Origin of the sequence: Schaalia turicensis ACS-279-V-Col4 (assembly GCF_000296505.1) — a bacterium.
GTDB classification, from domain to species: Bacteria; Actinomycetota; Actinomycetes; order Actinomycetales; family Actinomycetaceae; genus Pauljensenia; species Pauljensenia turicensis_A.
Genome location: NZ_JH815208.1, coordinates 51157 through 108827, shown reverse-complemented (window position 1 = coordinate 108827; position 57671 = coordinate 51157). Strand labels below are relative to the sequence as shown.

Here is a 57671-nt window from a genome sequence, read left to right as displayed (position 1 = left end):
GTGTATGTCACGCAGGAGCTGATCGACTACACGGCAGCGACCGTTGATGATGAAGAAGAAGCCGCGTCGCTTGCAGGCGATGGCTTGGCGTCGTGTGTGCTGAGTTTTGACCACTCCGGCGAAGACCGTTCACGCCTGATTCTTTTTGCCACGGATAACGAGATCAACGGTCCTCAGATTTACACGCTTGCTCAGGCGTTTGATTTTGCTCATCAGCAGAACGTTCAGGTGACCACCCTGTATCCCGGCGATGGTGACCTGCTGACTACCGAGGGCGAAGAACTGAAAGAGCTGACCGAAGACAACGGCGGTGTCTTCTATGACGCCTCCGACGCTGCGAGCGTCCAAGGGATCATCCAAGAAATCGAATCTCTGCAGAGCATCGAATTGTCCGAGCACGCGAAGGTTCTTGAGATCGATAAGCCGGCTGGCGTCCTCAGCCTTGCCGCTGTTGGCATTATCGGGTTCCTTGGTCTGCTTGCAATCGGGAGGCTCTGACATGTTCTTCCGTCCCGTGTTTTCTTTGACAGCTTTCATTCTTGTGGCGCTTGTTGGATTCGCGCTGGTTCTGCTTGGGTTGAAGCGAGGCACGCGCACATCGAAACGTGAAGCCGCCAGACGTGCCACGATCGTTGCTCTGTTGGTCTTTATGATGGCGGGCCCCTCCATTCCTGGCAAGGCAAGTGACGTTGGCTCGGCGGCCGAAGCGTGGATTGTCATCGACCGGACAGGATCGATGGCGGGTGAAGACTGGGATGGTGATCGGCCTCGAATCGAGGGCGTCAAACAGGACGTTCAGACCATCCTTGATGCAATGCCGGGTGCTCGCATCACGATCATGGTCTGGGATTCGAATGTCAGCACGGTTCTCCCTCTGACGACGGATCGGGGCGCTGCTGACAGCTATCTGACGAACCTGCGTCAGGAGCTTTCTGACTCGTCCCACGGGTCGACGCCGAATCGTCCGACTTCAGCTCTTTTCAGTGCGCTGAATGACGCTGAAGAACGAGATCCGGATGCAATCCGTGGACTCTTCGTCTTCTCTGACGGGGAAAGCTCGAACGAAGACGTCTGGACTCCCATCGACGACATGAGTACGTCTTCGTGGGGGTTGATGAGTCGATACGTCGACGGTGGTGCGATCATCGGGTACGGCACGAAAGAGGGCGGGCCGATGAAGGTGCGTCGCCTGACCGGTGACGCGCAGGAGCGCGGATACGCCGAAACCTCTCAGTCGGGCGATCACGCAGGTGAAATGGTCGAAGATGAGTACATTCGCGATGGTTCCAAGCCGGATTCTCCGATCGCGATTACGCGCATTGACGAGGGCGCCTTGAAAGACATTGCCGAGCAAACGGGGCTCACGTACATTCACTCGCCGGCAACTGCCGAGATCAACAAGGTTGCGTCGACTCTCGATGAAAACTCGCAGGTAGTGGCCACTCAGCGAGCCCAAGTGAAGGCAGCACGCTACCTGATTTGGCCGTTTGCCCTGTTCTTGGGCGGAATGCTTCAGTGGGAAACCGCGATCGTTGCAGGTAAAGCCCGAAACATGAGGAGGGCTCGTGCCATCTAATAAGAACACCCGTAAGGCGAATAAGTACGAGGTCGCGCTTCCCTTCGGTGGGCGTACTGCTGGTGATCCTGAACGCCAGCCTGTTCCGGCAAAGCGGGAGCGAACAAAGGAAGATCTGCGCAGACTCCTGAGGTCTACGCCCCTCATTGTCGTTGCTAGCCTGATTGCGTCGTTCCTTGTGGGGCTTCCCGTCTGGTCTCATCACACGCGAGACCAGTGGCGGGCGGGCGAGTACACCCAGGCAACGGGCGAGTATTCAACGCAACGTACGTTGACGACCTACGGGCCAGAGTCATGGGTGGCGCATTACAACGTGGGCACGTCTCTTTTGAAAGAGGGCAAAGCAGGTCAGGCACTCAGCGAATTGCAGATTGCTCTTGAAGGCGTCCCGAAGGCTACACAGGACGAAGAGGGGCACATTCAAGCCTTCTCTTACGAGTGTCAGGTGCGTATTAACACTGCTCTTGCGCTCGAGGTATTGGGCGACCAGGCGACAGAATCCGGCAAGGGTGATGAAGCGGATCAGAATTACCAGCAGGCGGATGAAATGCTTGTTGCGTGCACTCTTGATTCCCGGCCGCAAGACCCGTCGGATCCGCAGGATCAGTCCTCCGGTGGCCGAGGGGGCCAAGGTGGCGATCACGGTCAGTCTGGCGATTCCGACCAATCGAGTTCGTCGCAGTCCGGTTCGTCTTCGGATAACGAGGCCGACCGGCAGGGCGGAGACTCTCAGCCTGACCAGGGGTCGGGTGACGGATCTGCTGATCAGGAAGAATCTTCCCAATCTGAGCAGGCAAGTAGGGCTCGCGAGCGCTTGAAGAATAAGCGTCAGCGCGCACAAGGTAAGCCGGATAAGTCGAATAATTCGCAGAGCAGCGACTCTTCGGGCCAGAGTTCTTCCGGTGGCGGTCAAGAACAGAGTCAGCAGGGTGATTCGTTGGACCAGGAGGGCGATGAAGAATCGAAGCCATTGACCCCAGAAGAGCAACGTCGTCAAGAAATTGAACGTCGATTGCGTCGTAGCACTGACGTTGATGAAGATTCGTCTGCGACCACTCGGACCGGCGATTCGAATGGCGCATGGTAGGTCGGATCCGGCCTCGTCAATCACGAAACTGGGCGGCGCGGAAGGTGGATTCGTGGCACGTCCCACGTCGGGAGGAATTGGACGAGTGTCGCGCCAGCTCGCAAACATCGATAGGCTGAAGCCATGAAGGTCCTCTTAGTGGGAAATGGGGGGCGCGAGGTCGCCCTCGCCCGAAACCTCGTACGTACTGCATCTTCATCTGATCCGGTTGAACTGATTGTTCAGGCGGGTAACCCGGGGCTTGAGCCACTGGGGCAATCACTTGTATTTAACCCGCTGAATCCGGATGATGTCGCTGTGCGCGCGAAGGGTCGCGGAGTGGACCTGGTTGTTGTTGGCCCTGAGGCTCCTCTTGTCGCCGGCGTCGCTGACGCTGTGCGCGCTGAAGGTATCCCGGTTTTTGGCCCGTCGAAGGTTGCTGCTCAACTTGAGGCGTCCAAGGCATTCGCTAAAGAGGTCATGGAAGCAGCTGGTGTTCCGACCGCTCGCGCTTTCACCTGCCGTACGACCGAAGAGGTCGAGGCTGCGTTCAACGCATTCGGCGCTCCCTACGTGGTGAAGGATGATGCGCTTGCCGCTGGCAAGGGTGTTGTGGTGACTGATGATCGCAATGTGGCGCTTGCTCACGCAACCACCTGCCTGAACCGTGAAGATGGCGTTGTCTTGGTTGAGGAATACTTGGATGGCCCCGAGGTCTCTCTGTTCTGCGTCAGCGATGGCACGACTGTTGTTCCGCTAGTTCCCGCTCAAGACTTCAAGCGTGTTGGCGACGGAAACTCCGGTCCGAATACGGGTGGCATGGGTGCGTACACGCCGCTTCCGTGGCTGGATGACTCGGTTGTCGACGAGGTCGTGAAGACCGTTGCTCAGCCGACCGTTGACGAGATGGCTCGTCGCGGAACCCCGTTCGTGGGGCTGCTTTACTGCGGTCTGGCAATGACGTCGAAAGGTATTCGCGTCGTCGAATTCAATGTTCGCTTCGGTGATCCTGAGACGCAGGTTGTTCTTGAACGCCTCGATTCGTCACTTGCTGACCTGCTCTACGCCGCGGCGACTGGAACGCTTGCTCATTTGCCTGCTCCCATCTGGTCCCCGGATGCGGTGGTCACGGTTGTGATGGCATCGGGTGGCTACCCGGACACACCCGATACCGGACATGAAATCACAGGCATTGAGGACGCGGAAGCTATCGACGGCGTGCATGTTATTCACGCGGGTACTCGTTTTGAGATCACATCTTCGGCGGAGGAGGTTGCACTGGGGTGTTGCGGGTTCGAACCCGACGAAATGCTGGTGAATTCCGGTGGGCGTGTGCTGGACGTCGTGGGACGCGGCGCAACCGTTGAAGAAGCCAGAGCCAAGGCCTACGAGGGCGTCGATTGGATCAGCTTCGCTGGTGAGCATCACCGTAAAGACATTGCAACCTGGCCGGCCGAGCTAGACGCTAAGAACTGAACTGAATAGAGACGGAGGACGCGTAATGGCTGCTATGGAACTTCCAGGATGGAAACATGTGTCCTCCGGCAAGGTGCGTGACATCTACGCGCCCGCCGATCAGGAAACACCTGACCGTCTTCTTCTGGTGACCTCGGACCGCATCAGCGCTTACGACTACATTCTGCCGTCGGAAATCCCCGGAAAGGGCAAGGTGCTGAACCAGCTTGCTCTCTGGTGGATGGAACAGCTACGCGACGTGATTGAAAACCATGTCATCACTGCTGAAACTGATGCCACAGATCCTTTGAGCGTTCCGGCTCCCCTCGTCGGTCGATCAGTGGTTGCCAAGGCTCTGAATATGATTCCGATCGAGTGCGTCGTTCGCGGATACCTGACGGGTTCCGGCTTGGTCGAATACAAAGAGTCGGGCACCGTTTGCGATATCGCTCTTCCCGAGGGTCTGGTTGAAGCCTCGCGCCTCGAAACCCCGATCTTTACTCCCGCTGCCAAGGCGGAACTGGGCGATCACGACGAGAACATTTCCTTCGGACGCGCAGCTGAAATGGTCGGCGAAGAACTTGCGTCTCGCCTGCGCGACGTTTCTATCGCCCTGTATGAAGGTGCTCGCGAAATCGCTGCCGAGCGCGGTGTCATCATCGCCGACACCAAGTTTGAATTCGGGCTGGATCCCGCAACAGGCAACCTGGTCCTGGGCGACGAAATCCTGACCCCTGATTCCTCGCGATTCTGGCCCGCCGACCAGTGGCAGCCCGGCCAGATCACCCCGAGCTTCGATAAACAGTACGTTCGCGACTGGCTGACCAGCGCCGAATCCGGATGGGACAAGAAGTCGGGAGAAAATCCGCCCGTCCTTCCAGAATCCGTTGTGACCGCAACTCGCGACCGTTACATCGAAGCGTTTGTTCGCCTGACCGGCGAAGAACCGACACTATAACCATCACCACCAATTAAGCGGGTCAAGCCCGTCACCCAACACGCGGAAATTCCGCACGCACAATAGGAGGACGCCGTGGGGCGAATCATCGTGGAAGTGATGCCGAAGCCGGAAATCCTGGATCCCCAGGGTAAGGCAGTGGGATCTGCACTTCCGAGGCTTGGAATCACAAGCTTTGCTTCTGTTCGCCAGGGCAAGTGCTTCCACCTGACGGTTGACGGCCCGGTCACCGAGGAACTTCTCGCGGATGCCCGCAAGGCAGCTGAAGAGGTTCTGTCGAACCCGATCATCGAAGATGTCGTCCGCGTCGAGGCGCTGGATGAAGGCGAGGCCACCAAGTGACCCGCATTGGTGTTGTTACCTTCCCGGGCACCTTGGATGACCGGGATGCTGCGCGCGCCGTCCGCCTTGCCGGTGGCGAGCCCGTCGCTCTCTGGCATAAGGATGCCGACCTGCACAGCGTTGACGCGGTCGTCATCCCCGGTGGTTTCTCCTACGGCGACTACCTGCGGTGTGGCGCAATTGCTGCGACTGCTCCCGTGATGGGTGAAATTGTCGAGGCAGCCGGTAAGGGTATGCCCGTTCTTGGCATCTGCAATGGCTTCCAGGTTCTCTGCGAAGCGCACCTGCTTCCCGGCGCTCTGATCCGTAACGATCATCAGAAGTTCTTCTGCCGCGACCAGGAACTGCGCGTCGAAAACGCCGATACCGCGTGGACACGTGCGTTTAGCGCTGGCGAGCACTTCACGGTTCCGCTGAAGAACGGTGAAGGCAACTTCCAAGCCTCCCCGGCTGAGCTGGAGCGTCTCGAAGGTGAAGGCCACATCGTCTTCCGCTACATCGGCCTGAACCCGAATGGTTCCGCGGACGATATTGCTGGCGTGACAAATGCTGCGGGCAATGTCGTTGGTCTGATGCCACACCCCGAACACGCGACCGAAGCGGGCTTTGGTCCGCTGGCCACGAAGGATGGCGTGCACTCCGGACACGGTGGTACCGAAGGCCTGAAGATCTTCCAGTCCGCCCTGATGGGATTAGTGGGGTAATCCGACGTGTGGCCTCGTGAATAGATACGAGGCCGCGCCCGCTGAATTTTTCACGAAACGTTCATAGACGCGAACCGAAACGTGCGTAACGAATGGAGCAGGTATGACCGCGAAGGTCAAAGCAGAGAATCCTCGGGAATTGCCGGATACGACAGAAGATGCGGCCGCAACCCCCACGAAAGATATGCCCTGGAAAGAACTGGGCCTGAAGGAAGACGAATACGCCAAGATCTGCGAGATATTAGGTCGTCGCCCCACGAACGCTGAGCTGGCGATGTACTCCGTCATGTGGTCAGAGCACTGCAGCTACAAGTCATCGAAGAAGCACCTCGCTGAGCAGTTCGGCGAGCGCACCACCGAAGAAATGAAGCGCCACCTGTTGGTCGGCATGGGGCAGAACGCTGGCGTCGTCGACATCGGTAACGGGTGGGCGGTTACCTTTAAGGTTGAGTCGCACAACCATCCGTCGTTCGTTGAGCCCTACCAGGGTGCTGCAACCGGCGTCGGCGGTATTGTCCGCGACATTATCTCCATGGGCGCGCGCCCGGTCGCCGTCATGGATCAGCTACGTTTCGGCGCGGTTGACCACCCGGATACCCCGCGCGTCGTTCACGGTGTGGTTTCCGGCGTGGGTGGCTACGGCAACTGCCTCGGCCTGCCGAATATCGGTGGTGAAACTGAATTTGACCCGTCCTACCAGGGCAACCCGCTGGTCAATGCACTCTGCGTCGGTACCCTGCGTCACGACGACATTCACCTGGCAAACGCAACCGGTGAAGGCAACCTGGTTGTCCTCTTCGGCGCGCGCACCGGCGGTGACGGCATCGGTGGCGCATCGATTCTGGCGTCCGAAACCTTCGAAGACGGCATGCCCGCCAAGCGTCCCTCCGTGCAGGTCGGTGACCCCTTCATGGAGAAGGTCCTCATCGAATGTTGCCTCGACCTGTTCAAAGCGGACGTCGTTCAGGGTATCCAGGACCTCGGCGCCGCAGGTATTTCCTGCGCCACCTCCGAGCTGGCCTCTAACGGCGATTCTGGTATGCACGTCGACCTTGAGAACGTGCTGTTGCGTGACCCGACCCTGACCGCAGGCGAAATCCTGATGTCCGAGTCGCAGGAACGCATGATGGCGATCGTGACCCCCGAAGATAAGGAACGTTTCTTCGAGATCATCAACAAGTGGGACGTCGAGGCGTCGATCATTGGCACGCTGACCGGTGACGGTCGCCTGACCATCGACCACTTCGGACACCGCATCGTCGACGTTGACCCGAAGACCGTTGCCCATGACGGCCCGGTCTACGACCGTCCCTACGCCCGCCCAGCATGGCAGGACGAACTGCAGGCGAACACGTCCGCATCCCTGAAGCGTCCCGAAACTGGTGGAGAACTGCTCGCGGATATCAACGCGGTGATCTCCAACGTTAACCAAGCCTCTAAGGCTTGGGTCACCGACCAGTATGACCGCTACGTGCAGGGCAACACCGCTCTTGCTCAGCCCGATGATGCCGGCGTTATCCGCGTCGACGAAGAAACCGGTCTCGGCGTTGCCCTGGCCACCGACGCAAACGGCTGGTATACGAAGCTCGATCCTCGTGAAGGTGCGCTACAAGCACTCGCGGAATCCTACCGAAACGTCGCCATCGTTGGTGCCGAACCGGTCGCGATTACCGACTGCCTCAATTTCGGTAACCCCGAAGACACCGACGCCATGTGGCAGCTGGTTACTGCAATGACGGGTCTGGCCGACGGCTGCATCGAATTGGGCGTGCCCGTCACCGGCGGTAACGTGTCACTCTACAACTCATCCGGTACCGAGAAGAACCTTCCGACCTCGTCGATTAACCCGACGCCGGTTGTGGGTATGCTCGGCATCATGAAGGACGTGACGCGCGCGAACCCGTCCGGCTTCACCGAGGAAGGCCTGGCAGTCATTCTGCTCGGCCAGACTCAAGAGGAACTCGACGGTTCCGCGTGGGCACGTATCTGCCACGATCACCTGGGCGGTCGCCCGCCGAAGGTGGATCTGAAGGCTGAAGTTGCCCTCGGCAACGTGGTCCGTGCCCTGTCCGAGGCCGATGGTCCGGATGGTCGCCCGCTGATCCGCTCGGCACACGACCTGTCGAACGGTGGCTTGGCACAGGCTCTCGTTGATTCGGTGCTCCGCTTCGGAATTGGCGGTGCCTTCGACCTGACCGGTGCACAGGGTCAGAACGGTCTGAGCGACTTCGACATGCTCTTCTCCGAGTCGCAGGCACGAGCGATCATCGCCGTTCCTGAAGGTGCACTTGACGCGGTCTACGCTGCCTGCCAGGCAGAAGGCATTGACTTTGCTCGCATCGGTACGACCGGTGGTGACATGCTGGTTCTTCACGGCTCTGATCTGCTCGCTGACTCGGGAGAGTCTGTTGGTTGGATCGCCGACCTGGACGACCTTCGCGCTCAGTCAGAAGCTGCCCTGCGAGACCGATTCTGAAATACGACTGAACTCATACGGCCCGGGGTGGGTGCACAAACCGCACCCACCCCGGGTCTGTGTTGTATTGGTATACCGTTAATGCGATGGTGCCCGGACTAACACCGACAGTGAGCATCGCGAGGAATGAATGAGAAAAGAGACGAGAGTCTCGCCTTGCTTATGATTCGTTTTGGGGGTAGCCCTGATTCTTCCCTGAACACCGGCGTGATCGCTACACTTTGTCGACGTGAAGGGTGAAACTGGTTCCAGTTCATCCCAAAAACGACTGACTGGAGCATGACGTGACCACTGGTATGACGAATACGGCGGAGAATTCCGATCACAATGATTCTTCATTACCTGCCCCAACTCCCACAACAGGCGAATGTGGACCCGCTGGTATTAAACGAGTTATCGCAGCTTGGGCAGTTCATGGTCTGACCATGTCGGGCCTTGTCTTTGCCTGCCTCGCGGCCGTCGCGCTTGTTGAAGGTCAGATCAAACTGATGTGGCTATGGCTGGGCATCTCCATGATCGTCGACGGCGTGGATGGCACGTGTGCACGTAAAGCCTGCGTACGCCAAGTGATCCCGTGGTTCGACGGGTCGGTTCTGGATAACATCATCGACTACATCACGTGGACGTTCCTGCCGGCAGTATTCATGTACCTTTACCTGCCGTTTGGTCCGAAGTGGGTTGCGATGCTGATGGCGATCGTCGCAACCGTGTCCTCGGTGTTCTGCTACGCCAACGATGGGGAAAAGTCGAGCGACAACTACTTCGTCGGCTTCCCCGCAGCCTGGAACATCGTTGCCGTGACGATGTACATTACCCAGTCGCCGGCGTGGATGAACGTCGTGACAACGCTGATGCTGGCGGTATTGACCTTGGTTCCCCTCTATTTCACGCATCCGATGCGAGTAGAGAAGAACCGCACCTCGAACATCATCGTCACAGTCATCTGGATTGCCGTCACCTGTTTCATGGTCGCAGTCTTCCCCACTATCCCGATGTGGGCGAACATCATCTTCTGGATTTCATCCGCGTGGTTCCTCTTCACCGGGTTCGTGCGCACCTATCAGGGGCCCGCCGTTTCTGCGAAGTGACTTCAGGGCAGTGAGATCAGCCGAGTGACGCTTTAACTCACCGAATTCACAAGCGTGCGTTTCACGACGCGGTCGCGCCACCAGCGGAATCCTTCTAACGCGATGGCGCCAATAATCATCGCGGCGACGAACACGATCACCATTGGTGGATAGTGACGCCCGTGCATCCAGAAATACACGTAGGGGGACACGAAGGTCACGATAGTGACAATCAACCCCATGACGCGTTTAAAGAACGTGCGACCAGCAACCATCGCCAGAACGCCCCATGTGTAGGGAATAGCGGTGATCATGTCGATCGACCAGAGAACCCAGACTTTCCCGTGGAACCCCGGAACAAAAGCAACCGGTAGTGCCCGCAGTGACGAGTAGACGAACACAACCAGGTACGCCAAGAACGTCGGATTGACCATCATTCGAATAGCGAATGAGCGGTCACGGAAAGCCACGCCAGCCTCCCGCAAGGCATGGATGGCGGTTCTCGTCGCGCGGAGAGAATCCGCGCCCGTAAGAACACGCTGCAGATACCGGCGAGTGACCTCAGACGTCTTCCACTGATTGATCAGAGCAATCGGGTTGATAGCAACCGGCAAAGATCCGTCGTCCAACGGAACGCCCGCAACTCGAACAAGCGCGGGGTCGCCAGCAAAAGTACGGAGCTTCTCTAACAGGTGCGCGGGCAAGATTCCCAGCCACAACGTCTGACGCCGTTCGACAGCTTCACGCAGTCGGTGACCGAACGCATGTCCCCAGGAGTCAAGGGAAAAGAACGAGTCTGTTACCTCATCGGCTAAATCGCCAAGGTCATCGAAGAACTGCGTACGACGTGCGCTGATTTCACCAATACGATCAGCGCCTGACAGTTCCAGCAGAACGTCGGCATCCCAGCAGTAGCGCGAGGCCTCGGGAATATCGGCGACACTTGCGGGGATGAAGAGTCTATCGACAGCTGAAGGAGTGTACGAGGCGCATGGAGGCATAGTGCCTGCTGGCTTTTCAGCGTCGCTTGGGCGCTCAACAGAGCCTGCCTGGTTCATGCATCTCCTTAATAAATGAGGAGCGAAGCTTTAGCCCCGCATCATCGATGGGCACTCTATGAGCGACTTTACGTGTCTAGCCTGTCTGAGAGTAGCGAATAAAGATATAGGGGTCTACCCGCATTCAGCCCCGAAAATGCCGGGCGACTACGATTGCACTATGGCTAACCGGAAGATTCCAACCGATCAGGGCATGAATGCTCTGCGCACGTGGATGCGTGAGCGGGATGAAACGAAACGTGCCATTCTTTTAACAGCGGTGCGTTTCACTCTTGAGGAACTCGCAGTTTTACACCCCGGCCGTTCGGTCGAGGTGCGTGTCCCACCTGCGGGCGCGGTTCAGATTATTACGGGTACAACGCATCGTCGTGGGACGCCACCCGCAGTCGTCGAAACGACTATGCAGGTGTGGTTACAACTGGCCACAGGCATCATTACCTGGGACGAAGCAACAGGGGATGGGCGCGTTCAGGCGACCGGTGAGCGCACTGACCTGACCACGTTCTTCCCCGTTATTCCGGGGTTGAAAGCTGATCGCGACTCCGCGCTGTAGCAATCACGGCTGAGTCAAAGGGGACATCAAGTCCAGAGCCACGCCCGAGTGATCACGCCGAAGCGCTCAGATTCAGCGTCTGAAAAAGAGCTGTCAGTCCTCAATCTGAGGAGCGCGCGGACCGTACCACTTCTTGGCGCCTCGCAGAGCATAACGCTGAGCAACCGCTACGATCGCCGCCGACGTAGCGGCGAAGAGAACCAGCGACACCATCGCGGCCTCGTCATCGTCTTCACGCGGAATATCGTGTCCCGTCACCAGCTTCCAGCCGAGCTCAGTGACCTTTCCTGCGGCAAGAGCAGAAAGAGCCATCGCTCCAGCGCTTGCAATCTTCCAGCCGAAATCCTCCATGGGACACTCCAATTCTGTCGACAACACACCACGTGCGGTAAATTCCTGCTTCAATCATGCCCCACGACACGTGAAGAGTGCACCCGAGTGCCACGATTCCACACGCGAGCCGTAGACTTGGGGTGTTGGGATCCAGATCCGAGGAGCTTAAAGTGAACCTGCGTCGCGTAATGCCCACATCCGTCGCAATTGTCGTGATGTGCATGGCGCTGAGCGCATGCTCTTCGTCCATCGGCTCAGGAACCGACCCGTTCTCGCGACCGATCGGCTCATCTCCACACTCGTCCGACTCCACATCCGGCCAGCAGTCCGAGAACGCCTCCACCCTTGGCGCCCCCGAACCGTCCAAAGGAACAGGCACTATCACCATCGGTGTCACTCAGGCAGAAAAACTTCCCGACTCAGTTATTGAGGCGTTCCACCAAGCAACCGGCTACGACGTCGCGCAACAGGTGATTGATTCCGCCTTCGCTCTCGATGGCCAGCACATCGATGCAGTGCTCGGAATCGACAGGCCGAGCCTCGTGAATTCTTCAGCACAACTGGCGACGGACGCACTCTTCTCTCTGACGCCAACCCCGGGCACCGAAGTAGCCGCAACCGCCTCGGCGTTGGCGTACGGGCGCAACGACGTGTGCGTCCTCATCGACAAAGCCTGGATGAGCGTCAACGGATATGCCCTCCCAAGTGGACTCGAAACGCTACGCAATCCCGGTGATGCGGCCTCGCTGATTGTCCCCGACCCCGTGTCATCCGACATCGGGCGAGCGTTCATCGACGGCGTCGCCACCTCCTACGGCGAAGGATTCGGCCAGTGGGTGGGCGCGCTCAAAGCCGCTTCGGTGATGATCGAAAACGACGAGGCCGCCTTAGCCACATGGACAGGAACCTCGCTCACGGGCGGAGTTGAAGCACAAAAAGACGCCACAGAACTCAGTGGAGCCCAAACGGTCGTCGCACCCGCGAAACGACTGCCCTACATGGTCGGCTCCATGCGCGAACTTGCTCGCACAACGTCGAACACCGGCATCGAATCCCAGGGCGTCGCAATGGGAAGCAGCTGTGTCACCCGATACCTGTACATTGCGCCCACCGCGCAGACCACCCAGCTTGACGGTGTCCGCTCCCTAGCCGCGTGGCTCTTGAGCTGGGACGGGCAACACGCGCTAGCGCAGGACGGAGTCGTCTACCCGCTGGAAGAAAGCGCCGGCGAAAACACTCCGGCCAGCTGGTTTATGACCCCTCAAGACGATGCCATCACCGTCAACGAGCCGTCCTCCAATGCCGCGACGTGGGCGCTCGACCAGTGGAGTAGCGCGCTCGCGGGCTGAACGTCAGTCAGCCAGCATCTGCGGGTCCACGCGACATTCCGCGCCGATCTTCATCGGAGCGATCGTGCCTGCTGCACGCATTTCCTCCAGGCGTGGGACCAAGCGGTCGACCACGTGCCACGGGTCAAGTGTGTTGAGGTAAATGCGTGTGCCGCCCTCGAAACCTGCCAGCGTCGAAATGCGCCACTTGAGCAGGATCCTCCACCGCATCAGCGTGCGAACCGTGGGCGGACGATGGTACCACTCTTCGTTGCAGGGAACATCGGCGCCGGTCGCAGCGTGGACCGCGTGCAACAGGTCGGAAACGGCGCGAAGTTGCTCTTCGGAAGCTTCCCACGGATTGCGCGGGGAATGCAGGGGCCAAATAGCGACGCCTGGGAAACGATGTCCGAAGCCCGCCATCGCGATCGCATGGTCGTTCTGCGCAATCAGCAGTTTGCGCGTGGCGGCGACGGTCAGAATATCGTCGTAAATATCTGGCTGGGAGCGCAGGCGGTTCAGTTCGGCTTCCGTCTGCACCGAGAAGTCGTCGATCGCCACCAACTGCTTGTGCAGGTGGTCGAACGAGGCTCCCGCGGGCTTCAACCAATTCTGGAACGCAGCGACGTAGCGAACATTCGGGTCAAGGGTGTACAGGTCCGCCATCGTGCGCGTTGTGAACGCCGTGTACTGGAAGTGCTCTTCGGGAGTCATTGTGCCTGAACCAGCAAGCTGCGTTGTGTCCTTCGCGCCATCGATGTAGTGGCGTCGGGCAACGATCAGGTCGTGGCCACCGGAGAAGAAGCCATTCGCCTGTTGTAGCTTGTCAGAATCCGACATTGCGTCGATTTCGCCATCGCTGACACCTGAGGCCGACAGGCGAGCGTGCACCACGCGCATCACATGGTCGTAGCCTTCGGAGGATGCCAAGTATTCCGCCATGCGACGGTGTTCAGCTTCGCTGGGAACGTGGCCGTGGTTCAGATGCCAGTAGTTGTAGGACACGATTTCGAACAGGTTCGGGATGCGACGGAACTCCGCTGTCGTCGTGGAAAGCTGGTCAGCGGGAAGTCCGGTCAGTTCACTCCAGTTTCCGGCCTGGTCACGTACCAAACGGGACTTTTCCGGCGGAGTTTCAAGATAACGCTGATCGCAGAAGGCGCAGTGGCATCCATCCTGATCGTGATCGATGGGCATTGGGTGAGCTGGGGGAACCGATAACGGGCGGTGACCGCGTCCAGGAACGGTCCACACCTCGGTTCCGGTGAGAAGGTTCTGCTGCTTTACCGTGCCATCGGCTAAACGCACGATGGCACGGTCGGTTCGAGAAAGCTCCTTTGCCATGGGGTTAATTCTACCTGCCAAATGCACGTTCTCCCAGAGTCGGTGAACGATTCTTTGCATTCGATACGGGCAGGGGGTGCGATCATGCCCAACACACGCAATGGGGTCTGACCGGCGCAAGTACTGGTGTCGGGCCAGTGGACGTACGGGTCCGGTGGTGAACAAGCGCGGTTGTTTGGGCTCGGCTGGTAAAACGCAATCGGCGAGAACCTCGAAAGGTTCTCGCCGACATTAAATGGCGCACATGCTACGTGAACGTCAGGCGTTCGGTAGCCATCCGCGAGCGTTCTTACCCAGATCAGCGATCAGAGCGGCAGCTTCCTGCGCACGATCTGCCTGGACGAAGAAGTGGTCGTGACGAGCGCAGGCGATCGGGTTCGCTGCAATCGAACGAGCCGACAGGATCTGTGCGATTGTCGCGGTAATACCGATCGAATCAAGGTCAGCCTGCAGGCCGAGGAAGATGTGAGCGTAGCGCTTTTCGGTCGGAAGACCGGCCGCTTCGGCTTCGTCAACGGGAAGAACAGCGGTCAGCTTGTCCTCATCACGAATGACGGCGAAGGGGTGGGTGCCTGCTGGGACCTCGTCAACGATGGCGAAAACGTATTCGCCGGCGTTTGTCGGATCCAGCGTGGCAAGAATTTGGTCGAGAGCATGGGTTTCAGTCATGACGTAGATGCTATCGCTCAGCACGGGTGAGTAAAAGGCGTCGTCTCATGCTGGACATCCTTGAGCGTTTCATGGACCGTTTCGCGCTCGCTTCCTTCTTCTATTCGCACGCGATCGCCCGTGCTGACGGTGAACAAGCGCGGTGGGGGCTGAAGAAGAAGAGCCGGTAAAAGTGCTAGTCAGAGCCTATTCATCGTATTCGGGTTCGAACCGGTGCGCCCTGCCTCGCCCTCGTCTAGGGCGTCGATGGCTCTCATGTCCTCGTCCGACAACGTGAAGGAAAAGACATCGAGGTTCTGCGCCTGACGCGATGGTGTCACCGACTTCGGGAAGATCACGTCTCCGCGTTGCAACGCCCACCGCAGAGCTACCTGAGCGGCGCTGACCCCGATCCGCGCACCAATCATGGCCAAGGTTTCGTCAAAGGGGGCGCGGCCTCGTGCCAACGGAGACCAGGCTTCCACCACCATGGAGTGATCGCGCGCGAACTGGCGCAACTCGTTGTTGGGGAGGAAGGGGTGAGCCTCCACCTGCAGAACATGCGGAGCCACCGTCGCCACGTCGAGAACCGCCTGGATATGCGCGATTTCGTAGTTCGACAGGCCGATCGCACGCGCACGACCATCAGCGTAGAACTCTTCCAGCGCACTCCACGGCAGGGCAACATTTCCGTCGTACAGCGTGGGTAAAGGCCAGTGGATGAGGAACAAATCCACGTAGTCAGTACGCAGATCCTCCAAAGTCTGAGCGAAAGTTGCGCGCGCAACGTCAGGCTCATGGTTTGTGTTGTTCAACTTCGACGTGATGAACAGTTCCTCGCGCGGGATCTTAGAATCTGCGATCGCACGCCCAACCTCTGGCTCATTGCCGTACATCTGAGCCGTATCAATGTGCCGATACCCCAGCTCCAGCGCGTTTGACACCGCTTCATAGACGCCCTCAGTCACTTTGTACGTGCCAAAACCGAACTGCGGAATAGGCGCTCCGGTTGGCAGTGTGAGCGTTGGGATGGTTGGGGTGGGCATGGTTCCTCGCTTCGTCGGGTACTTTCATCTTCCCACGTTCTGCCACGTAGATGTCGCCACGCGAGTGCGAAGAGTATGCGTCACTACTTCCAATAGAATTTCAGGTGCCTGAAAAGCCTGTATTTTACGTGTCGTAGGCGCTCTATCTCAATGGGGCAGTGGGTGGCAGTTCACAGTGGCGTGCGTCCTGTTTAAAGTGAGGGGTATGGCTGAAGAAACCCCGAAAGTACACAAACGTACCGCCGCGTTTACTGAAGAGCAGATTGAAGCTGGTCTTTGGCTTCTGCTGGCATTGAACTCGCGGTCCAGCCTCGGTGATGAGATCCCGGGGAAAGATTCGGCTCTTCGTGATCTTTTGGCTCCCGTCGCGCGCAAGGTCCCGCTCAGCGATGAGCAAGTGGATGAAGCGGTCTTGCTGATCGAGGCTGCCAAATGGGCGATGGAGCGCCATGAACTGCGTCCACTGTCCGTGTCGCAGTGCAATCGTGAACGCGATGCGCTGCTGAAGCGCTGGAATTTAGCGTCCTCGAAAGGCGCGTTGCTCTGGCCACCGTCGTCGCAGACAATTTCAGCTCGCCTTGGGGGAGGATCGTGGAGTCGGGCTACCGCTCGTCTTGGGTTCCGCGCGAATTCGCGAGGCCGGGCCCGCGGATCTGGCAGGTTTACTTCCGAATCAATGGCCGTTGTTCTGCGCGAATTCATTGCCGAATGTGAGCGTAATCAGATCGAACCGACACTTCAGGGGTACAGGAAATGGTCGAAGCGGCAACGTGCGACGGGCAGGGACGATGTTGCTTCTGTTGCCACTTTGCGACAGAGGTATGGGACTTGGAGTGTGATCCTCGCTTCTGTTGAACCATGAACCTATGAATAATTGCATTTCGTAAAAGCAATGAAGTGTTGATTAAACTAGACTCCTCAGTTATAAACTTAGTCCTTTGTAAGAGTGGATAGACGTAGGTAGTCGGAAAGTCTGGAGTCGTCAATGTCAGTACGCAAAGCGCTCCTCGCGCTCGTCTCTCAGCGGCCTGCTGGTGTGTACCGCCTCAAGCAGATGTTTGAGGATCAGACTTGCGAAGCTTGGCCGTTGAATATCGGTCAGGCTTATCAGACGATGCAACGCCTTGAACGCGATGGTTCTGTCTCTTCGCGCCAGGAAACAAACGCTGGGCGGGACTCTGAAGTCTTCGAGGTCACCGAAAAGGGTCGCGAGATCCTCAACGACTGGTGGAAGACCCCGGTTTCGCGTCAGAGCCCGGAACGCGATGAGCTCGTCATGAAGCTTGCCGTCGCAGCAACTGACCCCAGTGTTGATGTCACGGCACTCATTCAGACCCAGCGTCGTTCCTCGCTGAGGGCACTGCGTGATGTTACGCGTCTGAAGTCGCTTGCCTCGGATGAAGAACTCGCATGGAAGCTGATTCTTGAGCGTCATATCTTCGACCTCGAAGCGGAACTGAACTGGCTGGATCACATTGAGTCCGGTGCCGTTTCCGAGGTCGCTCGTCGCGCAGCATTCGCTCGCTTCAAACGTCAGGAACGTCAGAAGTCTTCGAAGAACGTTGCTACCGGCGTGCGATGAGTTTGAACTCCCATCCGGTTGCTCTTGTCGATATCTTTCACGAATACGGTACCGGCAATACGAAGGTTCAGGTGCTCGCTGGGATCAACCTACAGGTTGAGCCTGGCGAGCTTCTTGCCATCATGGGACCTTCGGGCTCTGGTAAATCCACACTGCTTGCCATCGCTGGAGGACTAGAGCGCCCAACGTCGGGCAAGGTTTACATTCACGGCGAGTCCTTTGCAGATATGTCGTCTGTGGAATGTGCGATGGTTCGCCGTAAGTCAATCGGATACGTGTTCCGCGATTCAAATCTACTTCCCACCCTGACTGCGGTGGAAAACGTTGAAATGCCACTTGAACTGGATGGTTTTTCTTCCTCGAAAGCACGCGATGCTGCACTTTTTGCCCTCGAGGAAGTGGGAGCTCTTGACCTTGCTGAAAAGTTCCCGGATGGCCTGAATGGTCGTGAGCAACAACAGGTTGCAATTGCCCGCGCTCTGGTTGGTCGTCGCTCGATTATCATGGCTGACGAGCCCACCGGTTCCCTCGATTCTCACTCGGGTGAACAGATTATGCTTGCTTTGCGTCAACAGATTGATGCGGGCGCTGCAGGAATCCTGGCGACTCACGAGGCCCGTTTTGCCGCGTGGGCTGACCGTACAGTTTTCCTTCGTGATGGGAAGATGACTGATACCTCTTCGTCAGATCGGATTGAGGATCTTCTATGAGCGAAGGCGGATCCGGATTGAGCCACGGAATTCGCGCACGTGCTAATACTTGGAAGATTGTATTGCGGATATCGAGGCGCGCAACGATCCGTGATCGATGGCGTACCCTGACGTCGTTACTGATCGTTTCGCTACCGATCGTGCTGGTTATTTCGTCGATCACTCTCTGGTCGATGATGTCATCATCACGCTATTTGGCGATACAGAACTTAGGGCCGAATGATTCGACTCAAGCGCGAATTACACGCGTCAGCTTTAATCCGATCGAACAGGATTATTTGGGTGAACCAGCGGGTGATGTGACTTCTGCGTCCGTGGATTCATCGTCTGTCGATGAGTTTCAACTGAATCGGTGGCTCCCCAGCGATGCTGTGATGGTCACAACGCTATCTTTCCCGTCGGTCAATGTGTCAACTGAAGACGGTTTACGCTCTGCATTAGTTACGACAGCCACAGAGACTTCGTCGTTGGATATTTTTGCTGAGAAGGATGAACAGACTCCGAGGCTTGAAAATGGGCATGCTGTTCTTGCTTTAGACGTTGCTACAGAACTGAACGTGGGCGTGGGGGACACGATTCATGTTTCAGTATCAAGCACGAGCATGAAGCCATCAATTACTGCGACGGTCATGATTGACCAAGTGGCGGATCAGGAACGAAGCATTGTTGTAGGTCTTGGAACTTTTGCATCGAGATCGCCGAGTGAACTTCAAGGAACCTCTGCTCACTACTACATCTTGAGTGAATCCCCTGTGACGTGGGACGACGTGCAGCTGCTCAATCATTCAGGCTTCGCTGTTATCTCTCGTGCTGTTCTGGCACATCCCCCTCAGAACGCTCCGCCTCCGCAATCCACGGAATTTTCATCGGCTCAGGCATGGCTTCCATTCATCATTGTTATCGGTGTTCTTCTGGTTTTCATCGAGCTGATCCTGTTCGTCTCACCGCTATTCGCGGTCGCTCAAACGAACGGTATCCCCAGCGCGATTACGATGCTTGCCGTTGGCGCGACACGTTTTCACCTGATTCGTCTGATGATGTCGCTGGGACTGGTACTGGGTGTCCTGTCGGCATTCCTGTCCCTTGCAGGGGTGGGGATCGTCCTTGGTACCTTCGTCCAGACTCAAGGTTTAAGTCTGTCGATGATTCCTTGGGAAGCTCTAGTCTTCTCCTTCATTTCACCGATTGTGGTGTGTCTGATCGCCTGTTACGCGCCGTCTCGTGACCTTGCGGACACGGATGCGACCACGCTGTTCTCTGGGCATACTCGTGCGCCGTCGCGTCTTGTTCGGAAGATCCCGTTCTACCCGCTTCTTCTTGTCCTTGCTATCCCGCTTTTGATGTGGGCAGCGATGGCGGGGGCTCTGGGGATTCTTGCTTTCGGCCTAGCCCTGCTGATCAGTGGAATTATCGGAACCGCTCCTTACTTTGTTGCATATGACTGGCGCGGCCGACGCCCTCCTTCGCTGGGTTTGCGTCTTGCGGTTCGTGACGCGGTCAGGAACGGCCAGCGGACGCTTCCAGCAATGGCCTCGTTGATGACCACCGCGCTACTGGCCACAGCGCTTCTGATCACTCTGACAAGCGCGAACGAAGCCGCGTGGAATGCGCACGCGCACCTGGGGCCGAAAGGAAGCGTCTTCGTGTCGGACGCCGATGTCACGGATATGGTTTCTCAGGCGCGAGTGATTCACGATTCTGCCGCTGCAGCTGTGACGGATCGTCGCTCGGTATCGAGCGCCACCACGTTGTCAGGGCTGAAATGGGAATCCACTCATTGTGGCCCCTCCATCGTGATCGAAACGATCTCCCCTGACGAGTCATCCACAGAGTCAATGAACGACCATGTTCCCTCGCTCGCGGAATTGGATTTGGCGTACATCGTGGACGATGGCACTTTCCTCTCCGCCTCCAACCTGATTTCCGGTGACGAGATGGTGAAGGCCGTAACGACCCTGAACTCCGGTGGCGCGATTATGCCGAAGGGCTCGTACATTTCTGAATCGGGCCAAGCGACACTTCGTGCTCTAGATATGAGCGACACGGTTGAGGCAGCTACGCAAGGCTCGAACACGGTTCCTGACCCCACCACGGTGTCCGAAGCCCAGATTCAAGCAATCACCTGGTCGAAGCTGAACGTGATCGTCTTGTCTCCCAAAGCTGCTGAAGTGTTGAAGGTTCCCGTCCTTCCACTGGGACAGCTTTTGATTGTTGATAAGCCCGTGTCTGTTTGGGCGATGTCGGGATTTATTTCAGCAATTGAGTCGAGCGCCCCCGGTTCATCGGTGACGGTCATTCAACCTCCGTTGTCGACCATCATCATGCCCTACATCGCTACGCTGATCGCATTGCTTTCCGCCACCGGAACGATCGCTTTGATTGTCGTTCTTTCGGCTAACGCTATGCGTCCCGACTTCGAGACGCTGGAAGCGATTGGTGCGTCTAGGACTCTCCGTTCGCGCGTTACCGCCTACCAGGGCATGGGACTCGCATTGCTCTGCTTGCCTATTTCCATACTGTCCGGCTTGATTGCAGGGGTGCTGACGGTCATGACGATCGCTCGTTCAGGTGTATTCCCTGAGCTTGCAAACCTTCATCCTGTGATCCCGTGGTTTCAGGTGATCGTGATGTTCTTCGGTTCTCCGATTTTGGCGACTGTCGTTGCGGGCGTTGTTGCTTCGCGCCAGCAGAAGCCGGGCTCCCTGATTTCGGTGAGCTAGGCCGCCTACTGACTGCGGTGCTCGAACTGAGCCGGACAGTCAGCGCCCCGGCGTAATCCCCCCCCAGTGACGCCTCGTCAATCCCAATCGAAATCGGAAAGATGATGGTCGAGACGCGCATGTTCATGAGAGTCACGCCCGCGTAGGCGATCCAACTCTCGGCGCTCTTTCTTCGACGGGCGACCAGTTCCACGTTCACGCTGAGCAACCGGGATGAACAATCTGGGACGAGGGGGAGTGAGGTCCTCGTAGCAGACGCGCGCTTGAGGGGCACCAACGCGTTTGACCAGCAGTTTCGTTACCGTCAGTATCTGGTCGAAACCGTCGACTCGTAGGCGGACCTCGTCGCCCACCTTCACTTTTTGAGCGGCTTTTGCGCTGTCACCGTTGACTTTCACATGTCCGGCGCGAGCCGCAGAGGTTGCTTGCGACCGCGACTTGACCTTGCGGATAGCCCAGAGCCACGTATCGACGCGAACCGAGTCTCCGGGTGCCAAAGCGCCTCGGGGAATCTCGACGGCCTTCTGCTCGGTGGTAGAGGTCGACGGGGATTCGCCCGAGGTGCCCGGTGTACTAGTCATACGGCAATCGTAGACGGTTGCCGAGGGAGCTAGGCGAGGCGTGCTCGCAGTTCGCTCACGGAGGTTTGGCGACGCTTCGCAACAGCACCGATCGAAACGATGAAAGCAAGAAGCGACCATGCGATCAACAGACCTACGGTGTGCCCAAGGTTCGTCGCACCGACTCCCAAAACAAGCGCTCGTAGCGTTCCTTCAACCGCAGGAAGGATCATCGCGCCTCGCAAGCCACCAATGAATCCGCTGGTCGGCTGGCCGGCGAAAATGCCGACGAGCAACACTGCTTGGAAGGCGAATAAAACAACGGAGATTGCCAGTCCTACGCGCTGACCAAACGCTGCGATCAGTGCTTGCTGAACGATTGCGAGCGTCAGCGCACTTACCACAAGAATGACGAATGTTGCGACGGGGCGAGTTGTCATGGCTCCGGCAATACGCAGTGCGCCACCAAGGATAGCTGCGGAAACACCGGACACGATCAGGTTCGGCCAAAGGGCATTGAACGCGAGTGCAGCGGGGGTGGCCGCCGAATCAACGCGCTTGGAATTGAGCGCGCCGAACGCGAGTGCCCCCACCATTGTCGCCAGCCACAGGGCAAGAACCGCTGCGGTGGGAGACCACGATGTCGTCGTATCCTGCTTACCAGAAGTGGAGGTGACGTCGATCGGAGTGGCCAGTGCCTTCGCGGACGAGGCCGCTTCTGCCTTCGAGTGTGTGGGGATCTGATCGGTGGCTAACTGGAGTCCGTCGGCGAGCGTGGTGGAACCGTCGCTCAGCTGATTCAGGCCGTCAACCAACTGGTTGGCACCGGAGTTCAGCGTTTGGGCTCCGCTGACCAATTCGCCGGTCTTCGACGCCAGAGTGGAGGCTCCGGAGGATAGTTGGGAGGCGCCACTATTCGCCTCTAATGCACCGTCGGCGAGCGTTGAAGCTCCGGAAGATAGAGCAGATGATCCGCTATGGGCCTGGGCAAGGGAACTCGACAGTGTTGATGATCCGCTAGCTACCTGATGGGCTCCCGTGCTCAGCTGGCTGACACCGTGGTCGAGCTTCGTCGCCCCGGCTGCCACCTGCGAAGCAGCGGAGTTCAGGTCGGAAGAGTTTTTCCCAGCCAGCTGGCCCATGTTTGCCACGACGGTGTCAATACCGCCGGAGACCCTGGTGGCGCCTGCGCTCAGCGTGCTCACTCCGGCTTTCAATGCCTGGAGCTGTGTGCCCGTGGAGTCCACCGAGTTTTGCGCCACGGTTGCTCCTTGGCTGAGTTGAGTTGCCAGCTGTTCGGCACCGGCAGAAATGCCTTGCGCGTATTGGGTTGCCCCCGTGCATGCTACAGCGCTTCCTGCCTGGCAGGCGCTAATGAGTGCGGGTAGCGCGTCTGCGTTGGTCTTGATGGTGCTTGCTCCGTTGCTTGCTGCACTCAGCTGACCGGGCAGAGCGTTGAGAGCAGTAGTGTCGAGGGTGCCCAACTGCTGATCCAGCTGGGTAAGGCCGGCTGCGACCTGTTGTGCGCCCGTCTGCAATGATGGCGAGGTCCCATCAAGAGACTGAGTCATGCCGGCGTAGAGTTGGGCGGCTCCGCCTGTGTACTTCGCGACTGCTCCTGCCAAAGAGGAGGCGCCGTCGCTCAGGGAAGTTGAGCCGCTCTTAAGAGAATCGATGCCCATGGCCAAGGAGGAGGCTCCGGAAGCGAGCGTGGTTGAGCCGTCGTTGAGAGCGCTCAACCCGTTGTCCAACGTGCGCGCTCCGTCTGCCAGGGATGAGCTCCCCGAGGTGAGCTGAGCAACTCCGGAACTGAGCGTAGAAGCCCCATTTGCTAGAGAGCGTGTCCCGTCGGCAAGCTGGCCACTTCCACTTGCCAGTGTCGATGTGCCGTCAGCCAGCTGACGCGCTCCGTTAGTCGCGCTGACTTGTCCGTCAGCAACTTGGCGCGCTCCGTCGGCGGCCTGGCCGATCTTATCGGCAATTGTCCCCGTGGCTTCAAGGGATTGCGTCAGGTATTTGACAGTGAGCGTCGTACCGAATTCCGATGCGGCACTGTGAGCAAGCGCATTCGACAAGGTGCCAAATGCATCGCTTGAACCGTCCGCAACTTCGAGGTTCAGTTGTGGAACATCGCCAGAATTGTTCACCAAAATGTCGACCAGAGACTGTGAGAAGTCCTTGGGGATCGTGACGACAGCATCGTAGGTGCCGTCATGAAGACCAGAGGCTGCGGTCTCTTCGGTAACAACCGACCAGTTCAGTGATTGCTCGCCGTTGACGTCATCCTTGGTCAGGGCCGCAATGATTTGTCGGCCACCGGGCACCTGTGTCCCATCATCCAGCGTCGCAATTTCGTCGTTGTTCACGATGGCAGCACTGATCTGGCTGGCGTTTGCCGTGCCCGCATTGACGCCGAGTAGGGTGGTCAGTCCCAGCAGAGTGGGGAGCAGAAGGATCAGAGTCAGAAGCATCCAGTGGCGTTTCATCGAACATTCTCCTTTGAGGTGGTGGTGCTCGCACCCAGTTCAACGTCGGCTGCTGGGGTGAGATTTTCAGGGACGACGAGGCCGCGCTTGCCGGTGACAACCACGGTCTTACCTGCGGCGATCAATTCGTCGATACGTTTCCACCGCCTGGTTCCCGGATCGTCAACGATCACGATCCTGGTGTGTGTAGGAACAGCGTCATCGTGGTTATGCAGTGAAAGGGTTTGACGTTGGACGAATGCGGTCCCGTCTGGGAGGACGCGATCGCCGACGACGATGATTCCCCGTGTTGGACGAAGACGTGCGCTGATGATGGTTGCGAGCGCGTGACGCGCTAGGGTGTCGTCGCTTCTGACGATGCCGAGTTCTCCGGGTTTCAAAACAAGGGTGAATCCGCTGAATACGACGTCGCTTCCTTCTTGGACGCGAACTCCTTCCATCCTGAGGGAGGATTCGCCGTGTGCTTTTACCCAGTCGGCGTGTTCGAGCGAGCGGGCAAGCCCCTCGCCTTCGACGTCGACAACGGGGAGCATGCGGTCAAGCCATGCGGGCATCCACCATGCGCGCTTGCCGAGGAGCGCCATGAGTGCGGGGATCAGGGTCATGCGTACGACGAAAGCGTCTGTTGCGATGCCGGCGGTCAGGGCGACAGCGATGGGCTTGATGTAGACGTTCCCGTGTGGGATGAACGCCGCGAAGACGCCGGTCATGATGACGGCCGCTGCTGTGACGACCGTGGATGATCCGATGAAGCCGCGTCGAACAGCTCGCTTGGCGTCGCGGGAGTGGATCCATTCTTCACGCATACGCGAGACAAGGAAAACCTCGTAGTCCATTGCTAAGCCGAAGAGGACACCCATGACGATCACGGGGAGGAACGAGATGACGACGCCCACTTTGGTCACGTGGATGAAGTCAGCGAAGTAGCCCCATCCGAAGACAAGGCCGACTGCGCCGAATGCTGTGCCGAGGCTCAGCAGATAGCCGAGAGTTGCTGTCAGTGGGACAGCGATTGAGCGGAAGACAATCATCAGCAGAATGATCGAGAGCCCGACAACAACAATGCCGAAGGGAACAAGCGCGGCATTGAGTTGGCTGGCAATGTCGATGGCGACTGCGGTTTGGCCCGTCACCATGATGTCACGGATCCCAAGGTCGGTTTCAATCTGGGATGCGTCATCGCGAATGGTTCGAACAAGCGCGTGAGTTTTCGGATCGGTCTGGCCCTTTTCCGGAAGGATCTGGACGAATGCGATCGTTGCATCCTGGTTCGGTGTTGCCAGTGCGATTCGGTCGACGCCGTCTAGGGACGAGAGGCGATCGGCGAGAGCGTCCGTCACTTCGAGTGGCTGAGCCGTTTGGGAAATATCCGCGATGACAACAATGGGGGAGTTGTATCCGTCACCGTAGGCTTGTGTGATCGCATCGTAGGTCTGACGCAACTGCGTATCTTTGGCTTCGTATCCGTTGTCAGTGAGCCCTAAGCGCATACCGGTTGCTGGAATCGTTGCGATACCAAGAATCGTAATGACGACAAGGACCGTCAAAGCGGGAATCTTCGTGATTGTGTCGATCCAACGTGCAGCAAAGGAACGGTGCTTCTTTGCGGGCTTACTATTGTTCGCTACGGCCTTACGGGTGCGCTTCTTTGGAGTTGCGCGCTGGCCAAGAAGAGCAAGCAGAGCCGGAACAGCGGTCAAAGCAACCAGAACCGCAATGCCAACAACAATCGCTGAGGAGACGCCCATCACCGTCAAGAACGGGATACCAGCAACACCCAAGCCAGTAAGTGCAACGATCACCGTGCCACCAGCGAACACCACTGCCGACCCCGCGGTCGCGTTTGCGCGAGCCGCGGCCTCGTGAGCCTCGATCCCTTTGGCGAGATACTCGCGAGCGCGCGAAATGATGAATAGCGCGTAGTCAATGCCCACAGCCAAACCGATCATGACCGCGAGGACCGGGGTCACCGAATTGATCTGAATAAACGTTGCGCCAACAAGAAGCGAGGCCATGCCGACACCCACACCGATGAACGCTGAAAGGATCGGTGCGCCCGCGGTCAGTAGTGACCCGAAGGTGACGAGCAGGACGATCGCTGCGATCAAAACGCCGACCAGTTCGGTCGCGGATAAGGCAATATCGACCGTCTTGCCGATATTGCCTCCCAGCTGGACCGTAAGCGCGGAATCGGAATCGTGGACGGATGATGCTAATTCATCAAGGGCGGCTGAAACGTCGTGAGCCTTCGCATTTTCACCGCCCGCGAGCGACCCCACCGACGTGTCTGCTTGAATCTGAACAAGCGCGTTCTTCCCGTTGTCGGTGATCGTGGAACGCTCAGAATCAAACGGGTCGGAGACCAGCGCGACACCGTCGATATCGCCGGCCTTGTCGACGAACTCATCGATTGCTTTCTTGTGAGCGGTGATATTCGAGTCCGACGCGGTGAAAAGTACCTGTTCGGATGTGCCCGCAGCCTGGGGGAGTCGCTCGGCCAGGATCTCCAAGCCGGTCATCGACTCAGCTTCGGCGATCTTGAAAGCGCCCGACAGATTAATGCCGAGTAATCCAACGGCAATAGCGAGCACAGTAAGAAGAGCTGCCCAGATGGCAAGCGTCCGCTTCGCATGGTCTGCGCACCAGCGGCCTACGCGGTGAAGAAGGGAGGACACGTTTGGTCCTTTCGATGAATCGCATCAATGTTTCGATACAAAAGCGTATCCGATTCACAAATGTATTGAAACTTCGATTAGGGTGATCCTATAGATATTTTCAGTCCTCGAAGGAGGGGCAGTGAGCAGCAAAACCCGCGACGTACGCAATCGCGTCAACACCCGCGCCCGCCTTCTCGACGCTGCCGCAGACGTCTTCGTAGAAAAAGGATTCTCCGGCGTAAAAATTGATGACGTCGTCAAAGCAGCGGGTTTTACCCGAGGCGCCTTCTATTCCAACTACTCGTCAATGGATGAAGTATTGAAGGATGTCCTCGTCCAACGCGCCCACACAATCGTCGATGAAATCGAAGCGGCGCTCGCGGGTATCGAAGGCGAACCCGACGTTGGCACCATCATGGCAGTCCTTGACAGTTTTTCGGCGCAGGGGCGAACAATGTACGTTCTGACCTGCGAATACAACCTCTACATGATGCGTCATCCCGAACTTATCGCTAGCGATGATGCATTCCCCGTCACTGAACGTGAACAGCTCGAAGCAGCAGTCGGAAGAATCGTCCGCGGCGTGCTCGCCCGAATGGGACGCCAATCGATTTTCGAGCCAGGAGTGATCTCGCGAATCCTGACCACCTTCTATCTGGAGTCGTTTGCGCCCTCAATGGGCGGTGGTACGAATAAGCGGATGCTCGCCCAAATGATCGAGGGGCTTATTTTCGCCTCGTCGCGACTGATTTCCTCCCAGGGTGATAATTGGGACGCAACTAACGCCGGGCTCACCCCAACGTGGGCAGTTCCACGCACAGAAGATGGAACTGAAAATGGAGCCTGACTAGGGTTGAAGCATGGCCTCCCTGCTGATTGCGAACCACCTTCTTACCCTCTTCCTGGTTGTTGGAGTGGGTGCTGCGCTCGGCGCAATCCGCTTTGGTCCACTTCGTTTCGGCGCAGCCGGGGCACTCTTCGTCGGCCTCGCAGCCTCCGCGTGGAACCCCGAAGTCGGCGAAGGCATGGAAATCGTCCAACAGATCGGCCTAGCATTCTTCGTCTATACGGTCGGCATCTCGTCGGGCGCAGTGTTCTTTAAAGACATTCGAAAACAGACGGCGCTTCTTGGAAGCTGTGCCGTAGTCTGCGTCATCGGCGCAATTACCGCGTTCATCGGCGGCGGTCTGCTTCAGCTTCCCAAGGGGCTGACACTCGGCCTATTCACCGGTGCTCTGACCGCTGCTCCTGCCCTAGACGCGGCCACTCGCGTCACCGGCGACCCGCAAGCCGCAGTCGGTTACGCCTTCGGATACCCGATCGGCGTCATCATCGGGATCATCGTTGTTACCATGACCGTCACCCGCAAATGGGTGGGCGAAAAAGACACCCCCTCACTGGCCGGTCAGTCCTTGGAAACGATGACTGTTCGCGTTGCCAAACGCATCAACACCCGTCACGTAACCTTGTGGCGTGACCAGCAGGTTCGCATGTCCTACCTGCGTCGCAAAGGCGAAACCCGCGTTGTCGTTCCCGGTGAGGACCTGTACGAGGGGGATCTCGTGCTGGTTGTGGGCGACCCGGCAAAGATTGAAGAAGCCGCGTATCAAATCGGCGAACCCGTCGAGCACCACCTTGAAGATGACCGCTCGGATGTCGCATTTGAGCGCATCCTTGTCTCGAACCCCGAAGTTGCCGGCCAGCCGATTTCTGCGCTCAATGTAGCCACACGTTTCGGCGCTGTTGTCACGCGCGTCCGCCGAGGCGACCTTGACTTGCTTGCCCGAGACGACCTAGATCTGCAACTCGGCGATCACGTCGCCGTCGTTGTCCCGACAGATGAGCTTGATGAAATCCAGTCCTTCTTCGGAGACTCCGAAAAGCGCGTTGCGGAAGTCGACGCAATGGCGTTCGGTATCGGTCTGGTGCTGGGCATGTTGCTCGGCGCGATTCCGTTCCCGATGCCATCGGGGGCCTCGTTCACTCTTGGCTCTGCTGCCGGCCCGCTGATCGTTGGCATGTTGCTGGGTGCCCTGCGTCGCACCGGGCCGCTGGTATGGACACTTCCCACCTCGGCGAATATTACGATCCGTCAGATCGGCTTGCTTCTTTTCCTTGCTGGTCTCGGCTTGAATGCAGGGCCAGAACTCGCTTCGCTTCTGACCAGCCCCGATGGTCCGAAGGCGGCGCTGCTCGCTGTGATATTGGTAGTGGTCTGCTGCGTGGCTCAGGCTCTTGCCGGTCGATTTGCCGGTCTGTCCGCGCCTCGTAGCGCCGGTGGAGTCGCAGGTTTCCTGGGGCAACCGGCAGTCTTGCAGGCCGCGGACGCCCGCGTTCCCGATGAACGCATCGAGGCCGCCTACGCGAGCCTGTTTGCTTTCTCCATCGTCGTGAAGATCCTGTTGGTTCCGTTCATCTGGTCGATCTAACACCGACGTGCTCCACCGCCACCGCCATTGGTGGCCATTGCATGAGCTGAACGGATGTTGGGTGTGCGGTATGAGTACCCCACACGGTGCGAGATTCAGCGTGCGAGACTCCAATTCCCGTCGTCAGATGGACTCATGAACACACCACACGCAATTGCATACACCGTTTCTTCTTCCAACACCGGTGTCCTTGGTGGTCAGGCCGTTCCGCCGTTGTTTCCTTCGAGGACTGAGCTCACCAGCTTCTGATCGTGAGAACCTTTGCCTAGGGGGATTATGCAGAACTACTCATTGGTGCCCCGCGGATCGTCCGCGGGGCACCAATGAGTCTGAGTACGTCAGGCGCCCAGCCAGTAGGCCTCGAGCGCCTTCGACATACCAATCAGGTCGTTGACGTGGCTCATTTCGCGAGCCGAGTGCATCGACAGGAGGCCGACGCCCACATCCACCGTCAGAATGCCCAGGCGAGTCGCCGTGATCGGGCCAATCGTGGATCCGCACGGCATCGCGTTATTCGACACGAAGTCCTGAGATGGCACGCCCGCAGCAGCGCACGCGCGGTGCCACAGGGCAATACCTTCTCCGTCGGTCGCATAGCGCTGGTTGGCGTTGATCTTCAAGACCGGGCCTCGTCCCATCACCGGATGAGTTGCCGGGTCGTGATACTCCGCGTAGTTGGGGTGTACTGAGTGGGCGGCGTCCGCGCTGATGCACGACGAAGCGGCAAACATGCGCGCAACCCCGTCGGCGTCGCGATTCAGAGCGTAGGCGGTACGCTCCAGAACGGTCTGCAAAATCGGGCCGGCAGCACCTTCGCGGGTTGCGGAACCAATTTCCTCGTGGTTGAAGCACATAAAAATTCGAACGTCACCATCGGTGGGAGTCCCAGCCTTCGTCAGGCGCTCAAATGCAGTCAGAGCGGCGTGAACGGAGGAAAGATTGTCCTGCTGACCCGCAGCGAAGAACTGGCCGGACTCGCCAAAAGTGGCAGGGCCTTGCTGAGGAATCAGGATCAAATCATGTGACACGATGTCCTTGACATTCACGCCGGCGTACTTCGCGACCTCAGCCATGAAGTTCGCTTCCGAGTTATCGACGGTCCACACTGGGTGCAGGTGCTTCTGCGGATCGAGCTTCAGCCCTTCCGGGTTCACGCCACGATCCAAGTGAATTGCCAGCTGTGGGATACGTGCCAGTGCGCCGGTGCGCACCAGAACTTGGCGACCGTCCTTCATCATCAATCGGCCGGCAACAGCAAGCTCGCGGTCAAGCCACGAATTCCACATCATGCCACCGTAGACCTCGACGTCAATCTGACCCCAACCATCTGCGGTCGACGATGTCAGCGACGGCTTCACGTGGAAAACAGGGGAATCGGTGTGCGCACCAACAATACGGAAGCCGGTCTGCTCAGTGACAGAAGTCGGAACGACCCACGCTGCGACGGCGCCACCGCGAACCATGACGTGTCCGCCGGGACTCGCGTTCCACGGCTCAGTTTCGTCCTGGCGAGTGAAACCTGCATCCACCAGGCGTTGCGCCACCAAGTCGGCGGCGTGATATGGGGAAGGGGAGTCAAGCAGGAAGTGCTGATAGTCGATCGTATGTACGTCAGTCTCAGAGTAATCGAAGTAGCCCATGGGTTAATCGTAAGCCCGACTATGCTGAGGGTATGTCTGCAATGAAGCATTTAGACACCTACGCCCTGAACGACGGCACCACAATTCCCCTGATCGGCTTGGGCACGTACAATTTGCGTGGTCACGCCGGCGTCGAATCAATGGTGAACGCGATTCATGCCGGATACCGTCTGCTGGACTCTGCGTTCAACTACGAAAACGAGGGGGCTCTGGGCCAAGCGGTCCGCACTTGTGGCGTTCCACGCGAGGACCTGCGCCTAGTCTCAAAGCTTCCTGGTCGCCATCACCGCTACGAACAAGCCGTTGACACGGTTGAAGAATCCCTGTTCAGTGCCGGTTTGGACTACTGGGATCTCTACCTGATTCACTGGCCGAACCCGCGTCAGGGGCTCTACGTTGAAGCCTTCCAAGCGCTTGTTGACCTGCAGAAGAAGGGCTTGATTCGATCGGTTGGCGTTTCGAACTTTCTGCCCGAACACATTGAGCGCCTGCGCGACGAAGTCGGGGTTGTTCCCGCTGTCAATCAGATCGAGCTTCATCCGTACTTCCCGCAGGCCGAAAGCCTTGAAGCCCACCGCAATCTTGGTGTTCAGACAATGTCGTGGAGTCCGCTGGCTCGAAAACTGCACGTTGTCGATGAGCCTGTTCTCACTCAGATCGGTCACGAGACCGGTAAGTCTCCCGCGCAGGTTGTCATTCGCTGGCACCTCCAGCGTGGTACTCTTCCGATTCCGAAGTCAGCAAGTAAAGAACGTCAGGCGGAAAATCTCGACGTATTCGACTTCGAGCTTAGCGAAGACCAGATGGCGCGTATTGCCACTCTTGCACGCCCCGATGGTCGCAGTGCGAACCAAGACCCCGCTTTCTACGAAGAGTTCTAAGCCGACGCTTACAAACGCATATGAAAAGGATGAACTATGGCACGCAACCCCGATGATCTTCGTCGGAGCTCGAACGTTAACTTTTTTGTCGCAGCTTTTTCCGCGTACTTGGTCTATGCCGTGGATTTCTGGCCTCGCTGGATTTTCCTTGCCGCTGCCATTGGTTTCGTTCTCTATGGCTTGAAACTGCGTAAGGATGCCGATCGAATGGGAGACGGGCGGTGCGCCAAAGGTCGTTGACTCCACGGTTTCGGACTTGGTCGATAACAGCTAGTTTTCACTCGCTCGCCGTGTGATTGATTCACGAGGTCGCCCACCGCTTCTCGCCCCTCTCTTGCATCAAGGGCGGAGTGAATACGCGGTGTGTCTAGCGGATCCTCGCTCGCAATTCGGGCAACAAAAAGGACGAGGCTAGGTCAGCAGACCCAGCCTCGTACCCAAGAAAAAGGCGCCAACTGGCGACGTAGCGCTTACTTGTCCAGTGGAACGCGGTACACGTTCGTCTCACGCAACTCGAAACCGGCGCGCTGGTAGAGGCGGTTCGCTGCCTCGCGTGACGGACGGCTGGTCAGATCGACCGTGCGTGCGCCAACTTCCTGAGCATGGCGAATCGCGGCCTCAACGAGCGCCTGACCGGCACCCTGGCCACGAGCAGCTGAATCAACAACGACATCCTCGACCCAGGCGCGCACGCCGGTCGGGATCTCGAAGGTTGCCAGCGAGAGCATGCCGAGGATCGGGAAAGCGCCGGACTCGTCAGCCTTGTCGGAGCGGAAAACGAACAGGTGAACGCCGGGCTGAGAAATGAAACGCTCGCACCCAGCCGCGTCCAGTGGGGCAGCTGAACGGGACAGCTGAGGAATCAGGCGCTCCATCGCCTCGACGATTTCGGGGGACGATTCGGTGATGATCTCGATGGTCATAAGGGTCCTTTCACTTCGCGTCTTCACGCAATCCTGTCGCAATCTTGTCGCAATTCTACGGGCGAAGGCCACCCAAGGAAACGACCGTGATCGCCCTTCGAATGTCACGTCGCCTTATGCGTCCCAAACCGCGAGGTCAGACGAATAAACAGTTCGTGCTCTTTCGGCTGATCCGCATGGACCTAGCCGGCTTGCCCCGCGGTCGCGAGCAGTGAAATTGGAGCGGAAGGCCAGGGAGCGAAACCTGTCCGGCCTCGTACATGGGCGTTTCATATTTGGCGAAAACCCAACGTTTCTGCACGCGCTAGGACACACAGTAGAGCGAAATGTCGACGATCAACTTCGCAATCCAGAGCGGGATTCCGACGTGAGTCAGAAGTCAAAGGCCCACGTACGACGTGCCAACGAGCGTGACAGCGAGGGAAGCGTACCGGAGACCAGTTGAGACAAGAGTGCCAGGGCGAGCATGGAAAACCTTCCTATTAAGAGCAAAATTGCCGTTCGCGGAAACAATGCGAGCAATGATGACGGGTAGGGCCAGGCTGCCGATCACTGTGCGCAAGCCGAGGACTGTGACACGGTCGATGACCGCGCCGTTTTCCCCTGCTGAAACGTTTTCCATCTGCACCTCCCAAGAAAACTGTCGAACTTCCAATAGTTATCTTGGTCGGCACCTTAGTTGGTATCTTGGTCGGTTGGTCGGTTGGTCGGTTGGTCGGTTGTGCTAGTCAGGTCAGATTTGCTGGACGTGTTGTCGTAACGTAGCCATCGACACATACGACGGTTCGTGCGTCATACCGGACAGAACACATTCTGATGACACCTGTCAGAAAAGCGCTGTGAACCACCCGTTAAACTCGGACTATGCGCCACAGTGATGCTCCGGCCCTCGTACTTGCCAACCTTGGAACTCCGAAAACTCCGACGACTGCGGATGTTCGCACGTATTTGCGTGAGTTCCTCAGTGATTCGCGAGTCATTGAAATGCCGAAAGCTGTCTGGCGCCCGATCCTTGAGGGAGTGATCCTGCGCGTTCGACCGGCCCAATCCGCCGCGAAATATCGGACCGTGTGGCTGGATGAAGGATCCCCGCTACTGCACTACACGACACGTCAGGCGGAACTTCTGAGCGAACAGCTTGGAATGAAAGTCGTGCCCGCAATGCGCTACGGCCAGCCAAGCCTCGGAAGTGTCCTTGATGATCTGATGACGCAGGGCTATCGAAAGATCGCGATCCTGTCGGCCTACCCGCAGTATTCGGCGACCACGATTGCGTCCGTGAATGACGCGGCCGCCAAGTGGCTACTGTCGAGGCGCGAGCACCCTGAAATCCGGCTATCCCGTTCGTTTCCGACTGCGTCCACCTATATTGACGCGCTTGAAAGTCCAATCCGTGAGTCGTGGGAGCTCAACGGCACTCCGGACTTTGCCGGTGGTGACCGTCTGATCCTCTCGTTCCACTCAATTCCGGTTGCCATGTCGAAGAAGGGTGATCCCTACATTGACGAATGCAAGGAAACGGCTGCGCTTCTGCGTGAGCGACTGGGACTGAATGAAGAGTCCTGCATCGCTACTTTCCAGTCTGTTTTCGGTCCTGCCGAGTGGAATGGTCCGGCGACGATCGACACGGTTGGTGAACTCGGCAAGCAGGGGACGAGGCGCGTCGATATCATCTGCCCCGGCTTCGTTGCCGACTGTCTGGAGACCCTTGAAGAGATTGACCAGCTGAACCGTACAGCATTCACTGATGCGGGCGGATCAGAGTTCCACTACATTCCATGGGCCAATGAAGCGCAGCCTGCAATTGACGCATTGGCTGAGCAGGCGCGAAACCTGCTTGCCGGCTGGGGTGATTGAGGCCAAGCTGCGGCGTGCCGCAATTCCTGTTAGCCGTGGGGCGTACCACGTGGAAATGGGGCATATTCATGGCCGAGAACTGGACGTTAGTCATTCTTGGCGGGAGTCGGAGGGATCGACTCGGATTCGAAGAAACCGGCACAGTAAAGATGATTTACGCCAGTGAGTTCGATCCATATGCCGTTGAAACGTACGAACAGAACTTTGACCTCACAGTAGATGGTCGCGATATTCACGAGGTTCTGCCTGAAGAAGTACCCGATGCCGATATCTTTGTCGGAGGTTTCCCCTGTCAGGCTTTTTCAGTGGCGGGATATCGTCAAATATGGGCGAAGGAGGACACAACGTTCAAACTGGGGGCATGCGCCCAATTTCTGAGCTTGTCTCAGTGCTCAGCCAAGCCTGAGGCGATTGTAGTCAGCAACGCTCCAAGGCAATTGCAACCTCGGCGTGGCTTGATTGCTCCAGATGGATGTCAAATGGTCATTTTTGCCGATTTTTTCGGTACCGTTCGTTCTCGGAAATAAATCCACAACTTTTACACCCTCAAAATCGCCATTTTATCGACTTCGGACGTTCTCGGAAACAGGTCGATGTGGTTGTTCCTACTATATATAAGCGGACGCGCAGATTTTCCAATCGTCTCTACTCATCGCTCTGAGGGAATATGTCCGAAATCCCATCGTCTCGATTCTAATCATCATCGTGTTTACCGCCGCGTTGATACGGTTCTTTTTCTTTCCAGATCAGACCATCCTTTGTGCGATAATGCTGTCCGTGTGCGGGCACTGTATGCTCAGCCGGCGATGATCGCTCGTCTGGATAATCTCTACTGGAAGATGGGCTATCCAACTCATCCGAACTCGAATAATCGCTGTAGTCGTCATCAGAAGAACCACTGATATCTTCTTCTGACGAAGAGGAACTTGATCCACCGCCCGACTCGCTGGCGAGATATATTGCACCTACTCCAGCAATTATATACCCCGCAGCCTTTAATGCACCCGTAAGAACAGGATGCTTTTTACCAAATTCGTTTGCAACGTCAAAAATATGGGAAATCTTATTCTTATCACCAATGCCCTCATGTGTCTCAGGTGGAGCTACTGTAGGATTCTTTTGTGATATGTTTTCAGAGTGGTGCGACACATCCTCTTGTCGTGAAGGTTTTGTGTGCTCTGTAGAAGTTGTATCATGCTTGACCGTTTGTAGTTTTTCGCTATTATTCTGGCTCTCAATAACAGGACTGCATACCGGCTCACTAAGATTAATCGGAGCACAAGGAGTAGGTTTATTATCTCCGAAATCTACGAACTCTTTCGTTTCCGGATTATAGTACCAGTTAGTCGGATTCTGCCAACTTCCTTTATGTGCCTCCAGATGTTCATCTCTTGAAAGAAACTGAATATTATCCGGATCGCCCTGATACTCAGAATATTCAGCAGCGCTCTTCATGTGCTGGCCTTCAAAAGCACGCCCATTTTCGTCGTAGGCTTTTCCTTTTTCAGGATCAAGAATGTCCTTTTGCTGATCCTGCGACCAGTCCCGTGTTCCTTTGCCTTCAGCGACTAATTTTTGCTCTCTTTCCCAAGCAAGTCTTATCGCCTTATTTCTTTCCTTTATACTTGTTTTTGGCATAGGCTCACTCTCCTATACCAAGCAAGTCATAAAGGTCGTTCAAAAAAGTGTAAAAATCATCATAGGTCAGCTCGTCATCAACACTTCCTGCCTCGTGATTGTATATCGAAATTTTCTCTCCCGACTTCTCACATAATACCGGATCGCCTGAAGCTAATGCGCCGATGACAATGTAGTTTTCATCAGGCCTGTCATTTTCATTTACATCAATAACTGGCTTATGGGCCACACCGTAAAACTGGACTCCGGCTGGCAGAAATAATTCACCACCATCAGAGTGCAAAAGCCACTCTTTATACTTTTCAGGAAGTGTAATTTCATGTTCTTTCTCGAACCGAGTAATCTGTTCTTCTGTTGCTCCTTCGAGAAAAATCATCTTCCCTTGTTTGTTAAGCCTGTCAACGATGACTTTTAATTCTTCTATAATCATAAATTACGCTCCTTTGCATTACAGATCACTCGCAGTCCCTTTTTGCCACAGAGCGTTTTATCTGCTCAATGATAAATCAGCCCGATTGCCAGAAAAGTGGAGTATCACCGTATTTTATAGCTTATTACGCTCCGACCCTTGACATCAATACTGCCGTCTCCACATGATCCGTGTGCGGGAACATGTCGAATATGCGCGCTTCGAGGCCCCGATAGCTCGGCATTTCCGTCAAGTCGTGTGCGAGCGATTTCGGGTTGCACGACGAGTAGATGACTCGCGGGATTCCAGATTCGTTAATCCACGAGGCCAATTCTGAGCCGATCCCTCGACGTGGCGGGTTAATAACCAGCACGTCCGGTCGGCTTTCTTCGGGCTGGCGAGCAGCCCAAGCCGTCGCGTCCTTAGCGATGAACTGCGCGTCCGCGCGCCCCAGCTTCAACTGGCGAGCACCTTGAATTGCCGAAGCTATCGCCTGATCCGATACTTCCACGCCTGTTACGGGAGTAATGCCGGCTGCTGCCAAGTGAAGAGCGAAACCTCCGACCCCGCAGTAAAGATCCCAGGCTGAGCGAGGATGGTCGGCCTCGTTATCCGAAACTGCCCATTCGGTGACCTGGCGGTACAACTTTCCGGCCACCTCCGTATTCGTCTGCGTGAATGAACGAGGCCCGAGCGCCAGCTGAACATCGCCGACCGCCATCTTCAGTGTGCGACGCGTGGTCAGAATGATCTCGTCGGGACCTTCGACGATCGCTTCGTGTGTGGGGTGAATGTTTGCGGTGACGACCTCAATATGGGGCACCAAGTCAAACAAGTAGGGGAGTGCCTTGCGAATATCGGAGACGCGGTCGCGCGTGCGAAGCACGAAGCGACACATCAGAGCATTATCCACGCCGACGGTGAGTAGCACATACTTCAACTCGCCGCTCTTCGTGGGCACGTCATACGGCGTCAGGTTCAGCTGGCGAATAAAGCGCTTCAACCCCGGCGTCGCACGGTTAATTGCAGAATGCTGAATCGGGCAATCCGGCAGGTCAACACCCCTGCGATCGCGTCCCAAAATGCCAAGAGTCGGCCGACGCCTCGTGCCACCGACGACCAACTTTGCGTTCGTGCGAAAGCCGGTCGGCGACGAGGCAACAGGGGGAAGCCATGCGATATCGGTGGCTCCAGCAACGTCGGCTAACTGGTCGCGAACACGCGTTGTCTTCGTGGCAAGCTGGTCGCCGTAAGGAACCTCAATATTCGTGCACGAGTGGCAACGACCTGCATTCCAGTGCTGACAGAGAATGTCGCTTGTGGAACGCGGGGAAAGCCTGAGCTGGATCGAAGACACAAGGTCCGCCTATTCGCTGTAAGGGGGAGGGTCGGATACGTCTCAGTATTCTCTCACTCCTTGGCAGGTAAGACGGAAGTGAGTGTTCGCTGCCTTAAAGACAACGTCGCAGACTGTCATCTGATCGGTGATCGCGTTGGGGAAGTCGCCCGGAGTGGCTTGCTTTCGTGGTGATGTAACGCCGGTTGAGATCAAGAGCCTCGTAGTCAGCCTCTTCCATGACTCCAGTTGGGTTATCGTCGACGGGATCGCTGAAAACACCGGTAAGCGCTTGGTAATGTGTCAAGTCAAACACGCTCTTGACCTGCATAAATGTGTGAACATTGAGTTTTGGTGACTCAACTTTTCGTTTTCCTCTTGCGTGGTGAAGTTTGGGTGTATAAAGTTGAGCCTGTCGGACTCAAGTAGGCGCCTTGCGCATACGGCAGTCCAAGAAATCTTCACATGCAGTCACCGGCGAAGCTGGGTGACTGAACGAAAGGAACATATACATGGCACGTGCAGTAGGCATTGACCTCGGTACCACCAACTCCGCAATCGCTGTCCTCGAAGGCGGTGAACCCACAATCATCGCGAACGCAGAAGGCATGCGCACCACGCCTTCCGTCGTCGCATTCTCCAAGTCTGGCGAGGTCCTCGTTGGCGAAATCGCAAAGCGTCAGGCTGTGACCAACGTTGACCGTACGATCTCCTCGGTCAAGCGTCACATGGGCACCGACTGGAGCATCGAAATTGACGATAAGAAGTACACCGCTCAGGAAATCTCCGCGCGCATCCTCTCCAAGCTGAAGGCTGACGCGGAAGCATTCCTCGGTGAACCCGTCACCGATGCTGTCATCACTGTCCCCGCCTACTTCAACGACGCTGAGCGTCAGGCAACGAAGGACGCAGGCCAGATCGCAGGCCTCAACGTCCAGCGCATCGTTAACGAGCCCACCGCAGCAGCACTTGCATACGGCCTCGAAAAGGGCAAGGAAGATGAACTCATCCTGGTTTTCGACCTCGGTGGTGGAACCTTTGACGTCTCCCTGCTCGAAATCGGCAAGGACGACGACGGTTTCTCGACCATTCAGGTTCGCGCAACCTCCGGCGACAACCGCCTCGGTGGCGACGACTGGGATCAGCGCATCGTCAACTGGCTGATTGATCAGGTCAAGGCGAAGACTGGCGCGGACCTGTCCAAGGACACCGTCGCTCTGCAGCGCCTGAAGGAAACCGCTGAGCAGGCCAAGAAGGAACTCTCCAGCGCAACCTCGACTAACATCTCCCTGCAGTACCTGTCGATGACCGCAGACGGCCCGATCCACCTGGACGAGTCCCTGACCCGCGCAAAGTTCGAGGAAATGACCTCGGACCTGCTGGATCGCACCAAGAAGCCGTTCCACGACGTCATTGCCGAAGCCGGAATCTCCGTCAACGACATTGACCACGTGGTTCTGGTCGGTGGCTCCACCCGTATGCCTGCCGTTTCCGACGTGGTCAAGCAGCTGACCGGTGGCCGTGAACCGAACAAGGGCGTGAACCCCGATGAGGTTGTCGCCGTTGGTGCGGCCCTCCAGGCCGGCGTCATCCAGGGTGACCGCAAGGATGTCCTGTTGATCGACGTGACCCCGCTGAGCCTCGGTATCGAGACCAAGGGTGGCATCATGACCAAGTTGATCGATCGCAACACCGCGATCCCGACCAAGGCGTCCGAGGTCTTCTCGACCGCCGAAGACGGTCAGCCGTCCGTGCTCATTCAGGTCTACCAGGGTGAGCGTGAGTTCGCCCGGGACAACAAGCTGCTCGGCACCTTCGAGCTGTCCGGTATTGCGCCGGCTCCACGTGGCATCCCGCAGATTGAGGTCACCTTCGACATCGACGCCAACGGTATCGTCCACGTTTCCGCGAAGGACCGTGGCACCGGCAAGGAACAGTCCGTCACCATCACCGGTGGCTCCGCTCTTCCAAAGGAAGACATCGACCGCATGGTGAAGGAAGCTGAAGAACACGCAGCCGAGGACAAGAAGCGCCGTGAAGACGCCGACACTCGGAACCAGGCTGAGCAGGTCGTTTACTCGATTGAGAAGCTCCTCAAGGACAACGGCGAAACCGTCACCGAGGCGACTCGCGCCGCGGTTCAGGCTGACGTTGACGCCGTCAAGGAAGCGCTCAAGGGCGAGGACATCGAGGCCGTGAAGTCAGCTCTCGAGAAGCTCAACGCTTCCGCGATGAAGATCGGCGAAGAGGTCTATGCCTCCCAGCAGGCGGCTGAAGCAGCAGGCACCGAGACTCCGGCTGGCGACGCCCCCGCAGCTGATGAAGACGTCATCGATGCTGAAATCGTGGATGAGGACGACACCAAGTGAGCGAAACTGAGAACCAGGGCTTCCAGTCCGGTCCCCAGGATCACAGCGATGCCAAGGTCAACGACCAGGCATCGCAGGCGCAGGTCGCACCGAGCTCGGACGAACAGTTCGCAGCCGGCGCGGCCGCGTCCGCATCAACCGGGGAAACTGCAGGCGAAGCCACCGCGCAGTTAGCTGACGAGGCACTGACTGACATGAGCGCCTTCGAGGAACAAGTTGAAGACTCGGACCTCGCAAACGCACTCGAGAAAATCGCTGACCTCGAAGACCAGCTGGCACGTGCGCACGCTGACCTGTACAACCTGAATCAGGAGTACTCGAACTACGTGCGCAGGGCGAAGGAAGCTGCTTCAGGCCACCGTGAATCCGGCCAGAGCGAAGTCATTGAAGCGCTCATCAGCGTTCTCGATGACATCGATGCGGCCCGCGCTCACGGGGAGCTCGAAGATGGCCCCTTTGCTGCGATTGCAACGAAGCTGGAAAGCGTTCTGGCCTCGCGCTTCAACCTGGAACGCTACGGCGCTGTAGGTGAAGAATTCGATCCCACTCAGCATGAGGCCCTGCTTGCCAACGTGAACCCAGAGGTTCAGGTAGCAACCATCGCCCAGATCCTCCAGCCCGGCTATCGTCGCGATGAAAAGATTCTACGTGCTGCGAAGGTCATGGTGGACAACCCTGAATAAACCACATACCCGTATCCGCCCAAACTCAAAGAATGATGGAGGTGAGTGAAAGTGAGCGGACAAGATTGGCTTGAAAAAGACTTCTATAAGACGCTGGGCGTAGCAAAAGATGCCGACCAAACAGCGATTAAGAAGGCCTACCGCAAGCTTGCTCGCCAGTATCACCCCGACCAGAATCCGGGTGATGAAAAGGCGGAAACCAAGTTCAAGGAAATCGGCGAAGCCTACGCGGTGCTGTCTGACGAGGAACAGCGTAAGCAATACGACGCGATCCGTGCCATGGGTGGAGGAGCTCGCTTCTCCGCCGGTGGCCCGGGTAGTGCCGGCTTCACAGATGCGTTCTCGTCGATGTTCGGTGGTCAAGGCACTAGCTTCAACTTCTCAACTTCCGGTTCGGGAGTCAATATCGAGGATCTCTTCGGAATGTTCGGTGGAGCGGCCGGTGGCTTCAACGCCGGCGGCCCTCAGCCGAACTACGGGGCTGGTACCCGCTTTGGTCACACCCCGCCACGTCCCAGGAAAGGCGCCGACCGAATCGCGTCGACGTCGATCACTTTCCGTGAGTCGCTCAAGGGAGCAACGCTCACCATGAAAGTCGACGGGAAGAAGAACACCGTTCGTATCCCCGCAGGCATTAAAGAAGGTCAGAAGGTTCGTCTTCGTGGCAAAGGAATGCCCGGGGAAAACGGTGGCCAGTCCGGCGACCTTCAGGTGACGATCCACGTTGAGCCCCATCCGGTATTCACCCGGGATGGCGACAATCTGCGCGTGAGAGTTCCCGTGACGTTCGCCGAAGCGGCCTTGGGTACGAAGATCGACGTTCCACTGATCGATGGGAATACCGTGACTGTGAAGGTGCCTGCTGGAACTCAATCAGGCGCGGTTCTACGCGTGCGCAAACGCGGTGTTGAAACCGCGAAGCACACGGGTGACCTGCTGATCGAGATCATGGTTGCCGTTCCAGACCACCTGACCAAGGAACAGAAAGATGCCGTGAAGGCACTTGCTGACTCTTTTGATCACCAGGACGTGCGAGCCACCCTGATGGAGAAGGCGAAGGAGTGACCGATGGTCAGGCGGCGTTCTTCCGATTCTGATGACGCACTGACGTTCGTTATTTCAGTGGCGGCTGAGCTTGCAGGCATGCACCCGCAGACTCTTCGTCAATACGATCGCCTCGGTTTGGTGACGCCCGCGCGCACAAAGGGCAGAGGACGTCGCTACTCGCAACGCGACGTTCAACGTCTGCGCGAGGTACAGAGGATGAGCCAGGATGAAGGCATCAATCTTGCTGGAATCCAGCGGATCCTTGAACTTGAACGCCGAGTGGAAAGCCTCGAAGCTGAGCGCGTCGCGCTGTGCCAGCGGATCGAAGAACTTGAAGCTCGTCAAGATCGAGTCTTCGCCGCGTCCGCAAACGGCGTGGTGTCGCCGATGCGTCGCGGTGAGCGCCCGTGGGTTAATCCTTCTGCCCGCGATGGGCAAGGGAGGGAAATCTCTATCTGGCGTCCAATCCGTACTGCAAGCCCGTACCCGGAACGCACAATCCGGGCTGTTATCGAAGCAGGACCTTCGGGTGTCAGGGTGATCGACGGGACGATTTCCGTCGTCGACTAATCGCCATAACCTCTGCATCTTCGGGGCGAGCGTTGACAATAGTCACGCTCGCCCCGAAGTGTATTTGCGCAGATAGTTCTACACTCGCGTTAGGGTTACCCCATGAGTTCTCACGATTCGTCGGCGCACCGACTGCCGATGCGCGCCCAACTTGCACTCGGTGCGGGCACACTTGCCCGCACGGCCTCGCGAATTCTGGGACGAGGATCAGGCGGAATGATCGGCGGTGAAGTCGCCAGCCGTATCTACCCGAATATTCTGTCGGAACTTGCAGTCCCGATGGACTCCGTGATCGTGTCAGGGACGAACGGCAAGTCAACGACCAACCGATTCGTTCGCGCGGCCCTTGAAACAGCAGGTCAGGTTGCCTCGAACGTGAATGGCGACAACATGGGCTCGGGTATTATCACCGCGCTGATGAGCACGCCGACCGCGCCACACGCGGCCCTCGAAGTTGATGAGATGCACGTGCCCGCCGTTGCAGCGCACGTTTCGCCCAAAGTTTTTGTCTTCCTCAATCTGTCTCGCGATCAGCTGGATCGCGTCGGTGAAATTGGTTCGGTTGAACGCCGTCTGCGTCAGGCAGTTGAAGAAAACCCTGATTCCCTTGTTGTTGCGAACTGTGATGATCCGCTGATCGTGTCGGCAGCCTGCGAAGCGCGAAACGTTGTCTGGGTTGCCGCGGGCGCCGGATGGGGAGACGACTCCGTGGCCTATCCGCGCGGTGGCAGGGTTGTTCGTGACTCCGATTCGTGGCATCTCATTGAAGCTTTCCTCGGCGAAGAACTCCCCGAACTTCGCCAGCGTCCCACGCCAGACTGGACAATCGGCAACATCGATTTGATGCCGGAAGGAGCAAGCGGGCCCTCGGCAATTCTGTACGGACCAAACGACGTTCGCGTTCCTTTGCACCTGCAGCTCCCGGGGCGCGCAAACCTTGGCAACGCTGCCCAGGCGGTAGCGGCCGCGGTCGCGTTGGGGATTGATCCGCAGGTGGCCGCCAACGCGATCGGTCAAGTGCGTCAGGTTGCCGGACGGTATTCCATTCATGACGTTGATGGGCGTCGCGCTCGCATCATGTTGGCGAAGAATCCGGCAGGCTGGCAAGAAGCGATGACGATGGTTGACCCGCGTGTCAAACAGGTCGTGATTGCAGTCAACGGCCAGGTTCCGGACGGGCAGGATCTCTCGTGGCTCTGGGATGTCGACTTCTCCGTGTTGTCCGCGTCCGACGATCGTCGCATTGTCGCGTGCGGTGAACGAGGCGCCGACTTGGCCGTCCGCCTTGAATACGCGGGAATTCACTGCGATCTTGCGCCACTACCCATGGACGCCTTGAAGCTCCTTGAGCCCGGCAAGGTTGAAATGTTGCTGAACTACACGGCTCTTCGAGACTTTAAAGTAATCCTTGATGCTCGCCAGAAATCAGCAACTGGACGATAGGAGGGTGGACGATGAGTGAATCAACCCTGCGAATCGGGGTCTTGTTTCCCGACGTGCTGGGCACCTACGGAGATACGGGCAATGCTCTGATTCTGGCAGAGCGCGCCCGCCGTCGAGGTATCGATGCGGAACTAGTGACAGTGTCTTTGAACGAAGACATCCCAGCAGAACTGGATCTTTACACTCTCGGCGGTGGCGAAGACACTGCGCAGTCACTGGCGGCTCAGAAATTCCGCGACGACTCGGGCTTGCTTCACGCCTTGGACGCCGGCAAGCCACTTCTTGCCATCTGCGCCTCATTGCAGGTTTTGGGGCACTGGTATCGCGATGCGCGCGACGAGCGAGTCGAAGGCCTCGGCGTTCTTGATGTCACCACGGATCCGCAGGGGCATCGTGCAATTGGCGAGCTTGTCTGTGAACCCCTTCTTGAAGGACTGACCCAGCCAATGAGCGGTTTTGAAAACCACGGTGGTGGGACGGTTCTTGGGCCCAACGCGCGTCCGCTTGGTCGCGTCATTGCGGGCGTTGGCAACGGAACTCCCGAAGGGATGACACCGGAGCCTATTGCCTACGATGGTGTCGTTCAAGGATCCGTTATTGCTACCTATATGCATGGACCCGTTTTAGCTCGAAATCCTGAGCTTGCCGACTTGCTTCTTACTCGCGCTACAGGGCTTGAACTGGCGCCACTTGATGTTCCAGGCGTCGAAGCTCTGCGCGCTGAACGTTTGGATTTTGCGTGCCGCTGATCAGCGTGCTTTGCGCTGTTGTCTACGGAAAATCAGGGTTTGATCGGGGTTGCTCCCCAAAGACAGGGCGCTTCTTCACCGATACGATGGATAAGAATTGACTATCGATCTGGAGGATTGATGACCCCTGAAATGAACACCGATCCGACTGGTAGCCAGCCGAATGGTGGTTTCGCGACCGGTTTCAACGGACAAGCCCCTCAGGCTTCATCCCAAACACCGTGGCCTCAGTACGGCGAGGTCTCCGGTTCATCGAATCCAACCTACGGTTCTTACGCGGGTGGGACGTTCAATGATGGTGGCGCGGGCTACCCGCAGGGTGCGCAAGCGCAGTGGAATTCTGATGCACCTCAGTACCCGGGTCAGCCGATGAATCAGCCGATGGGACAGCCCTATGGCGGCCAACAGGCTGGTGGCCCCAACGTTGCTGGAATGCCGATGCCGGGTGTGCCTCAGAAGCTTCCTAGCCGTGCCGGTTCGATCATCATGATGGTCGTTGGCTTGCTGATGATGTTTATCGTTGCCCCGATTTCCCTGTTGGTGGGCGCTCTGGCTGGTCTCGATCTTGACGGTGTTATTGCTGGAACGAATGAGATCCGCTCTGGCGACACAATCACCATCGGTGACGGCGGATCGCTGATGGTGACGGCCTCACGTTCGGATCCTTCGGCTTACGCGGGCACCCTCTACTCGTGTAAGGTCACCTCGGTTGAAACGGACACCGAATATAAGATGACGACGAGTGCGACGGACACTTTCTACATTGATGGTCTGGCGCCCGGAAATTACGTCGTTGAATGTGAGGGTGAAACCACTAGATTGATGGCAATTTCTGGTGTTACCGCCGACGATTTGGTGGGGGCTGGAATGTCGGGAGTTGCTTGGGCGACGGGAATCGGAATTCTTGGTCTGATCCTACTGATTGCCGGCATCATCTGGCTGGTGGTGACGAATCGTAAGCGTTCGCAAATCCGCGCCACTCAGATAGGTTCGCCGTATCAGTGGCAGTGATGTCCTGACAGTTTCTTTCGCGTGAGGGCGAGGCTGGTAGTGATACCGCCTCGCCCTCACGTCCACCCTGGGTGTTTTCCTCGGCGTCGACGAGGTTCTTCTTGGTTCGCTTCTTCCAGAGTGACAGGGAAGATCCTCTTCACTGAAAAACTGCGAGGGCGTTCGTGTTTCTTTTCCGGGACTGTCAGTCGCCGAGCGTTTGGAAGAGGGATGCCCACGAGGGTGCATGGCGCTGTTTGGGCTTTAAATGAAGAAGACGCCAGCATTCATATCAAGATTCTGACATGGACCATGTACACACCAGATTGACGCTAAATGCAAAATGATTTCTACATGGTCTCTTCTAGACTGGGAACAATGGTGGGTCGGCAACGATGCCATGGCACGTGATTGCCTGGGATGACTGCTCATCCCTGAATGGAGAACGGTTCAGCGCAGGTATCGACATCGTGAAACAATGCGTTTCTTAGCGTTATTGGTAGAGATAAACGGTAATTTCGTTAAAAAGGGGAAGGAAAGCATGGGTTACATCGAGTCAAACAGCGCAGATCGATTGAAGATTCCTACCCCGGTAACTCAAGACCGCCTGAAGGATCTTTTCAATCAACGTAGCTGGACGTGGTTCGTTGATAATGAAGGCGATTTGGGTGGTCGCTGGAATGGCTACACCTTTTATTTTTTGTTGACTGGAACGAAGCAAGAGATTCTCCATATCCTGGGTGGCTGGGGTAACCCCATCAATCCGGACCGTCTACCAGAGGCACGTGCTTTTATTGCTGACTGGCATAGGAAGCACCTCTGGCCGAAAGTCTGCTCGACCCTTAACGATCAGGGAGTCGTCAATATTCGAGTAGAGAACACTGTTGACTGGGAGTCTGGAGCAACGGACGAACAGCTCTACCAGCAGATCGATTGTGCGCTTGGCACGGGGATGCAATTCTTTGAAGCACTGAACGAGGAGCTGTCGTTATGAGCGGAATCTTTGATCGAATTAGGAAGATCTTGAATGCCCAAGTAGCAGATGAAGTGCAAAAGGATGCTTCTGCCAAAGACGGCCTCGTCCTAGATGTAGACGCAGACCTGCAAGAACTCCAGTCCCTTCAGGTTCCCAGTGAAGATGACAACGGGGAAGACCAAGGTAGGGGAGCTTCTTCGGCAGATGATGTGCAGGATCGTTCGGACCAGCCCGATCAGCTGGATCTGACTCGTCCAGTCACCCTTGAACGTGTCGGGTTCTTTTTTGACTCACAGGGTTGGAATTGGGAGATCGACGACGAGGGTGACTTTGTGACAGGTTTCGATTCGAATCAGTACGTGTTCCGGATCACCGGCAAGAAGAATGAAATCTTCACAATTATTGCCTTTCGAAGCACCCCCGTTGATGCTCAGCTGAGGTCAGAAGTCGAGCTACTGATTGAAGATTGGCATGCGACTCACCTGTGGCCGATGGCTTCGTTTACTGAAAAGAACGGAGAGATTCGAATTCTGGCAGAAGTGAACTTGGACTGTGAGTGGGGGCTTTCTGACGCGCAGCTTGTTACTCAGTGCAAATGCGGAATCGGCACAATTTCCGCCTTCTTTGAGGAAGTAGATCAGAAATTTGGCCCAGCTCCATCGGAATCTGACATGAACGGCGACTACAGCGAATAGTGCGCTGTTCGCGACACTAGCGTAGGAACTCTGCCGATCATGTGGCAGACACAGTCATTTATTAAAGGGGGGATGTGATGGACACTCCGCTCACATCGCGGGCTACAGCTTATCCCCTGCTGAATGAGCGCGGTGAAACGACGCGTTCTCACATCCTCGACGCTGTCCGAGCTGAGATTGTTGAGCGTGGGGCTACAGCGATGACGGTTTCTTCAATCTCGAAGCGAGCGAACCTCACGCGCTCCCTGTTCTACCACTACTTTGCGACCAAAGATGAAGCCGCCTCGGCGGTCCTCGACAGTGTGATTGATGACTTTCTCGCTCAGGTTCGTCAGTGGAACGAGGGGCGAGAACTCGGAAACGTTGATAAAGCTCTTGATGACGCAGTGCATCTTATGTGTTCGATCATCGATCAAGACAGTCCATTCAGCATGAGCTTGGCGGGGACTGGGAACGGGCAACTGTATCTGCAGTTCATTGACCGCGCGGCCGACCGTATCGCGCACTTCATTGTGGATAACACCGTAGAAGATTTCCGCCGACACCATGAGATCAAAATTGGTGACCTTTACGAGACCTTCTACATGCTTATCGTCGGTCTGATCTCCCTGATGAGAACGCGCCCGGATATCAGCGAAGCGGCGGTTAAACGAATCGTCGCCCACACCCTCCAGATTGACGATCTCGTTCAACTCGATTGATGAAGGATTTCTTCATTGAGGGAATGCGCGGAGCTCAAACAGTGATTGACAGGGTGTAAATGTTGGCCCTAGACTGTGTGAGTCAGTTCATATCTGTAGTGGCGCGCGCTTTGAATCTGGATCTTGACCCCGAAGGGTGGACCTTCATTTCTTGAGTCCGTGTCACGACTCAGCGTCCTGTGAGTGCAAGGAAGGCAAGAACAATGTTGTTCGAGGTCTACGGCGAACATGCCGCATATCAGTGGATTGGATGGGTGCTAGTTTTCGCTGCGCTCATCGGAGCGAATGAGATCGCGCGTCGTACAAAGGCGGGAGGCATCTTCTGTTTCCTTGTACTGCCGGCTATTTTGACGGTCTATTTCATTGCGATCTACGTAGGTGCTGGACAGGGTGCCGAGTGGGCGCTCAATAACCCGACCTACGTGCACATGAATAGCTGGTTCCACTATGCGAAGCTCTATGCGGCAACTGCTGGCTGTATTGGCTTCATGATGCTGAAGTATGGCTGGGGAAAAATCGGTCGTTCACATGCATTCAAGTGCTTCCCGTTCGTTATTGTTGCGATCAACATTCTGATTGCCGTTGTCTCTGATTTTGAGTCGGCGTTCCGCGCATTCGGCACGACCTGGGTTTCCTCCGAAGGGGTCACGCTGATGGGCGGTTGGCACAATGTCTTCAATGGCATCGCGGGTCTGATCAATATCTTCCTGATGACCGGCTGGTTTGGTATCTACGCTTCTCGAAAGAAGCAGGACATGCTCTGGCCAGACATGACGTGGGTGTTCATTGTCGCCTACGACCTCTGGAACTTCTGCTACACCTACAACTGTTTGCCGACTCACGCCTGGTACTGCGGTGTTGCCCTGCTTCTTGCACCGACGGTTGCCAACGCCTTCTGGAATAAGGGTGGTTGGATCCAGAATCGTGCAAATACGTTGGCTCTCTGGTGTATGTTCGCGCAGGTTGTTCCCGCGTTCCAGGACTACTCGAATTTCTCGGTTCAGTCCGTGAATAATCCGAATGTAAACCTGTTTGTTTCGATTCTCGCTCTGGCTGCCAACATTCTGGCTCTCGGCTACGTGATCTACCGTTCGCGCAAGCTTGGCCGTAACCCGTACACGAATGAAATCTTCGTGGGGACGAAGGATTTCGAGGCTGCAATGGCGCGCCGTGAGGATGTGGCTACCGCCTGATCCAGTTTGTATGGACGAGGCCCCGCCCGGCATGTGTCGGGCGGGGTTTTCGCTTGTCAGATCACCTTTGTCAGCTAAGGGTGAGTAGCTGGCCTCGTGAATGGGGAAGCGGAAGGGGTGGAAGTTGAGTTTTCGGCGAGAAAAATAAAGTTGAGTGGAATAGACTCAACTTTGGAGCGTTGATATATGCAGACGCACGTGGGATCGCCACGTGCCCATATCTCGACGCAATGCGTCACTGGAGGAAATATGACCAACGAATTCACGACGAAAGCGCAGGAAGCTATTGGCTCTGCGCTCGAGTCAGCCAGGGCAGCTGGCAACCCGGGAGTTACGCCCCTGCATCTTTTGAATGCTCTGCTGACTCAGAACGAAGGAATTGCGACGGCGCTTCTCGATGCTGTCGGTGCCGACCGTAAGACGATCGGCGCGAGAGCGCGTAACGCTCTGCTCGCATTGCCAAGTATTCAAGGCTCGACCGCCCAAAACGCTCAGGCAGACCAGGCTCTGATGGGAGTCATCAACGACGCTCAGAAGCGTGCAGAAAAGGCTGGCGACGCTTATGTGTCGACTGAACACCTGATGATTGCGCTTGCCGCGTCAAAGAGTGAGGCCGGCACCATTCTTTCTCACAACGCGGCACCGCCCACCGCTTTGGAGGAAGCTCTGAAGACGCTCCGTCCGAATCCGATTACATCACCTGACCCGGAGGGGAGCTTCGAAGCTCTCAAGAAGTACGGGCGAGACCTGACCGAGGTTGCTCGCGAAGGCAAGCTCGACCCGGTGATCGGTCGTGACGCGGAGATTCGTCGCGTTGTGCAGGTACTGTCGCGTCGTACGAAGAACAACCCTGTCCTCATCGGTGAGCCCGGTGTGGGTAAGACTGCGGTTGTCGAAGGGTTGGCTCAGCGTATTGTCGCGGGCGATGTTCCGGCATCCCTGAAGGATAAGACGCTTATTGCTCTCGACCTGGCATTGATGGTGGCAGGCGCGAAATACCGCGGTGAATTTGAGGAGCGTCTGAAGGCTGTCCTCGAAGAAATCCAGCGCTCTGACGGGCAGGTCATCACCTTTATCGACGAGCTTCACACGGTCGTCGGTGCCGGTGGTGGGTCTGAAGGTGCGATGGATGCTGGCAATATGCTCAAGCCGATGCTTGCGCGTGGCGAACTGCGCATGGTTGGCGCGACCACGCTGGACGAGTATCGCGAGAACATTGAAAAGGACCCGGCTCTGGAACGTCGTTTCCAGCAGGTTTTCGTCGGCGAACCGTCCGTTGAGGATACGGTTGCGATCTTGCGCGGTATTGCGCCGAAGTACGAGGCCCACCATAAGGTGACAATCTCCGATGGTGCGCTCGTTGCGGCGGCAACCTTGTCGGATCGCTACATCACGGGGCGTCAACTGCCGGATAAGGCGATCGACTTGATTGATGAGGCTGCGTCTCGTCTGCGGATGGAACTTGATTCTTCCCCGATCGAGATCGATGAGTTGCGTCGCCAGGTGGATCGTCTGCGAATGGAAGAATCCTATCTGACCGAATCTGATTCGGATAAGACGGATGAAGCGACCCAGATTCGCCTAGAGAAGCTTCGTGCGGACCTCGCTGATAAGCAGGAAGAGCTGACTGCATTAACTGGACGCTGGGAGGCAGAGAAGGCCGGGCATAACAAGGTCGGTGATCTGCGCGTTCAGCTGGATGAACTGCGTACTCAGTTGGAACTTGCTATCCGTGAGAATCGTTGGGAAGAAGCCGGAAGGCTTCAGAACGGTGAAATCCCCGCGGTCGAACGCCAGATTGGCGAAGCCGAGGCGAACGCTGAAGCGGAAGATGAAGCAGCCGGCGAGCCGATGATCGCAGAGAAGGTTGGGCCGGCTGAGATTGCGGAAGTCGTGGAGTCCTGGACGGGTATCCCGACCGGTAAGCTCCTACAGACGGAAACCGAGAAGCTTCTGACCATGGAAGATGCGATCGGGCATCGACTGATTGGTCAGAAGATGGCCGTCGCGGCGGTGTCCGATGCGGTTCGGCGTTCCCGTGCGGGGATTGCGGATCCGAATCGTCCGACCGGTTCGTTCCTGTTCCTCGGTCCGACGGGTGTCGGTAAGACGGAGCTGGCGAAGTCGCTGGCGGAGTTCCTCTTCGATGATGAGCGAGCGATGATTCGCATCGACATGTCGGAGTACTCCGAGAAGCATTCGGTCGCGCGCCTCGTCGGTGCCCCTCCGGGATACGTTGGATACGAGCAGGGTGGTCAGCTGACCGAAGCTGTTCGCCGTCGTCCGTATTCGGTGATCCTTTTGGATGAGGTCGAAAAGGCTGATCCGGAAATCTTCGACATTCTGCTTCAGGTTCTCGACGATGGTCGCTTGACTGACGGTCAGGGCCGCACGGTTGATTTCAGGAATACGATCTTGATTTTGACATCGAACCTTGGCTCGCAGTTCCTATCCGATCAGTCTTTGACGCAAGAGATGAAGACTGATGCGGTGATGGAGACGGTGCGTCATGCATTCAAGCCGGAGTTCTTAAACCGTCTGGATGAGACGGTCATGTTCGACCCGCTGTCGGCGGATGACTTGGCTGGCATTGTTGACCTGATGGTCGGCCAGCTCGCGAAGCGTCTTGAGAGCCGTCGCATCACGCTCGATGTGTCCGAGCCTGCCCGCGGTCTGCTGACCCGGATTGGCTACGACCCGGCTTACGGTGCTCGTCCGCTACGTCGCCTGATCCAGAAGGAAATCGGTGACAAGCTGGCGAAGATGCTTCTAGCCGGCGAGGTTGGCGATGGTTCGACCGTTCGCGTCGATGTTTCCGAAGACTTGGAGACTCTGTCGATGCAGGTAGTCGCAGAAGGTGAAGAGCCGGACATCTTCTCCTGCTGATTGATTCACGAGGCCGTGTGGGGCGCGGGTTTTCAACGCGCGCCCCACACGTGCACTTGTCACCAGAACTCGTGGCCGATAAGGGCGCGTTTAGAATAGGGGGGCACACCGATAACAGCACGGCCCGAACAATCGAGCGAGCGTCACAACGCAGAAGGGGACACGCATGGCAGTGATCACGAGCGAACTGATGGATATTCCTTTTGCTCATGCGTATGCGTTGAATGCTGGGGGACAGACCCTGGTCAAGGTTGGTGACACGTCGACCGTCTATCCGCTGGCGTCTGTCACGAAGCTTCTGATGGCATGGTCAACGTTGGTTGCAGTCCAGCGAGGCTTTATCAGTTTGGGCGATCCGGCTGGTCCCGAAGGGTCCACGATTCGCCACCTTCTGGCTCACGCCTCGGGCTTGCCCGCAGAATCTCGCGATGCACAGTTCGGCGTCGAAAAACGACGTGTTTACTCCAACGCTGGTTTCGAGATCCTTGGTGATGCGGTTGCCGAAGCAACGGGAACAGACATCGGTCGATGGATTGAAGAATCCGTGATTGAGCCTCTGGGCATGACAACGGCGGACGTTCCCGGTTCAGTCGCGCGCTCTGGGCGAGCAAGTATTGATGACCTGCTGATCCTCGGCCAGGAGCTCCTGCATCCAACTTTGATCAGCGATGCGCTATCGACTGAAGCGGTAACCCCGCAGTTCCCCAACCTCGCGGGCGTTGTCCCCGGATACGGTCGGCATAACCCGTGCCCGTGGGGACTCGGCCTTGAAATCCGGGGAACGAAGAACCCGCACTGGACCGCCCCAGATGCCCCGGCCACAACATTCGGCCACTTCGGAGTCTCAGGCTCGTTCCTCTGGGTTGACCGTGAACACGACGCGACCGCAGCGTTCCTTGGTTCACAAGAATTCGGCCCCTGGCATAAGGAACAATGGTCGCAGCTCAACGCCCAATTGCAGGGCCTCGTGAATGCCTAACTGTCAGGCGCGAAGGCGGTTCTGATCCCAAGTGGTCAGTCGGCAATGTCGATGATGACTGGCACATGATCCGACGCGCCCTTGCCCTTACGCTCATCCCGATCGATCTGAGCCTCAACCACACGCGACGCCAACGCGGGGGAGGCGTACACAAAGTCAATGCGCATGCCCTCATTCTTCGGGAAGCGTAGCTTCTGGTAATCCCAGTAGGTGTAGTTGGTGACGCGGTCGCGGGTGATTTCGTCCCACCCATCATCGGCGAAAGCAAAGAATGCGTCGCGCTCGGGCTGTGAGACGTGGGTGGCGTCGGCAAATGCGGTCATGTCCCACACGTCCTCATCAAAGGGGGCGACATTCCAGTCACCGACCATGGCGATCTGCGCCTTCGGGTCCTCAGACAGCCACTTCACACCGTTTTCCTTCAAGACGCGTAGCCACTCGAGCTTGTAGACGTAATGAGGGTCGGTCAGCTCACGACCGTTCGGGATATACAGGCTCCAGATCGTGAATGGTGAGCTATCGGGCGATTCGACAGTAACGCCGAGTGCGCGAGCCTCCACAACCGGAGGATTCCCAAATGCGGGTTGGCCCGCGAAATGATCCTCGACCTTAAGAATCGGTAGGCGCGAGGCTACCGCAACACCATTCCACTGATTCAGGCCGTGAATCCGAACCTCGTACCCCGCTTCGGTGAACTGGTCGACGGGGAACTGGTCGGGTTTGCACTTAATTTCCTGCATCGCCAGTACGTCTGTGCTCGAGCGTTCAAGGAAAGCGATGACGCGATCGACGCGGGTGCGGATGGAGTTGACGTTCCAGGTAGCAAATCTCATGGGATAAACCCTAGCCGGCAGGCTCCGACCTTGCTTGTTCGGGGTTTGACTTCGCTTGTTCACGGATTGAGTCCGCGCTTGTTCGCCAAAGACCTGTTTGTCAGTCTCTTTCGCTCCTGCGGTAGTTGAGGGTGAAGGTCCCTGACGCTGGCGTGTTTTGCCTCGTAGGCTTATCTCATGGGAACTGCACTTGTTACCGGCGCGACGTCGGGCATTGGCGAAGAGTTTTGTTGGCAACTGGCTGCAGGTGGCCATGACCTGGTCCTGGTGGCACGGAGTGAAGCGACATTGCATCAGCTTGCGGAGCGACTTCACGCCTACGCGGGGATTAACGCAGAGGTGATCGTCGCTGACTTGGCGAATCCTGACCAGCTGGCTCGCGTCGCTGAGCGTCTGGATGTGGGTGGTGCTGAAGTGGGCGCTTCGGCTCTGAAGCCCATCGATCTGCTGGTGAATAATGCCGGATTCGGGCTAGGTACGTCCTTCCCTGACAACGACCTTGATGCTGAGCTCTATGGCTTGGATGTCATGGTTCGTGCGGTGATGGTGTTGTCGCATCATGCAGCTCGGTCGATGCGCGTGCGTCACCGAGGTGCCATCATCAACACGGCGTCGGTAGCGTCGCGAACAGGGGCGGGCACCTACTCCGCGCATAAAGCGTGGGTCGTTGCGTTCACCGAGGGCCTGTCGGAGGAATTACGAGGCTCGGGAGTGACTGCTACCGCTGTTATGCCGGGGCCGGTTCGTACTGAATTCTTTACAAAGGCTGGTGTCGATATGGAAGAGATGCCGGGTGCGTTCTTGGCGACCCCTGAGGAAGTTGTGACTGCTGGCCTTGACGCGGTGCGTCGCGGGAAAGTGTTGGTCACGCCGACTGTTCCTGCGAAGGTCGGGATGGCGTTGATGAAGTTTGCTCCGCGTTCTTTGACGCGTCGTGTGATGCGGGCTGTTCCGCATATGTGAGTGCATACCAGCACTTAATGGGGCTACTGTTACTAATGTGATTGGTGATAATAATGTGGTTTAGCTCTTGCTCCCTCATTTTGTTCACCGATACTCTGTAATGACATGTCTGCTCGACGTGTGTCTGTTGACTCCCATCAACGATCAGTCGATTGAAGGAAGAACTCGCCAATGAAACTGCGTATGACGAAGCGAACGGCTCTGCTTGGCCTCGTAGCTGCCGCGCTCATCATTCCCGGAGTAAAAGCGACAAGCGCCGACTCCGCGCAGAGTGCAACAGGGGTAAGTATTCCGCAAGCAGCTCAGATGGACCTGCAGTCGGGCGTAAATCCTTTCTCCCCTTCAACGGTGACAACCTCCACCACTCCCTACGCCCCGTCCGGAGGAAACTGGCAGAACATTGGTGGCGATTGGCGTTGGGCTGCCAATGGCACGGGTCTCCAGATTGCGTCAACCTGGGCAAAAATCAATGGGCACATCTATCACTTTGAATCAACAGGCTGGATGAATACCGGTTGGTACAAAGAGGATGGCACTTGGTACTATTTCCAGCCTTCAGGAGGCTATGCGGGAGCCCTACACACCGCCGGCTGGCTCAAGCTCGGCGAAACCTGGTACTACCTTGATCCGACGACCGGCAAGATGATCGCAGACACGGAGAAGATCATCAACGGAAAGCTATACCTCTTCGACATTGACGGCAAGATGAAGACCGGCTGGGTCTCCATGTCGCAAGGTTGGCGCTACATCGACGCATTAGGTGACCGCGTCTTCGGCTGGCTCAAGCTGAACGGCACCTGGTACTACCTTGATCCGTCCACGGGAATCATGCAGACCGGCCGACGCGCGATCAATGGAACCACCTACGTGTTCAACTCTTCGGGTGCAATGTCTACCGGCTGGACCAAGTTGAAGGAAGGCTGGCGCTATTCCGATTCCAACGGCGTCGAGTACCTCGGCTGGCTGGGTCTGAATGGGGCGTGGTATTACCTCGATCCATCAAATGGCGTCATGGTCGAAAATGCTTCCAAGACAATTGGTGGCAGGACCTACACTTTCGACGCCAATGGCAAGATGAAGACCGGCTGGGTATCAAACTCTGACGGTTGGCGTTACCTCAACGCATCCGGGTACGAAACCTACGGCTGGTTGAATGATCGAGGAACGTGGTACTACCTTGATCCGTCCACGGGAATCATGAAGACCGGACGCCACACGATCAATGAAACCACCTACGTGTTCAACGCTTCGGGTGCAATGTCTACCGGCTGGGCACGTCTGAGCGATGGTTGGCACTACTCCTCAACCAGTGGTGCCGAGGCTGTTGGCTGGGCAATCGTGAACGGCTACTGGTACTACATGGATCCCTCAACGGGCATCATGGTCGCAAACACCTCGAAGAATATTGGTGGAAAAACCTACTCCTTCGACGCTTCTGGAGTATGGCGTTCCTGAACGTCTGGTCGTCCTCGTAAAATCCGCGCAACCCCGAACGTGAAATTGTTCGATGTGCTGGATAGTCCGGAAGTCGACGTGCTCATTTCGTCGTGATTCGCTGCTGTACAGTAACGTGCGCCATTCGATAAGGTGATTCCTGAGTAGTATTTACTAGTAATCCAATGTGGCTGATCTTGGTGCCATCTACGGAATTGCAATACAAGGGGAACAATGAGAGTTTCACACCAAGTCCCGTGGCGTACATTGGCAAGCGCGTGTGTTATCTCTGGGCTTGTCCTGTCGACGAACGTCGCCACGTTTGCTGACGAAAACGGTGAAAGCGCACCTTTGACCGTCGCAACCCAGAGCGATCCCCAAGAAAACCCGCAGAATCAGGAGGGTACTTCACCTCTAGGAGCTGAAACCGTAGCTCCTGTCGCTACCCCGAAAAAGACGACTGCCCACGAACCTTTGCAATCCCCTGAAGGTTCATGGATCTACTCCGGCGTCTGGCAGTGGAAGCAACCCGATGGGACGCTCCTGAAAGACTCGTGGGCGCGTATTAACGGCTCCACCTACTACTTCGATGCGAACGGGACCATGGCAAGTAACTGGTTCCGCAACTCTGATTCGTGGTTCTACGCATCCGCGTCTGGTGCTCTTACCACAGGTTGGTTGAATGATCGAGGTACGTGGTACTACCTCGATTCTGAAACGGGACAGATGGTCACCGGCCAGAAGCAAGTGGGAAACGAAACCTACTTCTTCAATGCCTCCGGCGCGATGTTGACCGGTTGGGTTGAGATGCCCGATGGGTGGCATTACGCGACTACGTTCGGCGTTGAAGTTCATGGTTGGTTGAATGATCGAGGTACGTGGTACTACCTTGATCCGTCCACGGGAATCATGCAGACCGGACGCCAAACGATCAATGGAACCACCTACGTGTTCAACGCTTCGGGTGCAATGTCTACCGGCTGGACCAAGCTGAAGGAAGGCTGGCGCTATTCCGATTCCAACGGCGTCGAGTACCTCGGCTGGCTGGGTCTGAATGGGGTGTGGTATTATCTCGATCCATCAAATGGCGTCATGGTTGAAAATGCTTCCAAGTCAATTGGTGGCAGGACCTACACTTTCGATGCCAATGGCAAGATGAAGACCGGCTGGGTTGAGATGTCCGATGGGTGGCATTACGCGACTACGCTCGGCGATGAAGTTCATGGTTGGTTGAATGATCGAGGTACGTGGTACTACCTTGATCCCGTTACAGGCATTATGGCGACAGGCGAGCGAACTATCGGCGGGAACTCCTATGAGTTCGCATCTAACGGCGCGATGTTGACCGGATGGTACAAGCGCGCAGATGGCTGGCATT

54 protein-coding genes (1 of these 54 running past the window's edge) are annotated in these 57671 nt (G+C 57.0%); 38 read left to right on the top strand and 16 right to left on the bottom strand.

All coding sequences use genetic code 11. The annotated features are described in order from the left end of the window. From HMPREF9241_RS00490 to HMPREF9241_RS00450, 9 genes are all read left to right on the top strand, one after another. Positions 1-498, top strand: the 3' end of a protein-coding gene (locus HMPREF9241_RS00490; RefSeq protein ID WP_006680303.1) for a vWA domain-containing protein. It extends 522 nt beyond the left edge of the window; only the last 498 of its 1020 coding nucleotides appear in the window; its start codon lies beyond the left edge, outside the window; its stop codon occupies positions 496-498. Position 499: 1 nt separating this feature from the next. Beyond that, positions 500-1576, top strand: a complete 1077-nt coding sequence (locus tag HMPREF9241_RS00485; RefSeq protein WP_006680302.1) for a vWA domain-containing protein — start codon at positions 500-502, stop codon at positions 1574-1576. Beyond that, entirely contained in the window at positions 1566-2663 is a 1098-nt protein-coding gene (locus tag HMPREF9241_RS08675) for a hypothetical protein (RefSeq protein ID WP_006680301.1), read from the top strand. The genes HMPREF9241_RS00485 and HMPREF9241_RS08675 overlap by 11 nt, the downstream gene beginning before the upstream one ends. 123 nt (positions 2664-2786) lie before the next feature. Continuing rightward, positions 2787-4118, top strand: coding sequence for a phosphoribosylamine--glycine ligase (purD, locus tag HMPREF9241_RS00475; RefSeq protein WP_006680300.1), 1332 nt, complete (start codon positions 2787-2789; stop codon positions 4116-4118). Between the two features lie 25 nt (positions 4119-4143). Beyond that, positions 4144-5055: a phosphoribosylaminoimidazolesuccinocarboxamide synthase gene (locus HMPREF9241_RS00470; RefSeq protein WP_006680299.1), complete on the top strand. Its 912-nt coding sequence runs from the start codon at positions 4144-4146 to the stop codon at positions 5053-5055. A 75-nt stretch (positions 5056-5130) separates the two neighbouring features. Beyond that, on the top strand, positions 5131-5397 hold the full coding sequence (purS, locus tag HMPREF9241_RS00465) for a phosphoribosylformylglycinamidine synthase subunit PurS (RefSeq protein WP_006680298.1): 267 nt from the start codon (positions 5131-5133) through the stop codon (positions 5395-5397). Further along, entirely contained in the window at positions 5394-6101 is a 708-nt protein-coding gene (gene purQ / locus HMPREF9241_RS00460; RefSeq protein WP_006680297.1) for a phosphoribosylformylglycinamidine synthase subunit PurQ, read from the top strand. The genes purS and purQ overlap by 4 nt, the downstream gene beginning before the upstream one ends. A gap of 103 nt (positions 6102-6204) precedes the next feature. Beyond that, positions 6205-8577, top strand: coding sequence for a phosphoribosylformylglycinamidine synthase subunit PurL (purL, locus tag HMPREF9241_RS00455; protein WP_006680296.1), 2373 nt, complete (start codon positions 6205-6207; stop codon positions 8575-8577). A gap of 284 nt (positions 8578-8861) precedes the next feature. Further along, positions 8862-9665, top strand: a complete 804-nt coding sequence (locus tag HMPREF9241_RS00450) for a CDP-alcohol phosphatidyltransferase family protein (RefSeq protein ID WP_006680295.1) — start codon at positions 8862-8864, stop codon at positions 9663-9665. Positions 9666-9697: 32 nt separating this feature from the next. Here the strand turns inward: HMPREF9241_RS00450 and HMPREF9241_RS00445 are convergent, their stop codons facing one another. Next, positions 9698-10702, bottom strand: coding sequence for a hypothetical protein (locus tag HMPREF9241_RS00445; protein ID WP_006680294.1), 1005 nt, complete (start codon positions 10700-10702; stop codon positions 9698-9700). A 160-nt stretch (positions 10703-10862) separates the two neighbouring features. Between HMPREF9241_RS00445 and HMPREF9241_RS00440 the strand changes: the two genes are divergently transcribed. Next, positions 10863-11255, top strand: a complete 393-nt coding sequence (locus HMPREF9241_RS00440) for a sterol carrier family protein (RefSeq protein ID WP_040318326.1) — start codon at positions 10863-10865, stop codon at positions 11253-11255. A 93-nt stretch (positions 11256-11348) separates the two neighbouring features. Here the strand turns inward: HMPREF9241_RS00440 and HMPREF9241_RS00435 are convergent, their stop codons facing one another. After that, positions 11349-11606: a DUF4235 domain-containing protein gene (locus tag HMPREF9241_RS00435; protein WP_006680292.1), complete on the bottom strand. Its 258-nt coding sequence runs from the start codon at positions 11604-11606 to the stop codon at positions 11349-11351. 152 nt (positions 11607-11758) lie between these two features. On the opposite strand from HMPREF9241_RS00435, the gene HMPREF9241_RS00430 reads away from it, so the two are divergent. Next, entirely contained in the window at positions 11759-12937 is a 1179-nt protein-coding gene (locus tag HMPREF9241_RS00430) for a type 2 periplasmic-binding domain-containing protein (RefSeq protein ID WP_006680291.1), read from the top strand. A 3-nt stretch (positions 12938-12940) separates the two neighbouring features. Here the strand turns inward: HMPREF9241_RS00430 and HMPREF9241_RS00425 are convergent, their stop codons facing one another. After that, positions 12941-14260 (bottom strand): DUF4921 family protein, encoded by a 1320-nt coding sequence (locus HMPREF9241_RS00425; protein ID WP_006680290.1) that lies wholly within the window; start codon positions 14258-14260, stop codon positions 12941-12943. Positions 14261-14518: 258 nt separating this feature from the next. Continuing rightward, a complete protein-coding gene (locus tag HMPREF9241_RS00420; RefSeq protein ID WP_040318393.1) occupies positions 14519-14929 on the bottom strand; it encodes an ACT domain-containing protein in 411 nt (136 codons plus the stop codon). Between the two features lie 47 nt (positions 14930-14976). Here HMPREF9241_RS00420 and HMPREF9241_RS09675 point away from each other — a divergent pair, with 47 nt between their 5' ends. After that, positions 14977-15099: a hypothetical protein gene (locus HMPREF9241_RS09675; protein WP_006680288.1), complete on the top strand. Its 123-nt coding sequence runs from the start codon at positions 14977-14979 to the stop codon at positions 15097-15099. A 9-nt stretch (positions 15100-15108) separates the two neighbouring features. On the opposite strand, the gene HMPREF9241_RS00415 is transcribed toward HMPREF9241_RS09675, so the two are convergent. Continuing rightward, positions 15109-15954 carry an aldo/keto reductase gene (locus HMPREF9241_RS00415; RefSeq protein WP_006680287.1) on the bottom strand — a complete coding sequence of 282 codons (846 nt, stop codon included), beginning with the start codon at positions 15952-15954 and terminating at the stop codon, positions 15109-15111. 205 nt (positions 15955-16159) lie between these two features. On the opposite strand from HMPREF9241_RS00415, the gene HMPREF9241_RS00410 reads away from it, so the two are divergent. The 4 genes from HMPREF9241_RS00410 to HMPREF9241_RS00395 all read left to right on the top strand — a co-directional run bounded on the left by HMPREF9241_RS00410 (position 16160) and on the right by HMPREF9241_RS00395 (position 20966). Next, positions 16160-16816 carry a hypothetical protein gene (locus tag HMPREF9241_RS00410; protein ID WP_040318325.1) on the top strand — a complete coding sequence of 219 codons (657 nt, stop codon included), beginning with the start codon at positions 16160-16162 and terminating at the stop codon, positions 16814-16816. A 123-nt stretch (positions 16817-16939) separates the two neighbouring features. Beyond that, positions 16940-17536 (top strand): PadR family transcriptional regulator, encoded by a 597-nt coding sequence (locus tag HMPREF9241_RS00405; protein ID WP_006680285.1) that lies wholly within the window; start codon positions 16940-16942, stop codon positions 17534-17536. Beyond that, positions 17533-18246 (top strand): ABC transporter ATP-binding protein, encoded by a 714-nt coding sequence (locus tag HMPREF9241_RS00400; protein ID WP_006680284.1) that lies wholly within the window; start codon positions 17533-17535, stop codon positions 18244-18246. The genes HMPREF9241_RS00405 and HMPREF9241_RS00400 overlap by 4 nt, the downstream gene beginning before the upstream one ends. Then, positions 18243-20966, top strand: a complete 2724-nt coding sequence (locus HMPREF9241_RS00395; RefSeq protein WP_006680283.1) for an ABC transporter permease — start codon at positions 18243-18245, stop codon at positions 20964-20966. Before HMPREF9241_RS00400 ends, HMPREF9241_RS00395 begins: the two co-directional genes overlap by 4 nt. Positions 20967-21043: 77 nt before the next feature. On the opposite strand, the gene HMPREF9241_RS00390 is transcribed toward HMPREF9241_RS00395, so the two are convergent. From HMPREF9241_RS00390 to HMPREF9241_RS00380, 3 genes are read right to left on the bottom strand one after another with little or no spacing between them, the layout of a single operon-like run. Next, positions 21044-21547, bottom strand: coding sequence for an RNA-binding S4 domain-containing protein (locus HMPREF9241_RS00390; protein ID WP_006680282.1), 504 nt, complete (start codon positions 21545-21547; stop codon positions 21044-21046). A 29-nt stretch (positions 21548-21576) separates the two neighbouring features. Further along, a complete protein-coding gene (locus HMPREF9241_RS00385; RefSeq protein WP_006680281.1) occupies positions 21577-24012 on the bottom strand; it encodes a YhgE/Pip domain-containing protein in 2436 nt (811 codons plus the stop codon). Next, a complete protein-coding gene (locus tag HMPREF9241_RS00380; protein WP_006680280.1) occupies positions 24009-26687 on the bottom strand; it encodes an MMPL family transporter in 2679 nt (892 codons plus the stop codon). The genes HMPREF9241_RS00385 and HMPREF9241_RS00380 overlap by 4 nt, the downstream gene beginning before the upstream one ends. Before the next feature lie 121 nt (positions 26688-26808). Between HMPREF9241_RS00380 and HMPREF9241_RS00375 the strand changes: the two genes are divergently transcribed. After that, positions 26809-27516 carry a TetR/AcrR family transcriptional regulator gene (locus HMPREF9241_RS00375; RefSeq protein WP_006680279.1) on the top strand — a complete coding sequence of 236 codons (708 nt, stop codon included), beginning with the start codon at positions 26809-26811 and terminating at the stop codon, positions 27514-27516. Between the two features lie 13 nt (positions 27517-27529). Beyond that, positions 27530-29098 (top strand): aspartate:alanine exchanger family transporter, encoded by a 1569-nt coding sequence (locus tag HMPREF9241_RS00370; protein WP_006680278.1) that lies wholly within the window; start codon positions 27530-27532, stop codon positions 29096-29098. Between the two features lie 338 nt (positions 29099-29436). Here HMPREF9241_RS00370 and HMPREF9241_RS00365 read toward each other — a convergent pair whose 3' ends face one another. Then, positions 29437-30738: a M18 family aminopeptidase gene (locus tag HMPREF9241_RS00365; RefSeq protein WP_006680277.1), complete on the bottom strand. Its 1302-nt coding sequence runs from the start codon at positions 30736-30738 to the stop codon at positions 29437-29439. 41 nt (positions 30739-30779) lie between these two features. On the opposite strand from HMPREF9241_RS00365, the gene HMPREF9241_RS00360 reads away from it, so the two are divergent. Both HMPREF9241_RS00360 and HMPREF9241_RS00355 read left to right on the top strand, forming a co-directional pair. After that, positions 30780-31619 (top strand): aldo/keto reductase, encoded by an 840-nt coding sequence (locus tag HMPREF9241_RS00360; protein WP_006680276.1) that lies wholly within the window; start codon positions 30780-30782, stop codon positions 31617-31619. A 36-nt stretch (positions 31620-31655) separates the two neighbouring features. After that, positions 31656-31859: a hypothetical protein gene (locus HMPREF9241_RS00355; protein ID WP_006680275.1), complete on the top strand. Its 204-nt coding sequence runs from the start codon at positions 31656-31658 to the stop codon at positions 31857-31859. A 230-nt stretch (positions 31860-32089) separates the two neighbouring features. On the opposite strand, the gene HMPREF9241_RS00350 is transcribed toward HMPREF9241_RS00355, so the two are convergent. Then, a complete protein-coding gene (locus HMPREF9241_RS00350) occupies positions 32090-32542 on the bottom strand; it encodes a GNAT family N-acetyltransferase (protein ID WP_006680274.1) in 453 nt (150 codons plus the stop codon). A gap of 379 nt (positions 32543-32921) precedes the next feature. Further along, a complete protein-coding gene (locus HMPREF9241_RS00345) occupies positions 32922-33164 on the bottom strand; it encodes a hypothetical protein (protein WP_006680273.1) in 243 nt (80 codons plus the stop codon). Between the two features lie 242 nt (positions 33165-33406). On the opposite strand from HMPREF9241_RS00345, the gene hemH reads away from it, so the two are divergent. Together hemH and HMPREF9241_RS09525 are read left to right on the top strand one after the other, a co-directional pair. After that, positions 33407-34399 carry a ferrochelatase gene (gene hemH / locus HMPREF9241_RS00340; protein ID WP_006680272.1) on the top strand — a complete coding sequence of 331 codons (993 nt, stop codon included), beginning with the start codon at positions 33407-33409 and terminating at the stop codon, positions 34397-34399. A 68-nt stretch (positions 34400-34467) separates the two neighbouring features. Beyond that, on the top strand, positions 34468-34926 hold the full coding sequence (locus HMPREF9241_RS09525; RefSeq protein WP_243440746.1) for a DNA cytosine methyltransferase: 459 nt from the start codon (positions 34468-34470) through the stop codon (positions 34924-34926). A gap of 166 nt (positions 34927-35092) precedes the next feature. Here HMPREF9241_RS09525 and HMPREF9241_RS00330 read toward each other — a convergent pair whose 3' ends face one another. From HMPREF9241_RS00330 to HMPREF9241_RS00315, 4 genes are all read right to left on the bottom strand, one after another. Then, positions 35093-36037 carry a hypothetical protein gene (locus tag HMPREF9241_RS00330; RefSeq protein WP_006680270.1) on the bottom strand — a complete coding sequence of 315 codons (945 nt, stop codon included), beginning with the start codon at positions 36035-36037 and terminating at the stop codon, positions 35093-35095. Positions 36038-36041: 4 nt separating this feature from the next. Further along, complete coding sequence (locus tag HMPREF9241_RS00325; RefSeq protein WP_006680269.1) at positions 36042-36467, bottom strand: SMI1/KNR4 family protein; 426 nt, start codon at positions 36465-36467, stop codon at positions 36042-36044. 124 nt (positions 36468-36591) lie between these two features. Further along, complete coding sequence (locus tag HMPREF9241_RS00320) at positions 36592-37758, bottom strand: methyltransferase domain-containing protein (RefSeq protein ID WP_040318389.1); 1167 nt, start codon at positions 37756-37758, stop codon at positions 36592-36594. A 139-nt stretch (positions 37759-37897) separates the two neighbouring features. Beyond that, the gene (locus tag HMPREF9241_RS00315) at positions 37898-38098 is read right to left on the bottom strand and encodes a hypothetical protein (protein ID WP_131367583.1); all 201 of its coding nucleotides are present in this window, start codon (positions 38096-38098) and stop codon (positions 37898-37900) included. 196 nt (positions 38099-38294) lie between these two features. Here HMPREF9241_RS00315 and dnaK point away from each other — a divergent pair, with 196 nt between their 5' ends. The 13 genes from dnaK (at position 38295) to HMPREF9241_RS00250 (ending at position 53063) form a co-directional block, all read left to right on the top strand. After that, positions 38295-40151: a molecular chaperone DnaK gene (gene dnaK, locus HMPREF9241_RS00310; protein WP_006680267.1), complete on the top strand. Its 1857-nt coding sequence runs from the start codon at positions 38295-38297 to the stop codon at positions 40149-40151. Next, entirely contained in the window at positions 40148-40834 is a 687-nt protein-coding gene (locus HMPREF9241_RS00305) for a nucleotide exchange factor GrpE (protein WP_006680266.1), read from the top strand. The genes dnaK and HMPREF9241_RS00305 overlap by 4 nt, the downstream gene beginning before the upstream one ends. A 51-nt stretch (positions 40835-40885) precedes the next feature. After that, positions 40886-41899 (top strand): DnaJ C-terminal domain-containing protein, encoded by a 1014-nt coding sequence (locus HMPREF9241_RS00300; RefSeq protein ID WP_006680265.1) that lies wholly within the window; start codon positions 40886-40888, stop codon positions 41897-41899. A 3-nt stretch (positions 41900-41902) separates the two neighbouring features. Beyond that, the gene (locus HMPREF9241_RS00295) at positions 41903-42451 is read left to right on the top strand and encodes a heat shock protein transcriptional repressor HspR (RefSeq protein WP_006680264.1); all 549 of its coding nucleotides are present in this window, start codon (positions 41903-41905) and stop codon (positions 42449-42451) included. A gap of 102 nt (positions 42452-42553) precedes the next feature. Then, on the top strand, positions 42554-43894 hold the full coding sequence (locus tag HMPREF9241_RS00290) for a Mur ligase family protein (RefSeq protein WP_006680263.1): 1341 nt from the start codon (positions 42554-42556) through the stop codon (positions 43892-43894). Positions 43895-43905: 11 nt separating this feature from the next. Then, entirely contained in the window at positions 43906-44643 is a 738-nt protein-coding gene (locus tag HMPREF9241_RS00285) for a type 1 glutamine amidotransferase (protein ID WP_006680262.1), read from the top strand. Between the two features lie 120 nt (positions 44644-44763). Further along, entirely contained in the window at positions 44764-45654 is an 891-nt protein-coding gene (locus HMPREF9241_RS00280) for a hypothetical protein (RefSeq protein ID WP_006680261.1), read from the top strand. 520 nt (positions 45655-46174) lie between these two features. Continuing rightward, positions 46175-46627, top strand: coding sequence for a type III secretion system chaperone family protein (locus HMPREF9241_RS00275; RefSeq protein WP_103632488.1), 453 nt, complete (start codon positions 46175-46177; stop codon positions 46625-46627). Then, complete coding sequence (locus HMPREF9241_RS08670) at positions 46624-47304, top strand: YbjN domain-containing protein (protein ID WP_006680259.1); 681 nt, start codon at positions 46624-46626, stop codon at positions 47302-47304. The genes HMPREF9241_RS00275 and HMPREF9241_RS08670 overlap by 4 nt, the downstream gene beginning before the upstream one ends. A 77-nt stretch (positions 47305-47381) precedes the next feature. After that, the gene (locus HMPREF9241_RS00265) at positions 47382-48005 is read left to right on the top strand and encodes a TetR/AcrR family transcriptional regulator (protein WP_006680258.1); all 624 of its coding nucleotides are present in this window, start codon (positions 47382-47384) and stop codon (positions 48003-48005) included. 203 nt (positions 48006-48208) lie between these two features. Then, positions 48209-49198 (top strand): DUF5692 family protein, encoded by a 990-nt coding sequence (locus HMPREF9241_RS00260; protein ID WP_006680257.1) that lies wholly within the window; start codon positions 48209-48211, stop codon positions 49196-49198. A 249-nt stretch (positions 49199-49447) separates the two neighbouring features. Then, positions 49448-52084, top strand: coding sequence for an ATP-dependent chaperone ClpB (clpB, locus tag HMPREF9241_RS00255; RefSeq protein ID WP_006680256.1), 2637 nt, complete (start codon positions 49448-49450; stop codon positions 52082-52084). Positions 52085-52250: 166 nt separating this feature from the next. Next, positions 52251-53063 (top strand): serine hydrolase domain-containing protein, encoded by an 813-nt coding sequence (locus HMPREF9241_RS00250; RefSeq protein ID WP_006680255.1) that lies wholly within the window; start codon positions 52251-52253, stop codon positions 53061-53063. A 35-nt stretch (positions 53064-53098) separates the two neighbouring features. On the opposite strand, the gene HMPREF9241_RS00245 is transcribed toward HMPREF9241_RS00250, so the two are convergent. Next, on the bottom strand, positions 53099-53896 hold the full coding sequence (locus HMPREF9241_RS00245; protein WP_006680254.1) for an exodeoxyribonuclease III: 798 nt from the start codon (positions 53894-53896) through the stop codon (positions 53099-53101). 177 nt (positions 53897-54073) lie between these two features. On the opposite strand from HMPREF9241_RS00245, the gene HMPREF9241_RS00240 reads away from it, so the two are divergent. From HMPREF9241_RS00240 to HMPREF9241_RS09335, 3 genes are all read left to right on the top strand, one after another. Further along, positions 54074-54859: an SDR family NAD(P)-dependent oxidoreductase gene (locus HMPREF9241_RS00240; protein WP_006680253.1), complete on the top strand. Its 786-nt coding sequence runs from the start codon at positions 54074-54076 to the stop codon at positions 54857-54859. A 171-nt stretch (positions 54860-55030) separates the two neighbouring features. Next, positions 55031-56314 carry a hypothetical protein gene (locus HMPREF9241_RS00235; protein WP_006680252.1) on the top strand — a complete coding sequence of 428 codons (1284 nt, stop codon included), beginning with the start codon at positions 55031-55033 and terminating at the stop codon, positions 56312-56314. A 213-nt stretch (positions 56315-56527) separates the two neighbouring features. Then, a partial coding sequence (locus HMPREF9241_RS09335; RefSeq protein WP_006680251.1) for a PspC-like choline-binding domain-containing protein occupies positions 56528-57671 on the top strand: 1144 nt, incomplete at its 3' end.

What these genes read in the sequence shown, in the direction of transcription:
- HMPREF9241_RS00485 (WP_006680302.1), top strand. Translation starts at nt 500, where the DNA reads ATGTTCTTCCGTCCCGTGTTTTCTTTGACAGCTTTCATTCTTGTGGCG.
- purD (WP_006680300.1), top strand. Translation starts at nt 2,787, where the DNA reads ATGAAGGTCCTCTTAGTGGGAAATGGGGGGCGCGAGGTCGCCCTCGCC.
- HMPREF9241_RS00470 (WP_006680299.1), top strand. Translation starts at nt 4,144, where the DNA reads ATGGCTGCTATGGAACTTCCAGGATGGAAACATGTGTCCTCCGGCAAG.
- purL (WP_006680296.1), top strand. Translation starts at nt 6,205, where the DNA reads ATGACCGCGAAGGTCAAAGCAGAGAATCCTCGGGAATTGCCGGATACG.
- HMPREF9241_RS00445 (WP_006680294.1), bottom strand. Translation starts at nt 10,702, where the DNA reads ATGAACCAGGCAGGCTCTGTTGAGCGCCCAAGCGACGCTGAAAAGCCA.
- HMPREF9241_RS00440 (WP_040318326.1), top strand. Translation starts at nt 10,863, where the DNA reads ATGGCTAACCGGAAGATTCCAACCGATCAGGGCATGAATGCTCTGCGC.
- HMPREF9241_RS00435 (WP_006680292.1), bottom strand. Translation starts at nt 11,606, where the DNA reads ATGGAGGATTTCGGCTGGAAGATTGCAAGCGCTGGAGCGATGGCTCTT.
- HMPREF9241_RS00425 (WP_006680290.1), bottom strand. Translation starts at nt 14,260, where the DNA reads ATGGCAAAGGAGCTTTCTCGAACCGACCGTGCCATCGTGCGTTTAGCC.
- HMPREF9241_RS00420 (WP_040318393.1), bottom strand. Translation starts at nt 14,929, where the DNA reads ATGACTGAAACCCATGCTCTCGACCAAATTCTTGCCACGCTGGATCCG.
- HMPREF9241_RS09675 (WP_006680288.1), top strand. Translation starts at nt 14,977, where the DNA reads ATGCTGGACATCCTTGAGCGTTTCATGGACCGTTTCGCGCTCGCTTCC.
- HMPREF9241_RS00415 (WP_006680287.1), bottom strand. Translation starts at nt 15,954, where the DNA reads ATGCCCACCCCAACCATCCCAACGCTCACACTGCCAACCGGAGCGCCT.
- HMPREF9241_RS00410 (WP_040318325.1), top strand. Translation starts at nt 16,160, where the DNA reads ATGGCTGAAGAAACCCCGAAAGTACACAAACGTACCGCCGCGTTTACT.
- HMPREF9241_RS00405 (WP_006680285.1), top strand. Translation starts at nt 16,940, where the DNA reads ATGTCAGTACGCAAAGCGCTCCTCGCGCTCGTCTCTCAGCGGCCTGCT.
- HMPREF9241_RS00400 (WP_006680284.1), top strand. Translation starts at nt 17,533, where the DNA reads ATGAGTTTGAACTCCCATCCGGTTGCTCTTGTCGATATCTTTCACGAA.
- HMPREF9241_RS00395 (WP_006680283.1), top strand. Translation starts at nt 18,243, where the DNA reads ATGAGCGAAGGCGGATCCGGATTGAGCCACGGAATTCGCGCACGTGCT.
- HMPREF9241_RS00390 (WP_006680282.1), bottom strand. Translation starts at nt 21,547, where the DNA reads ATGACTAGTACACCGGGCACCTCGGGCGAATCCCCGTCGACCTCTACC.
- HMPREF9241_RS00385 (WP_006680281.1), bottom strand. Translation starts at nt 24,012, where the DNA reads ATGAAACGCCACTGGATGCTTCTGACTCTGATCCTTCTGCTCCCCACT.
- HMPREF9241_RS00370 (WP_006680278.1), top strand. Translation starts at nt 27,530, where the DNA reads ATGGCCTCCCTGCTGATTGCGAACCACCTTCTTACCCTCTTCCTGGTT.
- HMPREF9241_RS00365 (WP_006680277.1), bottom strand. Translation starts at nt 30,738, where the DNA reads ATGGGCTACTTCGATTACTCTGAGACTGACGTACATACGATCGACTAT.
- HMPREF9241_RS00360 (WP_006680276.1), top strand. Translation starts at nt 30,780, where the DNA reads ATGAAGCATTTAGACACCTACGCCCTGAACGACGGCACCACAATTCCC.
- HMPREF9241_RS00355 (WP_006680275.1), top strand. Translation starts at nt 31,656, where the DNA reads ATGGCACGCAACCCCGATGATCTTCGTCGGAGCTCGAACGTTAACTTT.
- HMPREF9241_RS00350 (WP_006680274.1), bottom strand. Translation starts at nt 32,542, where the DNA reads ATGACCATCGAGATCATCACCGAATCGTCCCCCGAAATCGTCGAGGCG.
- HMPREF9241_RS00345 (WP_006680273.1), bottom strand. Translation starts at nt 33,164, where the DNA reads ATGGAAAACGTTTCAGCAGGGGAAAACGGCGCGGTCATCGACCGTGTC.
- hemH (WP_006680272.1), top strand. Translation starts at nt 33,407, where the DNA reads ATGCGCCACAGTGATGCTCCGGCCCTCGTACTTGCCAACCTTGGAACT.
- HMPREF9241_RS09525 (WP_243440746.1), top strand. Translation starts at nt 34,468, where the DNA reads ATGGCCGAGAACTGGACGTTAGTCATTCTTGGCGGGAGTCGGAGGGAT.
- HMPREF9241_RS00330 (WP_006680270.1), bottom strand. Translation starts at nt 36,037, where the DNA reads ATGCCAAAAACAAGTATAAAGGAAAGAAATAAGGCGATAAGACTTGCT.
- HMPREF9241_RS00325 (WP_006680269.1), bottom strand. Translation starts at nt 36,467, where the DNA reads ATGATTATAGAAGAATTAAAAGTCATCGTTGACAGGCTTAACAAACAA.
- dnaK (WP_006680267.1), top strand. Translation starts at nt 38,295, where the DNA reads ATGGCACGTGCAGTAGGCATTGACCTCGGTACCACCAACTCCGCAATC.
- HMPREF9241_RS00295 (WP_006680264.1), top strand. Translation starts at nt 41,903, where the DNA reads ATGGTCAGGCGGCGTTCTTCCGATTCTGATGACGCACTGACGTTCGTT.
- HMPREF9241_RS00290 (WP_006680263.1), top strand. Translation starts at nt 42,554, where the DNA reads ATGAGTTCTCACGATTCGTCGGCGCACCGACTGCCGATGCGCGCCCAA.
- HMPREF9241_RS00285 (WP_006680262.1), top strand. Translation starts at nt 43,906, where the DNA reads ATGAGTGAATCAACCCTGCGAATCGGGGTCTTGTTTCCCGACGTGCTG.
- HMPREF9241_RS00280 (WP_006680261.1), top strand. Translation starts at nt 44,764, where the DNA reads ATGACCCCTGAAATGAACACCGATCCGACTGGTAGCCAGCCGAATGGT.
- HMPREF9241_RS00275 (WP_103632488.1), top strand. Translation starts at nt 46,175, where the DNA reads ATGGGTTACATCGAGTCAAACAGCGCAGATCGATTGAAGATTCCTACC.
- HMPREF9241_RS08670 (WP_006680259.1), top strand. Translation starts at nt 46,624, where the DNA reads ATGAGCGGAATCTTTGATCGAATTAGGAAGATCTTGAATGCCCAAGTA.
- HMPREF9241_RS00265 (WP_006680258.1), top strand. Translation starts at nt 47,382, where the DNA reads ATGGACACTCCGCTCACATCGCGGGCTACAGCTTATCCCCTGCTGAAT.
- HMPREF9241_RS00260 (WP_006680257.1), top strand. Translation starts at nt 48,209, where the DNA reads ATGTTGTTCGAGGTCTACGGCGAACATGCCGCATATCAGTGGATTGGA.
- clpB (WP_006680256.1), top strand. Translation starts at nt 49,448, where the DNA reads ATGACCAACGAATTCACGACGAAAGCGCAGGAAGCTATTGGCTCTGCG.
- HMPREF9241_RS00250 (WP_006680255.1), top strand. Translation starts at nt 52,251, where the DNA reads ATGGCAGTGATCACGAGCGAACTGATGGATATTCCTTTTGCTCATGCG.
- HMPREF9241_RS00245 (WP_006680254.1), bottom strand. Translation starts at nt 53,896, where the DNA reads ATGAGATTTGCTACCTGGAACGTCAACTCCATCCGCACCCGCGTCGAT.
- HMPREF9241_RS00240 (WP_006680253.1), top strand. Translation starts at nt 54,074, where the DNA reads ATGGGAACTGCACTTGTTACCGGCGCGACGTCGGGCATTGGCGAAGAG.
- HMPREF9241_RS00235 (WP_006680252.1), top strand. Translation starts at nt 55,031, where the DNA reads ATGAAACTGCGTATGACGAAGCGAACGGCTCTGCTTGGCCTCGTAGCT.